This is a genomic window from Variovorax sp. 05L425 (assembly GCF_056397705.1).
On record NZ_JBFTNY010000013.1, the window covers coordinates 112979 to 170052 of the forward strand.

The following is a 57074-nucleotide window of genomic DNA, read 5'->3' on the forward strand; positions in this document are numbered from 1 at the left end:
GAGAATCTTGTGCTTGTGCGATCAGGCGACCTGCTGTGCCTTCCGATGCCGTCGAGCGATCGGAGTCTGTCCAAGCGATGCGCTGATCTGAAGCCTTCGCTTCAAAATCTGGACCACCTCCGTGGAAAGGTGGTTTTCGTGGGCGAGGTCGGAACGAGCGTCGATCGACACAGCACAGTCATCGGAGACATCTCCGGCGTCGATCTGCAGGCGAACGCACTTGAAGCACTTTTGGACGAGAGGTTCTTTCCCCCCGCGCCGGCATTCGTCGATATTGTTTTCGGAATCTTGTTCCTGTTCGCAGTAGATTGGGCGCTTTCGCACGAGACTGCCCTGGTGGCGATTGCTCGTTTCGTGTCCGTGGCGTGCGTCACTCTGCTGTTGCTCGCTTTGACCATCAGGAGCACCGGCTACTACGTTTCACCATTGGGAGTGAGCGCGCTGGTCGTCATGAAGCTTATTTGGTGGGCAGGGGAACGCACGGGATTGTTTGGATCAGCCCACGCTCACCCCGACACAAGTGATGTCAAGTCGGAAACCAAGGACGGAGGGTCAGCATGAACGTCGACAGACCTCGTTTAGCTTTCGGGTTCCTGGCGCGAGCCTGTATTGCCTTGGCGGCTGTGGTCGCAACCGTCAGCGCCAATGGTGAAACGGAGGCCGCTCCGCCCAAACATCAACGACCGCCAGGCGATGAGGCGGGCGGGGTGAGCAACAAGCCCGAGACTCAAAAGGAACGCGAAGCGGTCGGTGCCACGGCCGGCGCTATGGCCGGCGCAGTCAAAGGGAGCGCAAGGGCGGAAGCCCGGCGGGCGGAGGCCACCAGCAGCAGCAAAGCGCGGGCCAAACAGAGCGATTCGAACAAGATGAAGCAGGATTAGTCCGGCGCGGGCCGGTCGTCCCCGATTCGAGTGCGCCGCGCCTCATTCATCAACTGCTTGCCATGATCCTGCTGGGAGACATTGTCCTTCTTCCGAAGCTGAGCATTGGCTTTGAGATGGGGCATGGTCATCCCACAGCCAAACGAAGAGGCTTGCGATTGCACCGTCGAGCGAGTCCACCAGGTCCGCCAGGCGCTTCCATTCCTTTTCAAGGACAGAATCGGCAGGCGCCTTCCGGCCGGTGATCGCGGGTTCCCTCAAGGCCTCTTGCAACGTGTAGATGTCGTCGCGCAGCACGGCAACGTAGATCATGCACGACACGATTGCGCTTCGCTTCATGAGCGGCGTCTGGAGTGCCTGCTTTGCGCAATGACTGAACACATACAGGTTGGAACTGTTCAACAGGGGTACGCCAGCGCCTGCCGAACGGCGTCTGCACCGACGACGCCATTCATTCCTGCCTTGATCCTTGCGTTCACCAGCCAAACAGCCACCCCGCAATACACGCAGCGTATCGCGCTACATCCATAAAGTATTTTTCGAGTCGCAACGCAGTGCCTAGCATTCACTGCATGCACTCCTTCCTTCAGCTCCAACGCCACGGTCCCGTCCTTTTGGTCACGATGAATCGGCCGGAAACGCGCAATGCGCTCTCCGACGACGGCGTGGTCGAGGAATTCGTCGCGTGCTGCGAGCAGGTCAATGCCGATCTGTCGATTCGCGCCGTGGTACTGACCGGTGCTGGCCCCGCGTTCTCGTCCGGTGGCAACCTCAAGTCCATCCGCAACAAGATGGGCGCCGGCCTGGGCGAACCGCCATTGAGCCGCATGGCCTACCGTGACGGCATCCAGCGCCTGCCGCTGGCCTGGTGCAACCTCGAAGTGCCCACGATCGCGGCGGTCAACGGCCCGGCCTATGGCGCGGGCAACGACCTCGTCACGATGTGCGATATCCGCATCGCGTCGGAGGCCGCGGAGTTCAGCGAGACCTTCGTGAAGCTGGGCCTCATCGCCGGCGACGGCGGTGCCTGGCTGCTGCCGCGCGCCATCGGTCTTTCCAATGCATGCGAGATGGCCTTCACGGGCGACGCCATCGACGCGGCGCAGGCGCTGAAGTGGGGCTTGGTCTCGCGCGTGGTGCCACCTGCCGACCTGCTCGATACGGCGCTCCAGTTGGCCCAGCGCATCGCCGCCAATCCGCCGCATGCGCTGCGCATGACCAAGCGCCTGATCCGCGAGGGGCAGCACGTGCGGCTCGACACGTTGCTGGAGATGTCCGCTGCCTTCCAGGCGCTCGCGCATCACACCGCGGATCACGAAGAAGCCCTGCAAGGGCTTATGCAAAGCCGGCACAAGCGATAGCGCTAGCCGGTGCACCTTTCCGACAAGAAACCTGGAGACAAGACCATGAAGCGACGCACGCTGTGCGCCGGCCTGCTGCTGGCCGCCGCCACCATCCATACCCCTTTCACCTGGGCAGCCGGCTACCCGGATCACCCCGTCAAGGTGATCGTGTCGCTGCCGCCCGGCAGCGGTGCGGACACCACCGCGCGCTATCTGGCGCAGCACCTCAACCAGGAGTTGGGGCAACCCTTCATTGTGGAAAACAGGCCGGGCGCCAACAGCTTCATTGCCGCCAAGGCGGTGGCCGATGCGGCACCCGACGGCTACACCATGTTCGTGGCGAGCAACACGCCCATGGTGACCAACGCCGCCGTCTTCAAGCGGCTGCCTTACGACCCGGTCAGGGACTTCGCGGCGGTGGCTTCCATCGGACGCTTTCCGATGCTGATCGTGGTGCCGGCCAACTCACCCTACAAGACCTTGCCCGAACTGGTGGCAGCGATGAAGGCTGCGCCGGGCAAGCTCAACTTCGCCAGCGGCACGCCCAGCTACCAGGTGGCCATGGAGCTCTTTCATGAGCGCAACGGCATTCATGGCACGCCGGTCAACTACAAGGGCACTGGGCCCGCGGTCGCTGATCTGGCTGCCGGCGTGTGCGACTACTCCATCGCGGAGGTGAGTTCGGTGACGCCGCTGATCAAGGGCGGCAAGCTGCGGGCGCTGGCGATTGCTGCCGGCCAACGGTATCGCGACTTGCCGGATGTGCCGACCGCGGCCGAAGCGGGTTATCCGGGCTACGAGGCCTATGCATGGACCGGTGTCTTCTTCCCTGCGAAGGTGCCCAAGGCCATCGTGGATCGGGTGGGCGACATCGTGCGCCGCACGCTCAACAGCCCAGAGGGAACAGCCTTCATCAACAACATGGGCGGGACGGTCTTCACAGGCCCTTCGGAGCAGTTCGCGAAGTTCCAGCTCTCCGAGATCGAGACGACCAAGCGCATCGTCAAGACCGCCAACATTCCGGTCGAGTGATTGGGACCGACGAAGTGAATTCGACACTGACCTCTTTGCCGCTCGCCGGCATTCCACCCGAAGACGAAGCCTTGCGCGCCGAGGTCCGGGCGTGGCTGGCCGAAGCCCTTCGCCACTTGCCGGCGGACGTGCGATCGCGCTCCTGGCTGGGCTTCGACCTGGACTTCAGCCGGGCGCTCGCGCGCCAGGGCTGGATCGGCCTGACGCTGCCGCGCGAATACGGCGGTGCCGGGCGCAGCAGCTTCGCCCGATTCGTTCTCAGCGAAGAGTTGCTTGCCGCCGGCGCGCCGGTGGCTGCGCACTGGATTGCCGACCGGCAGACTTCGCAGGTGATCCTGCGCTTTGGCAGCGAAGCGCAACGCCGCTTCTTCCTGCCGCGCATCGTCCAGGCGCAGATCGTGTTGTGCATCGGCATGAGCGAGCCGGACACCGGCTCCGACCTGGCGAGCGTGCGCACGCGGGCCACGCGCACCGACACCGGCTGGTTGCTCAACGGACGCAAGATCTGGACGACCAACGCGCATCGCGCCGACTACATGTGCGCACTGGTCCGAACCTCGGGCAGCAGCGAGGACCGCCACAAGGGCCTGTCGCAGGTGATCGTGGACATGAAGCTCCCCGGCATCAGCGTGCGGCCGCTGCGCGACATCGCAGGCGACACGCATTTCAACGAGGTGCTGTTCGAGAACGTCGAGTTGCCGCCGGAAGCGCTGTTGGGCGAGGAGGGCGCCGGCTGGCATCAGGTGACGGCCGAGCTCGCCTTCGAGCGAAGCGGCCCTGAGCGCATCTACTCCAGCATGGTGCTGGCCGACACCTGGCTGGCGCAGATGCGCGTCGTCGGCGCCGAAGGGGCCGCGGTCCACGCGACGGCCGGGCGGATCGCCGGCCGGCTTGCGGTGCTGCGCGGCATGTCGCTGGCGGTGGCCGCCAAGCTCGACCGGGGCGAGCGGCCCGATCTCGAAGCGGCCTTCGTGAAGGACCTCGGAACCGAGTTCGAGCAAGCGGTGCCCGAGTGGATCCGCGAGGCGCTCGACGCCACGCCGCAGGTGCTCCCTTCGGCCGAGCTGGCACGCAGCCTGGCCTACGTGACGCAGATCTGCCCGACCTTCTCCTTGCGCGGTGGCACGCGCCAGATCATGCGCGGGATCATCGCCCGCGGCCTGGGACTTCGCTGAGTGAGCGCCATGACCGATTCCATCAACGATCTTTTCGAACGATCCCTGGTACGTATCTGCCAGGACGAGCGCATTCGGGCCGTGGAGGCCGGCGCCGAGCCAGCCGCGCTTTGGGCCGAAGTGGATGCCCTCGGCTTCACCGACGCGCTGGTGTGTGCTGAACGGGGCGGCGCCGGCATGTCGCTGGCCGAGGCGGGGCCGCTGCTTGCCGCCGCGGGTCGCGCCGGCCTGCCGCATCCTTTCGGCGAAACCATGGTTGCTCGAGCGATGCTGGCAGCGGCGGGCCATGCAGTCCATGGCGGCGCCTGCATCGCCATCGCCAGTGCGCAGCCAGAGCAAGGGGATGCCGTGTCCTGCCGCGACGTACCCGGTGCGAGGCTGGCCAGCCATGTGCTGGTGCAATGGCGCGACGCGTGGCTTCTGATGCCCTGCGAGCAGGCGCGCGTTCAGCCGGGCATCTATCGCCCTCACACCTCTGCGAGCTTGCGGTGGGAATCTGCGACGCAGGCGGTTGCACGCTGGAGCACTTCGGGCGCATCTGCGCAGACCCTCTGCAACGCGGTGCACGCGGCGGCCATGGCCGGTGCCATGGAACGGGTGCTCGCGCTGAGCGTGACCTATGCCAATGACCGGCGGCAATTCGGCCGGGCCATCGGTCAATTCCAGGCCGTGCAGCAAGACCTGGCGGTGATGGCGGAACAGGCCGGCTCGGCCGCCTTCGCGGCCCGCATGGGTTGCGGCTGCGCAGGCCATGAGCCCGACGCGCTGCTGGCTGCCGCTGCCAAGCTGCGCGCCAGTGAGGCAGCGTTCCGGGTGGCCAACCTGGCGCATGCGGTGTTCGGCGCGATCGGCATCACTGAAGAGCATGTGCTCGGCGTCTTCACCACGCGCTTGCATGAGTGGCGTGCCGCAGGAGGGTCCGAGCTGGCATGCGCCGACCGCATCGGCCGCGCCGTGCTGCAAGGCGGGCAGACGTTCGGCGCTTTCGTGCAGACATCGCTTGCGCCCCTCGCGCACGCGGTGCAGGACTGAAGGAGTGACCGCGATGGGACCGCTTGCCGGCATGAAGATCATCGAGTTCGCCGGCGCCGGCCCGGGCCCGATGGCGGCGATGCACCTTGCCGACCTGGGCGCCACGGTGCTGCGCATCGAGCGCCGCGAGAGGGTCGAGCTGGGCGTGCCGCGCCCTCTGAAATACAACCTGATGCTGCGCAGCCGCCAGTCCATCGCGCTGGATTTGAAGGACCCTGAATCGGTGCATCTGGTCCTCGAACTGGTGTCGCAGGCCGATGCGTTGATCGAAGGCTTTCGCCCCGGTGTCATGGAGCGGCTCGGCCTCGGCCCTGACGCCTGCCTGGCACGCAACCCGAGGCTGGTCTATGGCCGCATGACCGGCTGGGGCCAGGACGGCCCGCTGGCGCATGCCGCGGGGCACGACATCAACTACATCGCGCTGGCCGGCGTGCTCGGTGCCATTGGCCGTGCCGGGCAGGCGCCCACGGCGCCGCTGGCGCTGGTGGGCGATTTCGGCGGCGGTGCGATGTTCCTGGTCATGGGCATGCTGGCCGCCTTGCTGCATGCACGCTCGACCGGGCGGGGCCAGGTGGTGGATGCCGCCATCGTCGACGGCGCCGCCTCGCTGGCCACCGTGTTCTACGGCATGAGTGCCGCCGGCCAATGGAATGCCGAGCGCGGCACCAACATCCTGGACACCGGCGCACCGCACTACGACTGCTACGAATGCAGCGACGGGCAATGGATCTCCATCGGCCCGATCGAGACACGCTTTCATGCCGAACTGGCGCGCCTGCTCGGGCTTGAAGCCGGCGCACTGGGCGCGCCCGGCGACAAGTCGCATTGGCCCGATGCGCGCGCGGCCTTGGCCCAGGCATTCAAGGGACGCACGCGTGACCAGTGGTGCGCGCTGCTGGAAGGCACGGACGTGTGCTTCGCGCCAGTGCTCTCTTTCACCGAAGCGCCGATGCATCCGCACCTCAAGGCGCGCGGCACCTTCGTGGAGGTCGACGGCGTCACCCAGCCGGCGCCGGCGCCGCGCTTCAGCGCCACCCCCACTGCCGTGCCGACCGCTCCCAGCGCACCTTCCAGTGCGCGCGCCCTGCGGGACTGGATCCCGTTGGACCGCATTTCAAGTTGGCAGCACCTGCTGCAGGAAGAGGAAACGCAAGCATGACAAGCAGACAAGTCGTCGTCTCCGGCGTGGGCATGATCCCGTTCGCCAAGCCGGGCAACCACGCGCCCTACCCACAGATGGCCGCGCAGGCGGTGCGCCTGGCGCTGGCCGACGCCGGCATCGGCTACGAGAAACTTCAACAGGCCTACGTGGGCTACGTGTACGGGGACTCGACCGCCGGGCAACGGGCGTTGTACGAGGTCGGCATGACGGGCATCCCGGTCATCAACGTCAACAACAACTGTGCGACCGGATCGACCGCTCTCTACCTCGCGCGCCAGGCCGTTGAAACCGGCGCGGCCGAATGCGTGCTCGCCCTGGGCTTCGAGCAGATGAAGCCGGGCGCCATCGGATCGGTATTCGCCGACCGACCCAGCCCCTTCGACAAGCTCGATGCAGCCACCGATGAACTGGTGGGCCATGGCGAGATTCCTCTGGCCCTGCGCTATTTCGGCGGGGCCGGCCTGGCCCACATGTCGCAGTACGGCACCCAGCTTTCCACCTTTGCCAAGGTGCGCGCCAAGGCCAGCCGTCACGCGGCCAACAACCCGCTGGCGCTGTTTCGCACGGTGCTGACCGAGGAAGAGGTGCTGGCTTCGCCCGTGGTGTGGCCGGGCGTGCTCACCCGTCTGATGGCCTGCCCGCCGACCTGCGGCGCGGCGGCGGCGGTCATCTGCTCCGAGTCGTTCGCGAAGCGCAACGGCCTCGACGCGACGGTGCGCATCCGTGCGCAGTCGATGACCACGGACGGCCCCGATGTCTTCGAGCGGCAAGACATGCGCGAGGTGGTGGGCGCCGGCATGACGCGCAGCGCATCGCGCCAGGTGTACGAGTCGGCAGGCATCGGGCCGGAGGACCTGGACGTGGTCGAACTGCACGATTGCTTTGCCCAGAACGAGTTGATCACCTATGAGGCGCTCGGCCTGTGCGAGGCGGGCGGCAGCGAGAAGTTTGTCTGCGAGGGCGACAACACCTACGGCGGAAAGGTGGTGACCAATCCTTCGGGTGGCCTGCTGTCGAAGGGGCATCCGCTGGGCGCCACCGGTCTTGCGCAATGCACCGAGCTCGTGCAGCAGTTGCGCGGGCAGGCAGAACGGCGGCAGGTGCCGGATGCGCGGCTTGCGCTGCAGCACAACCTGGGCCTGGGCGGCGCTTGCGTGGTCACGCTGTACGAGCGGGCGGCCTGAGCATGCTCGATCGAAAGTTCATCGGGCACGAGCTTGCGCCGTCGCAATTCACGATCGATCGCGCGCGGCTCATGTTCTTTGCGAAGGCGATCGGTGAAACCAATCCGATCTACACCGACGTTGCGGCGGCGCGTGCTGCCGGGCATCGCGACCTTGCCGCGCCGCCCACCTTCCTGTTCGCGGCCGAAATGGATTCGGGCGCCACGATGCAGCTGTGCGAGCAGATCGGCCTGCCGGTCGAGAAGCTGTTGCATGGCGAGCAGTCGTTCACCTATCGCCGGATGGTTTGCGCGGGGGACACAGTCAGCGTGCATTCGCACGTCGAAGACATCTTCGAGCGCAAGGGCGGTGCGCTGGAGTTCTGCCTCAAGCACTCGAAGGTGTTGGACCCGCAGGGCGAATGTGTGGCCGAGCTTCGTAGCGTGCTGGTGTGCAGGCATTGAACAAGGGCGACTCGAAATGAATTCGCCACCCACCTTCGACGGCGTGCACATCGGCCACGAGTTGCCGGTGCTGGCACTGCCCGCCGTTGATCGGACCATGCTCGCCTTGTTCGCTGGCGCCTCCGGCGATCACAACCGCGTGCACATCGACATTGATTTCGCGCGGCGCGCCGGGCTGCCCGATGTCATTGCGCACGGCATGCTCGGCATGGCCTGGCTCGGACGCCTGCTCACGGACTGGGCGCCGCAAGCGCAGTTGCGCCACTTCGAGGCGCGCTTCCAGAGCATCACGCAACTCGGCCACGTCGTTCGCTGCAGCGGGCACGTCGTTGAAAAACTGCACGAGCACGGCGAGCGCCGCGTGCGCCTGCTGATCACCAGCACCAACCAGCATGGGCAAGTGACGATCGCCGGCACGGCGGTGGTCGCGCTGCCTTGAATACATCCCGCACAAGACAAGACCACAACCATGTACCCCACACTTCAAGACAAGGTAGCGCTCGTGACCGGCTCCGGGCGCGGCATCGGGCGAGCCATCGCACTCAAGCTGGCAGCACACGGAGCGCGCGTCGTCGTCAACGACCTGGATGCGCAACCTGCGGAAGACACGGCAGCGGAGATTCGTGCCGCCGGCGGCGAAGCGGCGGTGTGCGCCGGCAGCGTCACCGCGCCGGACTTTGCCGAACGCTTCGTCGGCACGGCGAAGAGCCGCTACGGCGCCGTCGACATCATCATCAACAACGCCGGATACACCTGGGACAGCGTCATCCAGAAGATGACGGACGAGCAGTGGTACGCCATGATCGATTGCCACCTGACGGCGCCTTTCCGAATCCTCCGCGCGGCACAACCCCTCATTCGCGATCTGGCCAAGGCCGATGCCGAGGTCGGTCGCCGCACGGTGCGCAAGGTCGTCAACATCTCGTCGGTGGCGGGCCTCTTCGGCAACGCCGGGCAGGTGAACTATTCCACCGCCAAGGCGGGCATCGTGGGGATGACGCAGACGCTGGCCAAGGAGTGGGGTCGCCTCGGCGTGACGGTGAATGCCGTGGCCTTCGGGCTGATCCACACACGGCTGACGCACGCGTCTGACGGCAGCACCGCCAGCATCGACGGGCGCGACATCAAGGTGGGCGTCAACCCCGACTTGCTGGCAACGCTGGAGCGGACCATTCCGCTCGGGCGCGCCGGCTCGCCCGAAGACGCTGCCGGCGCCGTGTACCTCCTTTGCCTCCCCGAATCCGACTACGTCAGCGGCCAGACGCTGATGTGCTCGGGCGGACTGACGGGGATCTGAATATGCAAGCCAACAAGGAACAGGGCGCGTGCGGGCCGCTGGCCGGCGTGCGCGTGATCGACCTCACCACGGTGCTCATGGGTCCTTTCGCGACGCAGATCCTGGGCGACTTCGGCGCCGACGTGATCAAGGTGGAACCGCCCGGCGGTGGCGATGGCGTGCGTGGTGTCGGACCCAGGCGCAACCCCGGCATGGCCGCCATCTTTCTGCACGCCAATCGCAGCAAGCGCAGCGTGGTGCTGGACCTGAAGCATCCCGAGGGGCGCGAAGCGCTGCTGCGACTGGCGGCCGATGCGGACGTGCTCATCTACAACGTGCGGCCGCAGGCGATGGCGCGCCTGGCGCTTTCATACGAAGACTTGGCGGCCGTCAACCCGAAGATCATCTATGTCGGCACCTACGGCTATGGCCAGCGCGGCCCGTATGCCGCCAAGCCGGCCTACGACGATCTCATCCAGGGGGCGGTGGGCATCCCCGCGCTGTCGGTGCTGGCCGGCGGCGACCAGCCGCGCTATGCGCCCAGCCCACTGGCCGACCGCATCTGCGGCCTTGCAGCGGTCAACGCTGTGACGGCGGCGCTGTACTGGCGCGAGCGCAGCGGCGAGGGTCAGTCCATCGAGGTGCCTATGTTCGAGACGATGGCGCAGTTCACCCTGTCGGACCACATGTGCGGGGAGACATTCGATCCGCCCCTGGGGCCGACCGGCTATGCGCGCGTGCTCAACGAATACCGGCGTCCCTACGCCACCCGCGACGGCTACCTCTGCGTGCTGCCCTACAGCGACAAGCAGTGGGAGACCTTCTTCCGCGTCGTGGGCCGCCCGGAGCTGCTGAAGACCGACCCGCGCTTCAGCAGCCTGGAACGGCGCACCGAGCACATCCGCGAGCTCTACAGCCTGCTGGCCGAGATCATGCTCACGCGGACCACCGCCGAGTGGCGCGAATGCCTCGAAGCCGTGGACATCCCCGTGATGCCCATGCACAGCATCGATTCGCTGATGGACGACCCGCACCTCAAGGCGGTGGGCTTTCTCCAGACGGTGGACCACCCGACCGAGGGGCGCATGCGGTCCATCGGCATTCCGTCGAGCTGGTCGAAGTCCCAACCGCGCCTCACGCGCCATGCGCCGCGCGCCGGCGAGCATGGCAGGGAGGTGCTGGCGGAGGCGGGCTACTCGCCGGAGGAAATCGACGCACTGGCGGCCTCGGGCGCGATGTCCGTGCCGACGCGAAGCTGAGGAGAGAGGCATGCAGCAATCTCCCGGCAAGGTCATTTCCCTGGAGGCAGGGCCGTGGTGGGACGACCTCGTGGAAGGCAGCTGGATGCGCTCGCGCAGGCGAACGGTGACTGAGGCCGACCTGGTTCAGTTCGTCAACCTGAGCTGGCTCAACGAGGAACTCTTCGCCGTGGCCGGCGACCGGCCCGGCATGGCGCTGCAGGGCAGGGTGGTTCCCGGCGCGCTGGTCTACAGCTTCGCTGAAGGGTTGATGATGCCTTCGCTGCAGGCGGCGGGCCTCGCCTTTCTCGGCACCACGATGGACATCAGGGCACCCACGCTGGTGGGCGACACCATCCATGTGCAATGCGAGGTGATCGAGCGCCGCGCCAGCTCCAAGCCCGCTCGCGGGTTGGTGCGAACCCGCAATGCGGTGGTGAACCAGCGCGGGGAAACGGTCCTCGTCTACGAGCCCTTGCGCCTCATGCGCATGCGCGCGGCTTGAGGCATGCCCGTCAGGCGCCGCCGGGCTCCGGGTACATGCTGTGCGCCAGCGCCGCGAAGTTGCGCGCGATGGCAGTGCAGGCGTCCGGCAGCATGGCAAGTGCCAGCCCCATGCGAAGCTGGGTCATCGCGTCCGTGACCGGCAGCAGCTTGACGCCGCCGCCCGCGTAGCTCGCGAGGAAATCGGCCACAAGCCCGACGCCCATGCCGCTTTCCACCAACCGCAGGATGGTATGCACCTGCGCGGCTTCCTGCACGATGCGCGGCTGCACGCCCGCGGTGCGGAAGGCATCCATCGTCAAGGTGTACATGTTGGGCGCGAGGGTGCGCGAGTGGATGATGAAGGGTTGCTCGGCGATCTCGGCCAATGTCACCTCGGTGTTCGCGGCAAGTGGCGATTCGGGCCCGACGGCCAGCATCATGCGTCCTTGCAGCAACGGCGTGACGTCGACCCTGGTCGGCTCGAGCACCGGATAGGCCACCAGGGCGATGTCCAGCGTCTGCTGCTCCAGCCGGCGCAAAAGCTCCGAGGTGGTCGCCTCGTCGATCATCAGTTCCACCCGAGGGTAGGCCGCGCGAAAGGCCCGGATCAGCTTGGGCATGAGGACGTAGGTTGACGAGCCCGTGAAGCCGACGCGAAGCTCGCCCTGCTCGCCGGCCTCGCCCGCCCGGGCCGCGCGCCGCACCTCTTCCACGAAGAACAGCACCCGCCTGGCCTGTCGAAGGACCGCCTCGCCGTCGTTGGTGATCTTCAGGCCCGTCGGCAGGCGCTCGAACAGCACCACGCCCAGCTCTTCTTCCAGCTTGCGGATGGATGTGGAGAGCGGCGGCTGCGCCATGTGCAGGCGCTCGGCGGCACGTGTGAAGTTGAGTGTCTCGGCCAGGATCAAGGCCTGCCTCAGTTGGCGAAGCTCCATGGTCGGGCATTTTCATGCACGCGCAATATCTGCCGCGTATGCCGCGACACAAAGATAGTATTTCCACCGGATTGGGCTCGTTCGTAGCATTCCTGCGTCGGAACACAAGGAACAAGTATGGAGACAACGCGACGAGGCTTCGTCCGCGCGATCGGAGCCATGGGTGCGATGGGTGCGATGGGCGCCGGCGGAGCACTTCCGCTGGCCAACGCGTCCGAAGCGGGCGACTGGCCGCGCAAGCAACCCATCAAGCTGGTCATGCCGCACGCGCCGGGTGGCCCAACCGACGTGGTTGCGCGCACGCTGGCGCCGCGCATCGGGGCAGCATTGGGGCAGACCATGTTCGTGGAAAGCCGCGTCGGCGCCAGCGGCAACATCGGCACTGAGTACGTCGCCCGTGCGGCGCCGGATGGCTACACAGTTCTGTACCAGACATCGGGCCTGGCCATCATGCCGGCGTTGTTCAAGAAGCTGCCCTACGACCCGTTGGAGGGCTTTGCGCCGGTGGCCATGCCTGCAGACATCAACGTGATCCTGCTCGTGAAAAACTCGCTGCCGGTCACTGATCTTCCTTCATTCCTGCAGTACCTCAAGGCCAATCCGGGCAAGCTCAGCTATGGCTCGGGCGGCCGAGGAAACATCACGCACCTGGCAGTGGAAGTGCTGCTGCAGCAGCTGGGAACCAGTGCCGTCCATGTGCCTTACAAGGGTACTGCGCCCGCCATGGTCGACCTGCTGGGCGGACAGATCGACTTCATGCTCGACGCCATCAACACCGCCTATCCCTATGTGAAGGACGGCCGAGTGCGAGCGCTGGCGGTGACCGGCGGCAGCCGTTCGCCGCTGTTGCCACAGCTGCCCGCGGTGGCCGAGGCCGGCGTCCACGGCTACGCGATGTCCACGTGGCAGTGCATGCTGGTGCCGGCTGGGACGCCGGCGGCCATCGTGCAGGCGCTCAATGCGGCTGTGAACAAGGCGGTGGCGGCGCCGGACCTGCAGAAGCAGTTCTCCGCAGTCGGCGTGCAGTTGCAGCAATCGACGCCGGCGCAACTCGAGGCCCGCCTGCGCGCTGATATTCCCAACTGGATCAAGGTGGCGCAGGCGGCGGGTGTGCAAGCCGAGTAACCGCCATCAAAAGAAACGCAGGCTCGGACATTCTCAGGGGTTGACCGGCGCATCGAAGCAAGCCGGACTTGCGCTTCAAGCCGGCCCTCGGCCATTCGGCCAAGTCGCACTTGGCCTCTCCCCAATATGGTGGATTGCGGCGCCCCCGCATCAATGTCAATCTCCGTCCATGACGATGAATGGAGGCAGTCTTGTCCACCGATCTCTCGTCCGAACCTCGCGCCGCGGTTCCCGTTGCTGACCCATTGACCGTGTTTCTCGAGGCGCACCGGCGAGGCCTGCCGCCCAGCCGAGGTGCAAAACGCTTCAATGCGGGCGAGCATGCATGGCTCGCGAGCCATGGCGCGACGCTGGCCATCAAGACGCTGCGAGACAAGTCCGGCATCCGGGTCGATGAAGACGTGTTCTCGTCGATCCCGCGCCGGGATGGACGCGAACGGCTCCAATACGGCGAACTGGTGGCGTTGTCGGGCGACTTCTACGAGACGCCGGATGCGCTGTTCGACGAGAAGCCGTCACCGCTCCCCTGGCTCTGGGAGGCCAACGACCTCTCCGACCTGCGCGCCATCTTCGCCAAGGAGCTGCAGTGGATCGAAGACCGGCTGGAGCGCCAGGGCGGCGGCTCGCCGTACCCGGACGAAAACATCCGGCTGGCCTGGAATGCCAAGTCCTATGTCGAACTGGCGTTGCGCAATGTCGATCATTTCGGCTGGCACAACATCTGCGCCTACTGCAGGCACCATGCGCATGCCATGGAGCTCGCGGCGTCGACGGGCGGGCGGGACAACGAGACCTTCCGCCGTGCGCTCTACACCAACGCCTTCGCGGACCACTTCCTCACCGACGGTTTTGCGGCCGGGCATGTGCGCGTGCCGCGTGCCGAGATCTGCGACTGGGCGGCGGCGCAGGGTTACAGCGACAAGGTGGCCGGTGCGCTGTCGAAGCTGCTGCACGATCAGGATGGCCATGCGCACTCGCTGCATGGAGAGCACGAGGAGGCCGGTGGCCGCGATTCGCATGACGGGCTGCCGGTGCAGAACGGCAGGGGCGAGACGTGGCACACCTACTGCGACGGCCAACTGTTCCTGGAAGGGGCAGCGTCGTCGCCGGCGGTGGACCGGGCCGTCAGCGCGGTGGCAGCCTCCGTCGGCGAATTCCTCATGGCGTGGCAGCGACGCGACCTGCCGCGCGGTATCTATGCGGCCACCTCGTGGGTGCCTTTCCCGCGTCCCGATGCGCCGACACTGACGCAGAAGTTTGCGGCGGACATGCCCGAACACGACTTCGAGGAACTGTGGAAAAGCGTCGCCTGGTACGCGACGGTGCCTTGGATCGCCGGGCTGGAGCGCCAACACATCCGCAGCTTGTTCGGCGCGCTGCCGCAGATCATGAAGAAATTCGGCGAGAACGTCGCCAGGGACGCCGCCGAGTCCCACATCGGTTCGCGCATCGATTCACGCTACATCGACGCGTACAGGCGCATTGCCTGAAGCATGAATCAAGGTCGCCATGAACATCCGCGACGCCATCGACCGTGACTTCCGAATGCTGGACGCCGCGTGGCCGCGGATCCGCGCACTCGAGATCGCCATGCGGTCCGCGGCGCGCTGGTTCATTGTGTGCCGCGAGATCGGGCCGGGCATGGATCCGCTCTACTACGTGCTCGACGGCGCAAAGGCTCGCGACAGACTGAAGAAGTCGCAGGCGGTCAGCACCAGCGACGCGCTGCGGCTTTTTTCAGAGAGTCCGAGTGTCACCGTCGCGGAAGCCTCGGCGGGCGTTAGGCGGGACATGCGGCAAGTCGTCCTCGCGGGCCGGGTTCCAGTTGGCATTGTCGAACCTGCTGGGGTGGCGCTCCGCAGTTCGCGCGGCGGCGAGGCTGCCGATGCGGTCTTGGTAACGCGCGCCTTGCATGCGCATTGGCCCGAGTCGATCGAAGCAGGCACCAGCCTGGCCCTGTTGGTATCGCTGGCCATGCCTGGGTCGGTGGATAGGGGTGCCGTATCGTTGAAGGCGACGCTGGGCACACGGATCGACATCGTTGTCCTTCCACTGGAAGGGATCACGCTCGAAGGAACCAACACGGGATCACTGGTGGTCAGCGATCCGCAGGCAGATGCGCCGTTGATGTTCCGCTTCAAGGCGGGCGCGGCCGGCATCGGATCTGCGCGCATCTACGCATGGATAGGTGGCTACTCGGTGGCCTCGATGGACTTGACGACCACCATTGTCGAAGTCGGCGGCGTGGCGAGCGAGGTCGAAGAGGCGAGTGTCATCGCGACCGTTCCGGCCGAACCCCGCGTGCAACCGGACCTGTCGCTGCTCATCACCGAAGCGGGCAGCGAAATCAGGATTCGGCTGCAGTCGGCCAGCCGCGAATTCGACGGCACGGCCTATCCCCCCATCACGCTTGCAAGCAGTTCGCGCGCGTACTTTGCGGAGTTCTGCCGCAAGATCGAAAACCTGCCCGTGGACACGGAGAGTCGACGCAAGGCCGCCGCCAAGAAGCTCTCGAACTGGGGCGTGGACATGATCGAGAAGGTGATCCCGGCCGAACTGAGGGCGACCCTTTGGGACGTTCGCGAACGGATCGGTTCGATGCAGATCACCTCCGACGAGGCATGGATCCCCTGGGAGGTCTGCCGCCTTGTCAGCACGAGCGACACCGGCTCCAAGGTCGAGGGGCCGTTCTTCGCCGAGGCGTTTTGCGTCACGCGCTGGCTGCATGGTGTCGCAGCGCCGGCTCGCTTCAGTTTCGGCGAATGGGCGCTGGTGGTGCCGAAGGATTCCCGCTTGCCGAACGCCAAGGCGGAGGAGCTTTTCATTCACTCGTTGGCCGATGCGACGCGCAAGGTGACACAGGTGCCCGCAAATTTCTGCGACCTGACTGCCGCCATGGAATCCGAGATCTACCATGCGTGGCACTTCTGCGGCCATGCGCACGCGGGAAACGAAGGCGATGGCGACCAGGCGGCCATCGAGCTCGACGATCGCGACTCCATGACGGTGGACCTGTTCACGGGCGCGACGGAGAACGCATTGCGAACCGGGCCGTTCGTGTTCCTGAACGCCTGCCAGAGCGCCCAGGGCGGGCTGAGCCTGACGGGCGTGGCCGGATGGGCCAGGCGCTTCATCAAGCCGGCGTCATCGCGCTTCGCGGCCAGTGCCTTCCTGGGCTCGTACTGGTCGGTGTACGACGCCGCTGCGCTCGCGTTCACCGAGGCGCTCTACAAGAGCCTCATCCTGGACGGCAAGGCGATCGGTCAGGCCGTCAGGGACGCCCGGCTGGCCGTGCGCTCGGCGGACGATCCCCTCACGTGGCTGGCCTACACCGTGTACGCCGACCCGCTTGCAACCGTCGAATCGAGGTGACCATGCCATCCATCGAATCAGTGACCGCCCCGGGCCTTGCCGTCGCACTGCCGGAGTCTGCACTCGACATGGTGCCGCTCGGGGTCGCGAAGGTGAGCGGCCATGAAGCGATCACGTATGGCAATCGGAAGTTGCTTCAGATCACCGGGCTGCCGGACTGGCGCGGGCGCACGCTCTCCGATGTGTTCTGTGAAGAGGACCTCATCACCGTGCGCAAAGTGCTCAAGGAGCGGTTCGAGCAGCGGCTGGCAAGCGAATACCGGATCGACATTACCCGCTATGACGACGGCCGCAAGGTGCCCGTGAGCATCACCTCGTTTCCCGAGACCAATGAGCACAACGACGTGGTGGGAACGCTGGCATTGGTGCGCGACCTCACGGTCGAAATGGCCCAGAAGCAGATGTACCAGTTGGTCGAAAAGGAGTCTGACGGCGCGAGGCTGCTCGATGCCATCGCGGAGTCGTTGCGTCCCTGGGTGCCCTTCGATCGCATTTCGGTGATACGCCTGAACGAGGAGCGAACCCATCTGCGAACCATCTACGACCAGGGCGAGGCACCCAAGACTTCGTTCAGGTGGTGGCGTATTCCGCCGGCAGTCAAGGACCTGTTGAACTGCAGCGAGATTCTGGTGATCGACGACATACCAACGTGGTACGACGCGCCGGAGCGAAGGTCGATGCTCGACGACCCGGCCGTCCAGGAGTTCCTCAAGCTGGGCCTGGTGTCCACGCTGAGCATGCCGGTACGGCAAAACGGCGCTCAGGTGGCGAGCATCGTGCTTTACCGAAAGAAGGGACACCCCTTCAGCGGAGCCGAGCAGGGCGTCGTCAACGACCTTCCCCTGGCAGAAGCCGTCAGCGTCGCGCTGCGCAACGAGAAGGAAAGCAACCTGAACTTCCTGCTCGACCTGATCAAGCAGATCTTGTCGGCCTACGGCTCGGTCAAGACCGTGGCCCAGATGATCGTCGGCAAGATCGCCGAGCACTATGAATGGGACTACGTTTCGATCTACCAGGCCTATGAGCACACCGGTCAATGCCGGATGATTGCCGAGACGGCGACCAAGGATGGCGTGGCGCTTCCGGAAGAAGAGCGAACGTCCTTCTCGATCAACGAGGGCATCATCGGCCATGTCTTTCGCACCGGGCAGGGCGTGAGCATCGAGGACATCGGGGAGTCGAAGGAGTTCAGAGACATCTACATTCCGCGCGCGGGCATCAAGACGCGCTCCGAGTTGTGCGTGCCCATCGGCAAGGAAGTGCGCTGGGTGCTCAATGTCGAGGACGAACAGTCCAATGCCTTTGCGCCGCAGGAGAAGCGCGATCTCGAAGACATCGCGGCGAGCCTGAGTTCGTTACTCCAACGCACCTTGGACTACCAATACCGCACCGCGGTCGTGGAACGCGCCAACGACGCCATCATCCTGACGGACATCGAGGGATTGATCCGCGAGGTCAATCCGGCCACCTGCAGCCTGCTGAGGGCGCCCGAGGAGATGATCGTGCGCCATCCCATCGAGGCGTTCTTTGCCGACCCCGAGGACGCGCAAGCATTGCTCAAGTGCGTCGCCTTCCCGAACCATGAAGCGCTCATGCAACGCCCCTTGCCGGCCGCAACGGCCGCCGAAACGCAAGTCAAGGTCCTGCTGTCGGTGGCAACGTTGCCCGGTGACACCGGCGGCAAGATCTTCATCGCGAGCGACATGACACAGTTCAAGCGCATGCAGCAACTCGAACTGGCGCAGGACGTCTATCGGGAAGTGACCGGACAGATCAAGACACCGATGTCGCTGGCCATCGCATGGCTGCGCAGGTTCGCGCAGGGCAAGAAGACCGATGGCGAGGACATGGCCCACAAGGTGATCCAGCAATTGCAGAAGGCGGAACTGACGCTGGACCGCTTGCTGCTGGTGGAGCGCGGTGACGGCGTCGAGATCCGCCACGAGGTACTGATATCGGTCAATGACCTGGTGGACAGCATCATGCAGGACATGCCAGAACGAGAGCGCGACGTCGTGACGGCGACCACCTTGGCGCCGGACGACGCCCATCTCCGCGCCGACGCCTACGAGATGCGCTACTGCCTGCAGACCGTGCTCTCCTATTTGCTGCGACTTGCGGCGGAGGACGACCGCATCGAACTTGATGCGACGCGTGACGGCGATGGTGTCGCGTTTGCCTTGAGAGGGCGCGCCGCCGACGTCGAATCGGTCAGTGACATCGAAAGCGAGTGCAGGGCCGCGCAAGTGCGGGCGGAAATCTCGCTTGGCAAGGAGACGTTGATCAAGATCGCCGGCCGAAACCGCGGAACCTTCGCCGAAATCATCGCGCCGGGAGGGCAGCAAGTGACATTCAGGTTCGCCTTTCCCGTTGTCGCGACAGGAGTGCCGTCATGAATCGAATACTCATTGCACTGCAGAGTCCTGACATGGCCGATGCCGTCGAGGATCTGCTTGAAGACCTGCTCGATGGCGAAGACGCATTGTCCTTTGCCCAGGCTCGGAACTGCGCCAAGGTGTGGTCGTCCCTGGACATGGAGGCGCGCCGGATGCTGATCACCGAATTGGATCTGGCGGACGACAAGGCCAGCGGCGTCGTTCGGCAGGGCGGATTGCGTCTGGCCCGGCAAGTCCGCGAGCGTTACCCCGATATGCCGCTCGTGCTCATCTCGCCGTACACGACGTCGGAGATTTCACAGAGCGTCGAGGCGATAGGGAAGGCCGCGCTGGTGCTGCAGGGTCGGGACTTCGAGGACGATCTGGTGACGCAGGTCTGCCACGGTCTCGGGGTCGCGGCGCCACGGGACGACAAGCTCGTCGAGCAGGACGCCACGAAGCATCATGTCGTCGAACCGCCGGGCACACAACCAGTCGCCGCCGAGCCGGTTCGCTACCTGGTTGAAATTCGCTTGCGTGAAGGGGGCGAGTGCGACTATCACTCGAGATCGATCGGCGGATTGGTCCCCTACATCAACGAATCGAAGTTCACCGTGAAGCCGGAAGACCTGCAGGAGTTGGTCGCGCTGACGGCCAAGCTCGCCGATTCGAAGAACTGGACAAGGGATTACAAGCTTCTCGGCGAGAAGCTGCGCGAGGTCCTTCTGGAGGGCGACAAGCAGGTCATGAAGAACCTTGCGAACATCAGCGGCAGGATGTCGGTTGCGATGGCGGATGGCGCGGAGTCTTCGCCCGCGATCTGCTTCATCGTCGAGAAGGGCCTCTACCCCATCGCCCTGGAGGCCATTCGTGGCGGAGACGGCTCGACGCACTATTGGCTCGAAAGGGCGCCAGTCTGGCGTCGGCTCGCCATCAACGGCGCGCGCAAGTTTCCGCTGTTCCGGGATCCCGAGACACGCGACAAACCCATCAACTGCCTGCTCGTGGAGGCCGACACCTCCGGCATGGTGAAACCACTGAACCTGAAGGTCGACCCCATTCCCGCAGTGAGCCCGGAGGCCCAATCGCTGATCGACTGCCTGAACAGCCAGACGACCGTGCGAATCGGCAAGATAGGCCGCATCTGGTGTTCGGGTGGGCGGGTCTTCAAATCGGTATCGACCAGGGAGGCGCTCGACGAAGACCGGGTGCCGGTGCCCTGCGAGGGATCATTTCGCAACGCCATGAGGGACATGCTCACGACTGGAGAGCCCTGGCACCTGGTGCACTACGCGGGACATTCCCACTACGACTCCGAGAACGACTATGGCTACGTGGTGCTGCCGGGCAAGAGCCTGGAGGTGCTTCATGAACCCGACTACGTCGGCACGATCGAATTTGCCAAGTGGCTGAATCGCACGCACTTCGTGTACATGAGCAGTTGCGAGGGCTCCGCGCAGGACTTTGCGTTCAATCTCTGCCAGCATGGCGTACCGGCGCTCACGGGCTTTCGGTGGGTTGTGAAGGACGACATGGCAAAGCTGCACTCGGAAACGTTCTACGAAGAGTTGTTCCGGTGTCGATCGATCGAGGAGGCCCTGTACTTCACATGGAACCACATGTACGGGTGTCATCCGATGGACCGGGTGTGGGCTTCCTCGCAGTTGGTGATGCAGTACGCGGCTTAGATACATCGCGGTGCCTATCGTGGCTGTGGACCAGCTCGTTGAGATCGCTCTCGGGCGCCGTGGGGACACCGTCGACCAGAAGCCGAAACGATTTGTCCCAGAAGTTGGCGTCGTAGGAATTGTTGTTCATCATTCGCAGCTGGATCCGCAATGCATCCTTCTCGGATGTTTGCGGCGAGACCTCCGCCGAAAGCAGCGTGAAAGTCGCCGGGCCGAGCTTGTAGTCGCGCATCGCGGGCAGTGTCACGGCGTAGCTCGTCCGTGTTGGCGAGGCCGGAGCCGCGGCCGGTGCCTGCGACGATGAGGGCGCGGCCGCTGCTGCGCTCGGTGGTTGCGCAGGTGGCGATCCGCGGAGACCGGAGACTGTCACTCGCCTATGGCACGTCGAATGAAAGCAGCGTCCTGCCCGAAATCTTTCCCTCGAGTTGCAGTCGCGCGTTCTCTACGACTTCCGCAAGCCTGATCTCACGCACGTGTGGCTCGATTGCTGAGAACGTCGGTTTCCATATCGAGCCGAGGCGCCCCCAGAGCCGGTCTCGCACTTCCCAGCTTGCATTCGCGACGACGCCAAAGAGGCTGATGCCGCGCATGATGAAGGGAAGCACGCTGCCGTCGAAGGCATTGCCGCCCGCATTGCCCACGGAGGCCACGCATCCGCCTTCGCGTGTGCTGCGCAGCAACCACGACAAGGCGCTGCCTCCCACGTTGTCGATGCTTGCGGCGAACCTTGGCTTCTCCAGCGGCCGGGTGGATGCCGCGATCTCGGTGGCGTCGATGATCTCGCTCGCACCTAGCGCACGAAGCGATTCGGACTGCGCCGGCCTGCGCGTCACGGCGGCCACGCGATAGCCCGCGGCCGAGAGGATGGCCATTGCGAGCGTGCCCACCGCTCCGCCGGCGCCGGTCACGGCAATGCTTCCATCTTGCGGTCGCACGCCATGACGCTCGAAGGCGTCGAGGGCCATCGCGACCGTGAAGCCCGGCACCCCCAGCACCGCGCATTCGTACGCCCTCAGCCCCCTGGGCAGCGCCATGGCGTGAGCCGCGGGCACCCGCACATATTCGGAGTAGCCGCCGTCGAAGGCAATGCCGGTGCGGAAGCCATGCACCAGCACCGTCTGTCCGGGTTCAATTGAACGGGCCACGCCTGCGACCGCCACGACATCGCCCACCAGTTCAATGCCGCAGATGCGTGGATGGCTTTCGACAATCTTCGCGCGGCCCAGCAGCGAAAGGGAATCCTTGTAGTTGATGCCCGCGTACCGCGTTCGCACCACCAACTCGCCCGCTGAAAGTTCGTCGAGCCCGATCGATTCAAGGCGCGTCTGCACGCCGCTGTCGGCTTGATGCGTGCGCAGGCATTGAAATCTCGAAGGGACGCTGGCGGGTGGTGTCATGCCGCCCATCAAAACACAGCGCCCGCGTTTGGCAATGCGGTGATTCGCCTGTCGAAACGCCGTCTCGACGGCCCCTTGTGCGCGCGCGAAGATGGGTGACTACAACCATCGCCCGGAGACATGCAGTGACCATCGCCCGACTTTTTTCCGATCACCGCCTGGACGCCCTCGACGCCGACGAACGCGCACTCATCGAGCGCCTTCGCATGTTGTGCCGCGAGCAACTGGGCCCCCAGGCGGCTGATGTCGCACGCGAGGACATCTTTGCCTGGAACACCTTCCGGACGCTGGCGCGCGAAGGCATCGTCGCCACGGCCTTCCCGCGCGAATACGGCGGCACCGATGCGCGCCAGGTGACGCGCGTGTGCATCATCGAGGAACTCGGCCGCGTGTGCAGCACGTCGGCCTCGATGATCACCGGCACTGACCTTTCCGCCCGCGCTGTGGTCGCGGGGGCCTCCGAGCCCATCAAGCGCGAACTGCTTCCTGCTCTCTGTCGCGGCGAGATCCAGACGGCCTTTGCACTCACGGAGCCCTCCGCAGGTTCCGACGTCCGCGGGTTGGCGAGCACGGCGCGGCGCGACGGCGACCACTATGTGCTCAACGGCGCGAAGAAGTTCATCACCCGCGCCGGCACGGCGGATTGGCTGATGGTGATCGCGCGCCTGGTCGACGATGCCGGCGCTGCCAGCGAGAAGTTGGTCGGCTTGCTCGTGCCCAAGGGCGCAGCGGGACTGACCGTGAGCGCCGATGCGGCCAAGCTCGGCTGGTTCGGCGTGCCCATCGCCTCGCTGGCGTTCAAGGACGTGCGTGTGCCGGTCACGCAGCGGCTCGGCGAGGAGGGCGAGGGCTTCTCCCTGGCGCAGGACGCGCTGCTGCGCGCCCGCATCGGACACGCTTCGATGGCATTGGGCCGCGCGATCGGCGCGGTGGAGATCGCCGCCACCTACACCACGGACCGCAGCGCCTTCGACAAGCCGCTGAATGGGCACCAGGGCGTGCAGTGGATGCTGGCCGACATGGCCACGCAGATCGAGGCCTCGCGCGCGCTCGTGTGGACTGCGGCGCAGAAGTACGACCACGGCGACAGCGACACGGCCACCTTCGCATCGATGGCCAAGCTGCATGCGACCGACCTGTGCATGAAGGTCGTCACCGACGCGCTCCAACTGACCGGCGGCCGTGGCTACCTGAAGGACTTTCCGCTGGAGCGCTTCTTCCGCGACGCCAAGCTCAACCAGATCGGCGAGGGCGCAAGCGAGGTGCACAAGACAGTGATCGGACGAGACCTCGCGCGGCGCGCGGCTCAATCCGAGCGCAACCCGTGCCTGCGTGACGGGCCGCTCACTGACTACTGAACGCTACAGGACCTAGATCACGCCCTCTGCCTTGAGGGCGCTGAGCTCGCCCTTCGAGAGCCCGAACTGCGCATACACCTCGGCGTTGTGCTCGCCGACATCCGGTCCGGTTCGCGGCACAGGCATCTCGCGCCCGGTGATTCGCGGCACGATGCACGGGGCCGGCACGCTGCCGTACTGCGGATCGGGCAGCCGCACGATGGCCTGGCGTGCCACGAATTGCGGATCGCGCTCGATGTCCTCGATCGAATAGACCTTGCTGAACGGAATGCCCGCGGCCTCCAGCGTACGCTCGATGGCCTCGTAGGGACGCGCCGAAAACCATTCCGACAGCATCCGATCGAGTTCGCGAAGATGCACGACGCGCTGGATGTTGGTGGCAAAGCGCTCGTCGCCGGCCCACTCGGGGCGGTCGATGGCGGCCGCGAGCCGCGCAAAGATCGCATCGGACGACGCGACCAGCGAGAAGAAGAAGCGGTCCGCGCTCACGTACATGTTGCTCGGTGCGGTGTAGGTCGCGCAGTTGCCGGCCGGGGCGCGCACCAGGCCCAGTTGCTCGTGCTCGATGGCGAGTGGATCGAGCAGGCGGAACAAGGCCTCGGTGGCTGACAGGTCCACTTCGGCGCCCTTCGCAGTCGGGTCGGCCCGCAGCCGCGCGATCTCGGACGCGATCGAGAAGGCGGCGAAGAGGCCCGCCACCGCATCACCTACCGGAAAGTTCATGTGCTGCGGCGAACCGCCTTCTTCGCCGGTGAGGTTGGTGAAGCCGCTCATTGCTTCGAACACGCGCGCGAATCCGGGCCGAGCGCGGTAAGGGCCGGTCTGCCCGAAGCCGGTGAGACGAAGGATGACGAGCCGTGGATTGATCGCCCACAGCGTCTCGGCGTCCAGGCCCCATCGGTCCATCGTGCCGGTTCGGAAGTTCTCGACCAGCACGTCGAATTGCGGAAGCATCCGCAAGAGCAGGTCGCGGCCGCGCGGCTTGCGCACATCGAGCGAGATGCCGCGCTTGCCGCGGTTCGCCACCTTCCACCACAGCGGAACGCCTTCCTTCACGGGTTGCAGCGAGCGCAGGGGGTCGCTTCCGTCCGGAAGTTCCAGCTTCACCACCGTTGCGCCGTGATCGGCGCACAGCGTCGCACCGAACGGCGCCGCCAGCACGGTGGCCATGTCGAGGATGCGGACGCCTGACAGGGCGCCCGATGGGGAGGTGGATGCGGTCAATGGGTGGCCTCTAAAGAGTGGGGTCGGCAGGGCAGGGCGTCCGGCTTTCCCCGTTTTTGCCAGAGCACGATTTGGACTACAACGAGCGTTTCGCACAGCGAAACAGGTTCACCAGGCCACCCCGTTCGAGTCCATCATGAGTTCCAACCAACGCCCCACCTCCACCCGCCGCGCCATGTTCACCGCCCCGCTTCCAGGTCTCGTCAACCCGCACGACCTCAGCGCCGATCGCCAGTTCTCGATGAACCTGGCGCGCGGCATGGAGGTGTTGCGCGCGTTCACGCTGGCCGAGCCGATGCTGGGCAATCGGGAGATCTCCGATCGCACGGGATTGCCCAAGCCGACGGTCTCGCGGCTGACCTACACGCTCACGCTTCTGGGCTACCTGAGTCGGGTCGAGGGCCTGCAGAAGTACCGGCTGGGTTCGGGTGTGCTGTCGCTCGGCTATCCGCTCCTGGCCAACACACGCGTGCGCCAGATCGCGCGGCCCTTCATGGAGCAGGTGGCGCGAGAGACCGGTTGCACTGTCAACCTCGGCATGCGTGACCGCACGAGCGTGGTCTACATCGACACCTGCCGCGTCGATGCGGGCAACGTCTACCAGCCTGACATCGGCAGCACGCGCCCGCTGCTGTCGACGTCGATTGGGCGCGCCCTGATCCTGGCCAGCCCGCCCACGGAGCGCAAGGCGATCCTGAATCGGCTGAGGGTCGAGGACCCGGAGCGCTTTGCACTCGACAAGCCGCTGTGGGAGGCCGACCAGAAGGCCTTTGTGCAGCGCGGCTATTGCTATTCGCGCGGCGACTGGCGAAAGGAAGTGCATGCCGTCGCTGTACCTATCCGGCTGAGCGCGCGCGAAGAGATCGTCGCGCTCAATTGCACGTCGGCCGCCTATCGCCTCGACAAGCCGACGCTGGAAAAACAAGTTGCGCCACGCCTGCTCGATGCCGTGCGCCTGATCGAAACCGCCTGCGGCACCCCGCGCTGAACCCAAGGAGAACGCATCCAATGATCCGCAACCCCGAAGCCTTCGCAAGACTGCTCGCCGAGGTCCGCCAGTTCGTGCGGGACGAGTGCATGCCGCTCGAAGCCGAGGTCGACCAGAGCGACGAGATTCCGCCCGCCATCGTCGCGCGCATGCGCAGCCTGGGCCTGTTCGGCCACAGCATTCCCGAAGCCTACGGCGGCGCGGGGCTCACCTCTGAAGAGCTGTCGCTCGTCAACATCGAGGTGTCGCAATGCGCCACTACCTTCCGGGCCCGCTTTGGGGGCAATACCGGCATTGCGTCGGAATCGCTGGTCGTCGATGGAACCGAAGCACAAAAGAAAGCGTGGCTGCCGCGCCTCGCGAGCGGCGAGGTCACCGGTTGCTTCGCGCTGACCGAACCGGACGCCGGCTCCGACGCCACAGCCTTGACGACGACCGCCGTGCTCGATGGCGATGACTATGTGATCAGCGGCCGGAAGTGCTTCATCACCAATGCGCCGATCGCCGATCTGTTCACCGTGTTCGCGCGCACCGATGCCTCTGCCAAGGGTGCCGCCGGCATCAGCGCCTTCCTGATCCCGCGCGGCACGCCGGGCCTCGGCACGCCGCCGGCCTATCGCAAGATGGGCCAGCACGGCTCGCCGGTGGGCGAGGTGGTGCTCGAAAACTGCCGTGTTCCGGCTTCGGCGATCGTCGGCGGACAACCGGGCCAGGGCTTCCGCACGGCGATGAAGGCGTTGAACAAGCAGCGCATCAATCTGGCGGGCTTGTGCGTCGGGCCAGCGATCCGCCTCGTCGACGAGATGGTCGAGCGTGCCACGTCGCGCCGCCAGTTCGGTCAGGCCATTGCCGAGTTCCAGCTCGTGCAGCAGATGATCGCCGAGAGCAATGTCGAGGTGCACGCCGCGCGTGCGCTGGTGCTGGAGACGGCGCGCAAGCGCGATGCCGGCGAGGACGTGACGATGGAAGCATCCATGTGCAAGCTCTTTGCCTCCGAGATGTGCGGCCGCGTGGCCGACCGCGCGGTGCAGGTGTTCGGCGGAGGCGGCTATGTGGCGGACAACGTCGCCGAGCGCTTCTACCGCGACGTGCGGCTGTTTCGCCTGTACGAAGGCACGAGCCAGATCCATCTCGTCAACATCGCCAAGCGCACTGTCGCGCTGGCGCAGGCGCGCAAGGCGGCCGCATGAAGGCGCTGGCCGGCCTGCGCGTGCTCGAGTTCGCCACGGTCGGCGGCGTGCCCTTCTGCGCCTGGTGGCTCGCGCAGCAGGGCGCCGAGGTAACGCGCGTTGCCAATCCGCGTCCTCCCGAGCTCGGCGTGCCGGTCGACGCGGAAGCCGACATCGGCCAGTGGGCGCGCGAGCTTCGAACGCTGGATCTCAAGACCGCTGAAGGCCGGGAGGCGGCGCTCGATGCGGCCGCGCAGGCGGACGTGCTGGTGGAGGGCTTTCGGCCCGGCGTGATGGAGCGGCTCGGGCTCGGCCCTGCGGCGATCCATGCGCGCAACCCGCGGCTCGTGTATGCCCGCATTGTCGGGTGGGAGCGGCAGGGGCCGTGGGCACAACGCGCCGGGCATGACATCAACTATGTCGCCATGAGCGGTGCGCTGCACGCCGTGGGCGCGGACCATGTGCCGCTCAACCTGCTGGGCGACCTCGCCGGCGGTGCGCTGTACGCCGCCATGGGGATTCTGTCTGCGCTCCATGCGCGCGCATCGACGGATCGCGGCTGCGTCGTGGACGCGTCCATGACGCATGGTTGCGCGCACCTGCTTACCGCGGTGTTCGCACGCCTGGGCGTGGGGGCCTGGCAGGACGCGCCCCATGCCAACGTGATCGACGGGGGCGTGCCCTGGTACCGGAGTTACCTCACCGCCGACGGGCGCCACATGGCCGTCGGCGCGATCGAAGAGCGCTTCTATCTGAGTTTCGTCGCCGGCCTCGGCCTCGACCCGGCCCGCCTGCCCTCGCGAGGCGATCGCGCGCGCCATGGCGAACTGGCGGCGCTCTTCCAGAAGCGCTTCCTTCGGCAGTCGATGGCGCACTGGGCCGCCCACTTCGAAGCCCTCGACGCTTGCGTGACGCCGGTTCTGAATCTTCGCGAAGCGCGCGTGCATGAGGTGAACCGCGGGCTGTTCAAGGACGGAAACGGCCCCTGGGTTCCGGCAGCAGCACCTCAACTCTTTCCAATTCAATGACAGTCAATGACAGGAGACAAGCAATGATCCGCAATACGACTCGCCGCGCTTTCGGCGCCATGTGCATCGCAGCGCTGAGCCTGGCCGTCGCGCCGGCCCTGGCGCAAGGCGATGCTTATCCGACCAAGCCGATCAAGATCATCGTTCCCTTCTCCGCAGGCGGAGTCGTGGATTCGATCGCCCGCATCGTGGGCGAGAAGCTGAGCGTGAAGTACGGCCAACCGGTCATCGTCGAGAACAAGACCGGGGCGGGAGGCTCCATCGGGACCGACTTCGTGGCCAAGTCTGCGCCGGACGGCTACACGCTGCTGTGTGTCAGCCCTGGCCATGCAGTGGCGCCGAGCATCATCAAGGGTGTGACGTGGAATCCGGTGAAGGATTTTCGGGCGATCGAAGGCTTCGGGATCATCTCGAACGTGTTCGTCGTGCCGCCGAACGTGCCCGTCAAGAACATGGCCGAACTCGTTGCGCTGGCGAAGAGCAGCGCCACGCCGCTGACCTACGCGACGGCTGGTGTCGGGACTTCCAACCATCTCTCCGGCGAACTGCTTTCGCAGATGGCGGGCGTGAAGCTCACGCACGTGCCCTATCGCGGCCAGCCCGATGCATTGAACGACCTGCTTGGCGGCCGGGTGACGATGATGCCGCTGACCGCGGCGCTGGCGTCCCCCTACATCAAGAGCGGCAAGTTGAAGGCTCTCGCGGTCACCACGGCCAAGCGCTCGGCCGCGCTGCCGGATGTACCGACGGTTGCCGAATCGATCGGCCTCCCGGACTACAGCGTCGGGACATGGTTCGGCTTCGTGGCGCCCGCCAAGACGCCGGACGCGCTGATCCGGAAACTGTCTGCCGATGTCGCTGAAGTTCTCGCGATGCCCGACACCAAGGCCAAGCTGGAGATGCTGGGCCTCGAACTCGCGCCGCAGGGCCCGAAGGAGTTCGATGCCTTCATCGCGACCGAGGTCGGGCGCTGGAGCAAGGTCATCAAGCAAGCCGGCATCGATCCGCAATGAGGGAGACCCGCGCCATGAAATCGCCCCTGAAGCCACCCATCTGCGCAAAGCTCGGCATCGCGCATCCGATCTTCGGGTTCTCGCATTCGATCGACGTGGTGGTCGAGATCGCCAAGGCAGGCGGATTTCCGGTGCTCGGCCTGGCGCGGGAGATGCCGCACGAGATTCCGCACATCCTGGAAGAGGTCGATTCGCGAATGCAGGGGCTTCCCTATGGGGTCGACCTGATGCTGCCTTCGCAGGTGCCGCAGACCGGCAGCATCGATGACGTGCGCGGCGCCTTGCCGCAGACGCATGTCGAATTCGTCGACGGCCTGCGCGATCGCTTCGCCGTGCAGGCACCGGTCAAGCCCAGCTTCTTTACCACGCAGGTGCGCTCCGAGTCGCTGTTCGAGCAGCAGATCGAGCAGGTGCTGGCTTCGAACGCGCTGGGCGTCGCCACGGCGATCGGCCTGCGTCCGGAACTCATCGCGCGCGCCAAGGCGGCGGGCAAGGTGACCTTCTCGCTCATCGGCTCCGTTCGCCATGCGCAAAAGGCCTTGGCGATGGGCGTGGACGTGCTCGTGGCGCAGGGCTACGACGCCGGAGGTCACACAGGAACGGTGGGCACCTTCTCGTTGGTGCCGCAGATCGTTGCTGTCGCCGGAGATGCACCGGTGCTCGCCGCTGGCGGCATCGGCAATGGCGATCAGATCGTTGCGGCCATTGCCATGGGCGCGCAGGGCGGTTGGCTCGGCACCCTATGGATGGCCGCCGCCGAAAACCACACGCCGCCGGCGCTGCTGCGTCGCCTGATCGACAGCGGCAGCGAAGACACGGTGATCACGCGCGCCCATAGCGGAAAGCCATGCCGGGTGGTGCGCAGCGACTGGATCGATGCGTGGTCTGCGTCCGGCGCACCAGAGCCCTTGCCGATGCCCTTGCAGCAGGCGCTGACGGGCGATGTGTTCGCGTCGATCCACGAACATGACGATGCACGACTCATCTACGAGGCGGCAGGACAGAGCATCTTCGCCATCCGGCGAGAGACGCGAGTCGCCGACCAGATGGCGGCGCTCAAGGGCGAGATGCAGGCCGCCTGGCAGCGTATGTCGATGATGTCTGCCAGCTGACCAGGGCTACCCGCGCTTCGTCGCGATCAACGGCTTCACATCCGGCGCATTCACCCGCGGCCGATCGGCCTCTACCGCAGCCAGCGGGTCAACCTCCTTCATGCTCGCAAGACAGCGTTGCGTGAGGTGCTGGTATGTGCGCGTGCCTTCCAGCTTCCACGCGACTTCCTGATCGCTCAGTTCGCGCATCACCTTCGCGGGAATGCCGGCGGCGAGCGATCGCGCGGGGATTTTCTTGCCCGCCGGAACGAAGGCGCAGGCCGCGAGGATGGCCGCTTCGCCGACTTCGGCCTCGTCCATGACGACGGCATTCATGCCGACCAGCGCGTCGCGCCGGACGATGCAGCTGTGCAGCACGGCGCCATGGCCGATGTGGCCGTTTTCCTCGACGACGGTGTCCTGGGCGGGGAAGCCGTGAATCACGCAGGTGTCCTGCAAGTTGGAGCCGCGCTGGAGCACGATGCGGCCGAAATCGCCGCGCAGCACGGCGCACGGCCCGACGTAGCAGTCCGGCCCGACGATCACGTCGCCGATCAGCACGGCAGTCGGATGCACATAGGCGCTCGGGTCGATGACCGGCACCACTCCTTCGATCGAATAACAAGGCAAGGCGGTCTCCTTCTTTTTTGGGAATGACGCCGATACGCGGGTTTTCCCGTGGATGTTCTGACTTGCGTCAGGCTGAAGTCGATCTTATGATTCACCGACCGGTCGGTCAACAATACATTTGACACAGATCAAGACGTCCGGCCCGGCCCCATCCCACGACTGCATCCCACGACTGGAGACACAGCTTGTCCGATTCACTCGTCCTTGCTTCGCATGACGGCCCGGTTTTGACGCTCACGCTCAACCGGCCCGCCGCTCTCAACAGCTTCACCGGTGCCATGCACGAGCAGCTTCGTGCCGCGCTCGACGCCGCTGCGGCCAACGCCGAGGTCCGCTGCCTCGTCCTGACAGGCGCCGGCCGTGGCTTCTGCGCCGGCCAGGATCTCGCCGATCCGATGGTCGCGCCGTCGCCCGCAGGCGAGCCCCCCAAGGATCTGGGCTGCACGATCGAGATCCTCTACAAGCCCCTCGTGCGACGGCTGAAGTCGATGCCTGTCCCGGTGATTGCCGCCGTCAACGGCGTCGCGGCCGGCGCGGGCGCGAACCTGGCGCTGAACTGCGATCTCGTGATCGCCGGCCAATCCGCCAGCTTCATCCAGGCCTTCGCCAAGATCGGCCTCGTGCCGGACACCGGCGGCACGTGGCTGCTGCCGCGCATCGTGGGCCGCGCGCGCGCCATGGGGCTCGCGATGCTCGGCGACAAGCTCAGCGCCGCCGAAGCCGAGCGCATCGGCCTCATCTGGAAATGCGTCGACGACGCGGTGCTGGCCGAGGAGGCCCGCAAGCTTGCGGTGCGTCTCGCCGCGATGCCGGTGAAGGCGCTGGCCGCCACCCGCGACGCCATCGATGGAGCCCAACACCTCACGCTCGATCAAGCACTCGATCACGAAGCCGTCGTGCAGTCCGAGCTTGGCCGCGCGCACGACTACCTCGAAGGCGTCGCCGCGTTCTCCGCGAAGCGCACTCCTGTTTTCACCGACCGCTGAATCGCAATGTCCACACCCCAATCCGAACGCACGCCGCAGCAGACCGCGGAACTGGTGCGCGAGAGCATGTTCGCCAACGACCGCGCTGCCAAGAACCTCGGCATGGAAGTCGTCGAAGTCTCGCCCGGCAATGCATCTGTCGCCATGACCGTGCGCGAGCACATGCTCAACGGCCACGACATCTGCCACGGCGGCCTCATCGCGACGCTCGCCGACACGGCCTTCGCGTATGCCTGCAACTCGTACAACGAACTGACGGTGGCCTCGGGCTTTTCCATCGACCTGATGGCGCCGGGCCGCGAGGGCGACGTGCTCACGGCGCGCAGCTTCGAGGTCTCCAAGGCAGGCCGGACCGGCGTCTACGACTGCGAAATCACCAACCAGCGGAACGAGCGCATCGCCGTCTTCCGCGGCCGTTCCCACACCATCAAGGGCAAGCCGGCCGTCGCCGCGTGAGCCGCCCGAGGAGACACATCCATGCCCGTGAAGCAACCCGCCCCCGGTGAACTCGACGCCATCGAGACCGCCAGCCGCGACGAGATCCAGGCCTTGCAATTGCAGCGTCTGCGCTGGTCGCTCAAGCACGCCTACGACAACGTGCCGCACTATCGCAAGGCGTTCGACGAAAAGGGCGTTCATCCCGACGACCTGAAGCAGCTGAGCGACTTGTCCAGGTTCCCCTTCACGACCAAGAAGGACCTGCGGGACAACTATCCCTTCGGTCTTTTCGCGGTTCCGCGGGAGCAGGTGTCACGCGTGCATGCATCGTCGGGCACCACGGGGAAGCCCACCGTCGTCGGCTACACGAAGAACGACATTGACACATGGGCCTCGTTGGTCGCACGTTCGATCCGCGCAGCGGGCGGCCGCGCGGGCGACATCGTGCACATCGCCTACGGCTACGGCCTCTTCACCGGCGGGCTCGGCGCGCACTACGGCGCCGAGCGGCTCGGCTGCACCGTAATTCCGATGTCGGGCGGGCAGACCGAAAAGCAGGTCCAGCTCATCCGCGATTTCAAGCCCGAGATCATCATGGTCACGCCGAGCTACATGCAGGTGATCGTCGAGGAATTCGTGCGCCAGGGGCTGGACCCGCGCGAATGCTCGCTCAAGGTCGGCATCTTCGGTGCCGAGCCGTGGACCGAGGCGATGCGCCACGAGATCGAAGGCAAGGCCGGCATCGACGCGGTCGACATCTACGGCCTCTCCGAAGTGATGGGCCCCGGCGTGGCGAGCGAATGCATCGAGACCAAGGACGGCCCCGTGCTGTGGGAAGACCACTTCTATCCCGAGATCATCAACCCCGAAACGGGCGAAGTGCTGCCCGAGGGCTCGGAGGGTGAACTCGTCTTCACCTCGCTCACCAAGGAAGCGCTGCCCATCATCCGCTACCGCACGCGAGATCTCACGCGGCTCCTGGCGCCCACCGCGCGCTCGTTCCGCCGCATGGGCAAGATCGTCGGGCGCTCGGACGACATGCTGATCATCCGCGGCGTCAACGTCTTCCCGACGCAGATCGAGGAGATCGTTCTGCAGCACGCCAAGCTCTCCGGGCAATACCAGATCAACGTGAGCCGCGACGGCCTGCTCGACACGGTGGAAGTGCGGTGCGAACTGCAGCCGCTCGCCGCGCCGTCCACCGATGACAAGGAAGTGGGCGAGATCGCGCGCTGGCTCCAGCAGCGCATCAAGACGCTGGTGGGCATCTCGACCACCGTCAACGTGCTGAAGCCCGACAGCATCGAACGCACGCTCACCGGAAAAGCCCGTCGCGTGATCGACAAGCGTTCGCGCTGAGCGCTGCGCATTCATCCTCCGCGCGATCAACGAACGAATTCATGCTGAAGAAACTCTCTCTCCTTTGCGCAGCCCTTGCTCTGGCCGGATGCGCCGCCACGACGGCCTCCTCGACCGGAACGGTCACGATCAAGCGCGACACCTACGGCGTGCCGCATGTCTATGCGAACGATGTGCGCGGCCTCTTCCATGGCTACGGCTATGTCGTTGCCGAAGACCGTCTGTTCCAGATGGAAATGGCGCGCCGCGCGGTGCTCGGGACCGTCTCCGAAGTGATGGGTCCGAACTACGTGGCGCTCGACAAGGGCAGCCGCTCGGCTTTCACGCCGGCTTCGATCCAGGCGCAGATGGCCAAACTGTCGCCCGATGACAGGGCCATCTTCGACGGCTATGCGGCAGGCTTCAATGCGCGGGTGAAAGAGGTGCTGGCCGACAAGACCACCCTGATGCCGAAGCAGTTCATCGACGCCGGCTTCGAGCCGAAAGCCGATTGGACCGGCTACGACGTCGCAATGATCTGGGTCGGCACGATGGCCAACCGCTATTCGAATACGAGCAGCGAGATCGCCAATCTCCGCCTGCTGAACCAGCTCCAGAAGGCAAAAGGCGATGCGCTCGGTCGCGAGCTTTTCGACCAGATCCGCTGGATCGAGGACCCACTGGCACCGACCACGGTCCCCCGCACCGGCGGGCGGGCGCAGGCCGCGGCGGCGCCGGTCGACGTTGTCGCAAAGGGTGACGACCCATTGGCCCGCCTGGCGCCGGTATCGCCCGAGTTGCTCGCCTCCCACAGCGACGTGGATGCAGCACGGCGCGGCGTCGCGCAGCCGTGGGAGCGGCCCATCGCCAGCAACCTCTGGATCGCCGGGCCGAAGAAGACCAGCGACGGCAGCACGGTGCTCATCAACGGGCCGCAGTTCAACTGGTTCAATCCCTCGTACGTGTTCGGCATCGGGCTGCATGGCGCCGGTTACGACGTGACGGGCAACACGCCCTTCGCGCACCCGGTGATCCTGTTCGGCACCAACGGAAAGATCGCCTGGGGCGCAACCGCTGGCCCGCTGGACGTCAACGACATGTACCAGGAGAAGCTCAACCCGTCGAACCGCTACGAATACCAGTTCAACGGCGCCATGCGGCCGATGGTCAAGCGCACGGAGATCATCAAGGTCAAGGGTCAGCCGGACCAGAACCTCGACATCTACTCGACGGTGCACGGCATCGTCACCGACTTCGACCTCCCGAACAACACCGCCTTCTCCATGAAGCGGAGCTGGGACGGCTATGAGCTCGAGTCCCTTCTGGGTTGGATCCATTCCATGCAGGCGAAGAACTGGGACCAGTGGCTGGCGCAGGCTTCGCGGGTCGCGATCACGATCAACTGGTACTACGCGGACGCCGACGGCAACATCGGCTACGTCTCGCCCGGCCGCTTGCCGATGCGCCCGGCCTCGCAGGACATTCGCTTGCCGGCGGTCGGCGACGGCACGATGGAGTGGCAGGGAATTCGTCCCTTCAAGGAGGACCCGCAGGTATTCAATCCGGCGCAGGGCTTCATCGCCAACTGGAACAACCAGTCCGCGCCCGGTGCGGTGAGCGACGGCGGCAACTACGCGGCGGCCGACCGGGTCAACGAATTCATCACCCGCCTCGAAGCCAAGCCGCGCCTGACGCGCGACGAGCTGTGGGCCATCAACCGCAGCACGGCCTACGCCGATACCAACGCCCGCTACTTCGTCCCGTTCATCGCCGAGGCCACACGCAGCTTGCCGGCCACCAATCCCGCGAAGCGCGCTGCGCAGATCCTTGCCGCCTGGAACATGGAGAACGACGATCCGACCGAGCAGGGCGTCTACCAGAGCCCAGCCACGACGATCATGATGACCTGGCTGCCGATCATCTACAAGCAACTGCTGGCCGACGACCTGCCGCCCGAAGTGTTTGCCGCGTACTCGAACGGCGGCTATGCAGGCGCGACGCAGGTGGCCAGCATCCGGCCGGGCAACGGCTCCAAGCTGCTCTACAACGCGCTGCTCGGACCCAAGGCCGGCGTGCCGCAGCACTACGACTTCTTCAATGGCGCGGACAAGAACGCCATGATCCGCAGCACCCTGGCGCAGGCCATGTCCGAGTTGACGACGCGCTACGGCAGCGATCCGGCGCGTTGGCGCACACCCGTCACCAAGCACGTGTTCCTCACGAGCAACTTCATCGGTGCGCCGCAGGCCAACGCCGACGAATTGCTCACGCTGCCGAGCTTCATGAACCGCGGTTCGCAGAACGACAAGGTGGTGTTCTCGGCCGGGAGCGTTTCAATGTGCACGGCGGCGCCCCCCGGACAAAGCGGCTTCGTCGCACCCGACGGCCGCAAGGCGGCGCACTATGCCGACCAGATGACGCTCTTCAAGGATTTCGGCTGCAAGAGCGAATCGCTGACACCGGCCGACGTGGACCGGAATCTCGAGTCGAGCAAGCAGCTGATGTATTGACCGAATTGACCGTATTGACCCTTCAATAGGAGATCACGATGTACACGCAAGCCATGGACACGATGGGCAAAGAGCCCGGCGACGGCAAGAAGGCCGTGCGCTCCGCAGAGGAGATGCAACTCGAGCAGCGTTTCGACGCCCGCATCGATGCCGGCGACTTCATCGAAGCGAAGGACTGGATGCCCGAGCACTACCGCAAGACGCTCGTGCGCCAGATCAGCCAGCACGCGCATTCCGAAATCGTCGGCATGCTGCCCGAGGGCAACTGGATCACCCGCGCGCCGACGCTCAAGCGCAAGGCCATCCTGCTGGCGAAGGTGCAGGACGAGGCAGGCCATGGCCTGTATCTGTATTCGGCCGCCGAGACGCTCGGCACCTCGCGCGACCAGATGGTCGATGCGCTGCACACGGGCCGTGCCAAGTACAGCTCGATCTTCAACTACCCGACATTGACCTGGGCCGACATGGGCACCATCGGCTGGCTGGTCGACGGCGCCGCGATCATGAACCAGGTGCCGATCTGCCGCTGCTCCTACGCACCCTATGCGCGCGCCATGATCCGCATCTGCCGCGAAGAGAGCTTCCATCAGCGCCAAGGCTACGAAGCGCTGCTCACGATGATGCAGAAGGGCACCGACGCGCAGAAGGCGATGGTGCAGGACGCGGTCGACCGCTGGTGGTGGCCATCGATCATGATGTTCGGCCCGCCGGACGATCAGTCGCCCAATTCGGCGCAATCGATGCGCTGGGGCATCAAGCGCTTCACCAACGACGATCTGCGCGCGAAGTTCATCGACGCGGCCGTTGAGCAGGCCAAGGTGCTCGGCGTGACGCTGCCCGACCCGGACCTCAAGTGGAACGAGGAGCGCCAGCACCACGACCACGGCCCCATCGACTGGAGCGAGTTCTGGCGCGTCATCGGCGGCGACGGCCCCTGCAACCGCGAGCGCCTTGGCGCCCGCGTGAAGGCCTGGGACGACGGCGCCTGGGTACGCGAAGCCGCACTGGCCCACGCCGCGCGCCGCGCAGCCCCCGAACCCCTCGCGGCGTAACGCGCGCGCAACGACCAAGGAACACGATCATGAGCAGCAATTCCAATCCAACGCCCACTGCCTCGACCGCCACCGCCACCGAATGGCCCCTGTGGGAAGTCTTCGTGCGCAGCAAGTCCGGCCTCGACCACAAGCACTGCGGCAGCCTGCATGCCGCCGACCCGAAGATGGCCATCCAGATGGCCCGCGATGTCTACACGCGCCGCCAGGAAGGCACCAGCGTGTGGGTCGTGCGCTCCGACCAGATCGTCGCGAGCGACCCGGGTGACAAGGAGATGTACTTCGATCCGATGGAAGACAAGGTCTATCGCCATCCCACCTTCTACCAGCTCCCCGGCTCGGTAGACCATATGTGAGGCCGACGTGATGCAAGGCTCCATCGCCCTCGATCTCCAGCCGACGGTGCAGTACCTGCTGCGCATCGGCGACACCTGCCTGATCCATGCCCAACGCATCGCCGAGTGGTCGGGGCACGCGCCGATCCTCGAAGAAGACATCGCCATGTCGAACATGGCGCTGGACCTCATCGGCCAGGCCCGTGCCGTGCTGACGCTGGCCGGCCAAATGGAAGGCCGCGGGCACGACGAAGACCAGCTCGCCTTCCTGCGCGACGAGAAGGATTTCCGCAACCTCACGCTGGTGGAGCTGCCGCGTGGCGACTTCGCCTTCACCGTCATGCGCAACGTGATGATCGCGACGTTGATGAAGCTGCTGTGGGAGCGCCTGCATGACTCCAGCAACGCCGAACTCGCGGCCATCGCCGGCAAGGCGGTCAAGGAAGCGCGCTACCACCAGCAGCACGCGGCCGACTGGGTCGTGCGCCTGGGCGACGGCACGGACGAATCGCGACAGCGCATCGAGAAGGCGTTGAACGAGCTGTGGCTCTACATGCCGGAGCTCTTCGAGTCGGACGCCGTCGATGACGCCGCGCACGCTGCCGGCATCGGACCGCGCTGGGCCGACCTACAGGGGCCGTGGCTTGCCGACATGGACGCCATCCTCGAAGAAGCGACGCTCACGCGGCCCGACGAAGCCGCCTTCCGCAGCACCGGCAAGCGCGGCGTGCACAGCGAGCACATGGGCTACATCCTGGCCGAGATGCAGCACCTGCAGCGCGCGTTTCCTGGAGGTGTGTGGTGAACGCATCGCCAGCTTCCGTCGCCACGCGCTGCGAGCAGGCGTGGGACGTGCTCGGCACGGTGCTCGATCCCGAGGTGCCCGCGCTGTCGGTGCGCGACCTCGGCATCGTGCGCGACGTGGTCGAGCGCGACGACAGGCTGGAAGTCGTGCTGACGCCGACCTATTCGGGCTGCCCGGCCACCGAGGTCATCGAGCACGACGTGCTCGCGGCCATCGAGAAAGCCGGCCTCGGCCCGGCCTACGTCACCCTGCAACGCGCACCGGCGTGGACCACCGACTGGATCAGCGCCGAAGGCCGCCGCAAGCTCTTCGAGTACGGCATCGCACCTCCGGGCCCCGCAGCACCGGATGGCGCCGTGCCCATCCGCATCTTCGGCCGCAAGGCGGATGCGGTTGTCTGCCCGCGCTGCGGCAGCAAGACCACCGAGCGCCTGTCCGCGTTCGGTTCCACGGCCTGCAAGGCGATGTACCGCTGCATCTCGTGCCGTGAACCTTTCGAGCACTTCAAGCCCATATGAAGCACACACCCAGGTTTGCCCACTTCGTGTGGCCGCCCACCCCCTTGCAGGGGGCAATACCAGCGGCCCGGCGAAGCCGGTTCCGTGGTATTTCGAGAACGAGATAGTGGAGCACTTGCAATGAGCATCATCTTTCATCCCCTGCGCGTGCGCGCGGTCGAGCCCGACACCGAAGAAGCGGTGATCGTCTCTTTCGACGTCCCGACAGATCTGCGCGACGTCTTCGGCTTCACCCAGGGCCAGTACCTCACCTTGCGCAAGGACATCGACGGCCAGGACCTGCGCCGCTCGTACTCCATCTGCGCGGGCGTCGACGACGGCGAGTTGCGGGTGGGCGTGCGCAAGGTCAAGGGCGGCACCTTCTCGAACTGGATCAACGAGCAACTCCAGCCCGGCGACACCATCAACGTGATGGCGCCGCAAGGCCGCTTCTTCGTGCCGATCGAGCCGCAATCGCGGCGCCAGCATGTGGGCATCGTCGGCGGCAGCGGCATCACGCCGATCCTGTCGATCATGAAGACCGTGCTCGCGCGCGAACCGCACTCGCGCTTCACGCTGATCTACGGCAACCGCAAGCTGCAGTCGACCATGTTCAAGGAAGAGCTGGAAGACCTCAAGAACCGCTACATGACGCGGCTGGTGCTGCACCATGTGTTCTCGGGCGAACCGACGGACGCGCCGCTGAACATGGGTCGCATGAACCGCGAGAAGCTCGGCGAGTTCCTGTCGACCGTGGTGCCGGCCGGCAGCATCGACCACGCCTATATCTGCGGTCCCTTCCAGATGAACGACGAGGCCGAAGCGGCGCTGCTCGCGGCCGGCGTGCCCGAAGAGCGCATCCACATCGAGCGCTTCGGCGTCGCGGCGCCCGAAGGTGCGCCGGTGGGCGCGGTGATCCACGAGGCTCGCCCCGGCGATGCCGAGCTGGCGAAGGTCGTCATCATCCGCGACGGATTGCAGCGCGAGATCGAGTTCCGCAAGGACCAGCCGAGCATTCTTGACTGCGCGTCGGCGGCGGGCCTCGAAGTGCCGTTTTCATGCACCTCGGGCGTGTGCGGCACGTGTCGCGCCAAACTCGTCGAAGGCCAGGTCCGGATGGAGCGAAACTTCGCGCTCGACAAGAACGAGGTCGCTGCCGGCTTCGTGCTGACCTGCCAGGCCCATCCGCGGACCGAGCGCGTGGTCTTGTCGTTCGACGAGCGCTAGACGCTCAATACAAGAACGCAAGAAGGAACCCCATGGCCCGAGGACGCTCACCCGGATACGACGATCAGCGCGAAATGATCCTGGATCATGCCGCGCAGCTCTTCGCGAACCGGGGTTATCCCGCGACCTCGATGAACCAGGTGGCGGAAGCCTGCGGCTTTTCGAAGGCGCTGCTCTATCACTACTACCGCGACAAATACAGCCTGCTCGTCAGCATCGCGGAGAACCACGTCTCCCGCCTCGAAGACCTCGTGACCGACGTCGAGCAGCAGGGCCTCGCGCCTGAAGCGCACTTGCGCGAGCTCATCCGGCGCTTCGTCGAGGAATATGCAGGCGCCCGGCATGCGCACCGCGTGCTCACCGAAGACGTCAAGTTCATGGAGCCGGATGACCGCGAGCGCGTGCTGGGCACCCAGCGCACCGTCGTCGCCGGCTTCGCCCGCGCCGTCATCGCACTGCGCCCCGACTTGCGCAAGAGCAAGCTCGCCAAGCCGCTGACAATGCTGCTGTTCGGAATGATCAACTGGATGTTCATCTGGATGCGGCCCGACGGCGAGCTCGACTATGACGCGATGGCGCCGGTAGTAGCAGACCTCTTCCTCGGCGGGCTGCCTGGTGTCAGACTGCCGCGGCCCGTCGCCAAGGTAGACGCCTGAATCGACCGGACTTCAACCCTTTCTTAATTTTTCCAACCAGCAAAACGGAGACAACCGCATGAGCATGAAACACCTCAAACCCCTCGCCGTGATCGCGGCGCTGATGGCATCGGCGTTCGCCTACGCCGACATCAACGTCGGCGTCACCGTGTCGGCGACGGGGCCGGCCGCATCGCTCGGCATTCCCGAGAAGAACACGATCGCGCTGATGCCCAAGACCATCGGCGGCCAGAAGATCAACTACATCGTGCTCGACGATGCCAGCGACACCACGGCGGCGGTGAACAACACGCGCAAGCTGATCTCCGAGAACAAGGTCGACGTGATCCTCGGCTCGACCACCACGCCGAACTCGCTGGCGATGGTCGACGTCGCCGCCGAAAGCCAGACGCCGATGATCTCGATGGCCGCCTCGGCGCGCATCATCGAGCCGATGGACGCCAAGAAGCGCTGGGTGTTCAAGACGCCGCAGAACGACATCATGATGTCGCTCGCGATCGCTGAGCACATGGCCGCCAACGGCGTGAAGACGGTAGGCTTCATCGGCTTCTCGGACGCCTACGGCGAAGGCTGGTACCAGGAGTTTTCCAAGGCCGCCGACCTGAAGAAGATCAAGATCGTCGCCAACGAACGTTACGCGCGCACCGACACCTCTGTCACCGGCCAGACGCTGAAGCTCATGTCGGCCAAGCCGGATGCGGTGCTTGTTGCCGGTTCCGGCACGCCGGCCGCGCTGCCGCAGAAGAGCCTGAAAGAGCGCGGCTATGCCGGCAAGCTCTACCAGACGCACGGCGTGGCGAATGCCGACTTCCTGCGCGTGGGTGGCAAGGACGTCGAAGGCACCTTCCTGCCTGCCGGCCCGGTGCTCGTCGCGGAGCAGTTGCCTGCCGCCAATCCGGTGAAGAAGTCGGCGCTGGCTTACGTGTCGGCTTATGAAGCCGCGTACGGCAAGGGTTCGGTCTCGACCTTCGGCGCGCACGCCTGGGACACGGGCCTGCTCATGGCGGCCGCGGTGCCGGTCGCGCTCAAGAAGGCGCAGCCCGGCACGCCGGAATTCCGCGCGGCGCTGCGTGACGCACTGGAGCAGGTCAAGGAACTGCCCGGTGCACACGGCGTGTTCAACATGACGGCCAACGACCACCTCGGGCTGGACCAGCGCGCACGCGTGATGGTCAAGATCGAGAACGGCGCCTGGAAATACATCCCTCCCGCGCCGTAACAAGATGAGCCAGTTCCGCGGTATTTCTGAAACGTGTCCGGCACCCTGGACCTTCAGTGCGGGAGCTGCCGCGGAACCGGCTTTGCCGGGCCGCTGGCGGCGCCCCCTTGAGGGGGGTGGCGGCCACACGAAGTGGGCAAGCCTGGGGGCGTAATGGATATTCAAATTGCCCTGTTGTTGGGGCAGGACGGCATCGTCAATGGCGCGGTCTACGGACTGATGGCCTTGGCACTGGTGCTGGTGTTTTCCGTCACCCGGGTGATCTTCATCCCGCAGGGCGAACTCGTGGCTTTCGGCGCGTTGTCGATGGCCGCACTCAATGCCGGTCGCACGCCGGCCACGCTGTGGCTGCTGCTGGCGCTGGCGGTCGCGACCCTCGTCGTCGAAGCCTGGCGCTGGAAGCGCGGCGCCACGGTCGATTGGAAGGCCACGGCGGTTTGGACGATCGGCTTTCCCGCGCTGGCTTGCTTGCTCGTGCTGGGTGTGCATCCGTCGTCGTTGGGCATGCAGGCCGCCACCGCGTTGGTGCTCATCACGCCGCTGGGGCCGCTGCTGTACCGGCTCGCCTATCGACCGCTGGCCGATGCCACGGTCCTGATTCTGCTGATCGTCTCGGTCGCCCTGCACGGCGTGCTGGTCGGTCTCGGCTTGCTGTTCTTCGGCGCCGAAGGATCGCGCACGCCAGCGTTTTCGGAGGCTCAGTTCGACCTCGGCGGCGTCGCGATCAGCGGCCAGTCGATGGTGGTGGTGGGCGTCGCGCTCGTGCTCGTGTTGCTGATGTTCGTGTTCTTCGAGCGCTCCATCGTCGGCAAGGCCCTGCGTGCCACCGCGATGAATCGCGTCGGCGCGCGTCTCATGGGCATTCCGACGGATCTGTCGGGCGACCTGAGCTTCGCGCTTGCGGCTTTGATCGGCGCCGTCTCGGGCCTGCTCATCGCGCCGTTGACGACTGTCTATTACGACACCGGTTTTCTGATCGGCCTCAAGGGCTTCGTCGCGGCCATCGTCGGCGGGCTCGGGAGCTACCCGATCGCGCTGCTCGGAGCACTGCTGGTGGGACAACTCGAAGCCTTCTCATCGTTCTGGGCCAGTGCATTCAAAGAGGTTCTCGTGTTCACGCTGATCATTCCGGTGTTGTGGTGGCGCTCGCTTCATAGCCGTCACGTGGAGGACGAGGAATGACGCGGCGATACCTCACATTGCTGTGCATCGCCGCGCTGGCGCTCAGTTGGGCCTGGCTGCCCGAGTTCACCGTCACGCTGTTCAGCTACATCGGTCTCTATTCGATGGTCGCGGCCGGCCTCGTCATGCTCACCGGCATCGGTGGCATGACCTCTTTCGGGCAGGCGGCCTTCGTCGCCGTCGGCGCGTATGCCACTGCGTGGGTCTGCACGTCGCCGGCTGCTGCCGCGGCGCTGGGCGGCATGGTTGCTCCGGGCGCGCTACCGTGGGTCGGGCTGGTGCTCGGCCTCGTGCTCACCTTCGCCATCGCATGGGGGCTGGGCGCAATCACGCTGAAGCTCTCCGGCCACTATCTTCCTCTGTGCACGATCGCATGGGGGCTGAGTCTCTACTTCCTGTTCGGCAACCTCGAGTTCCTCGGCGGGCAGACCGGCATCACCGGCGTCCCGGCGCTCACGGTGGCGGGCTTCTCGCTCGCATCGCCGCGCGCGCTGGGGCCGTTGATCTGGGCGGTACTGCTGCTGGCGCTGTGGGCGCTGCACAACCTGCTCGATTCGCGCGAAGGGCGCGCCATCCGCTCGCTCAAGTCCGGCCGCGTCATGGCCGAGTCGATGGGCGTCGACACGGCGCGCTACCGCGTCAAGGTGTTCGTGCTCGCTGCGCTGCTGGCGGCGTTGTCGGGCTGGCTCTATGCGCACATGCAGCGTTTCGTCAACCCGACGCCTTTCAATCTCAACATCGGCATCGAATATCTCTTCATGGCGGTGGTCGGCGGCGCGGGGCACCTGTGGGGCGCCGTGCTCGGCGCGACGCTCATCACGCTGGTCAAGGAGCAGTTGCAGGACATCCTGCCGAAGCTGCTCGGCGCCAGCGGCAATTTCGAGGTGATCGTCTTCGGCCTCTTGATGCTCTTCGTGCTCCAACGCTTTGCCGAAGGCCTCTGGCCGACGCTGGCGCGCGTGTCCGGACGCTTCCTGAAGCCGAATCCCGTGCCGGTGCCCAGGACGACCGCCGCGCTCGCCAGTCGGACGCTGCCGCCGGCAGGCAAGCTGCTGCTCGAAGCCGACAAGGTCACGAAGCACTTCGGCGGACTCGTCGCCAACAATGCCGTCGCCATGACGCTGAAGGCCGGTGAAGTGCATGCGCTGATCGGCCCCAACGGCGCCGGCAAGAGCACCTTCTTCAACATGATCTCCGGCGTCGACGACCCGAGCGAGGGCGAAGTGCGCCTGATGGGCGATGCGATGAGCGGCAGGCCGTCGCGTGACTTCGCCGCCCGCGGACTGGGTCGCACCTTCCAGCATGTGCGTCTGCTCGGCAATCGCAGCGTGCTGGAGAACGTGGCGCTCGGTGCACACCGGCGCGGACGTCACGGGTGGCTGGCCTCGATGCTGCGGCTGGATCGCGCCGAGGAAGCCGCACTGCTGGCCGAAGCGCGCCGGCAGATCGAGCGCTGCGGGCTTGGCGAGTACGTCGACGTGCCGGCGGCATCGCTGGCGCTGGGCCAGCAGCGCGTGGTCGAGATCGCGCGCGCTCTCGCGGGCCAGCCGGCCGCGTTGCTGCTCGACGAACCGGCAGCCGGCCTTCGCCATCTCGAGAAGCAGGCACTCGCGACCTTGCTTTCCCAGTTGCGCGCCGAAGGCCTGGGCATTCTGGTCGTCGAGCACGACATGGAGTTCGTCATGAATCTGGCCGACCGCATCACGGTGCTGGAGTTCGGCACCGTCATCGCCGAAGGCACGCCCGCCGAAGTGCAATCCAACCCCCGTGTGCTGGACGCCTACCTGGGCGGCAGCGACGAACCGATCCCCATGGCTGCATGATGAACCCGCTCTTCGAACTCCAGGACTTCAGCGTCGCCTACGGCGCGGTCGAAGCGGTGCATGGCATCGCATTGAGCGTCAACGAAGGTGAGATCGTCACCGTCATCGGCCCCAACGGCGCCGGCAAGACGACGCTGCTCTGCGCGGCGATGGGCCTGCTGCGTTCCACCGGCAGCCTTACGCTGGATGGCGAGCGCATCGCGCGGCCCAGCGTCGAGGCGATGGTCGCGCGCGGCGTGGCGCTCGTGCCTGAGCGGCGCGAGCTCTTCGGCGAGATGTCCGTCGAGGACAACCTGCTGCTCGGCGGCTTCTACCGCTGGCGGACCGGCAAGCGCGACCAGCGCGAGCGCATGGATGAAGTCTTCGCGATCTTCCCGCGGCTGAAGGAACGCCGTGTGCAACTTGCCAGCACGCTGTCGGGCGGCGAGCGACAGATGCTCGCCATCGGCCGCGCGCTGATGGCGCGGCCGCGCCTGCTGATGCTCGACGAGCCTTCGCTCGGCCTCGCGCCGCTGATCGTGCGCGAAGTGCTGCACGTGGTGTCTTCGCTGCGTTCGCACGGCGTATCGGTGCTGCTGGTCGAGCAGAACGCGCGCGCCGCCTTGCAAGTGGCCGATCGGGGCTACGTTTTGGAAACCGGCGCAGTCGCGCTGACCGGCCCCGCGCAGGCATTGCTTCATGACCGTCGAATCATCGACACCTACCTCGGCCTCGGCAGCAAGAACGCCGTCTCGGCCTGACCGGAGAATTCCATGACCCAGATCCTTCAAAGCTTCATCGGCGGCCGCTGGCTCGGCCAGCAGGGCGCGCAAGAACTCCGCAGCGCCGTCAACGGGCGCCTCGTGGCGAGCACGCATGCCGAGAGCATCGATTTCGGCGAGGCGCTCGATCACGCGCGCAACGTCGGCTTGCCCAACCTGCTCGCCATGGATTTCCAGCAGCGTGCACAACGCCTGCGCGCGCTCTCGAAGTACCTCGCCGAGCACAAGGAAGAGCTGTACGCGATTTCGGCGCACACCGGCGCCACGCGCGCCGACAGCTGGATCGACATCGAGGGCGGCGCCGGCACGCTCGCCGCCTATGCCGGCATCGGCGGCAACGAACTGCCGTCGGGCAACCTGGTGCACGAAGGCCCGGCCATGCCGCTCGGAAAGAAGGGCGGCTTTGCCGGTACGCACATCCTGGTACCGCGCCGCGGCGTCGCGGTGCATATCAATGCCTTCAACTTCCCGGTGTGGGGCCTTCTCGAAAAATGGGCGCCGAGCTTTCTCGCGGGCATGCCCTGCATCGGTAAGCCGGCCACGTCGACGAGCTACCTGACCGAAGCGCTGGTGCGGCTGATGCACCGCTCGGGCCTGCTGCCGGAGGGCAGCCTTCAACTGGTGATCGGCAGCACCGGCGACCTGCTCGACCGGCTCGACGGCTCCGATGTCGTGACCTTCACCGGCTCCGCCGACACGGCCGCGAAGCTGCGCGTGCATCCGAACATGGTGCGCCAGTCGATCCCCTTCAACGCCGAGGCCGACTCGCTGAACTGCGCGATCCTCGCGCCGGATGTTTCGCCCGACGATGAGGAGTTCGATCTCTTCGTCAAGGAAGTGGCGCGCGAGATGACCGTCAAGTCGGGGCAGAAGTGCACCGCCATCCGTCGCGCGATCGTGCCGCGCCAGCATCTCGACGCAGTGGCGGAGAAGCTGCGCGCGCGGCTGGCGAAGACCGTGGTCGGCGATCCGTCGCTCGAGGACGTGCGCATGGGCGCGCTCGCGTCGCACGCGCAGCAGGCTGACGTTGCCGAGCGTGTGCGCACGCTGATGCAGGGCGCCGAGCTGGTCTACGGCGAACGCGACGGCTTCACGCCGCGTGGCGAAGGCGTGGCCGAGGGCGCGTTCTTCTCTCCCACGCTGCTGCTTTCACGCGACCCGCTGCGGCATGACGCGGTGCACGACGTCGAAGCATTCGGCCCCGTGAGCACGCTCATGCCTTATGAAGGCCTCGATGAAGCACTCGCCCTCGCAGCGCGCGGGCGCGGCAGCCTCGTCGGCACGCTGGTTACCAAGGACCCTGCCACGGCTGCGAAGGCCATCCCTGTGGCCGCCGCGCACCATGGCCGGTTGCTCGTGCTGGACCGCGAAGCCGCCGTCGAGTCGACGGGTCACGGTTCGCCCTTGCCCTTCCTCAAGCACGGCGGCCCCGGCCGCGCGGGCGGCGGCGAAGAGTTGGGCGGCCTGCGCGCGGTCAAGCACTACCTGCAGCGCGCAGCCGTGCAAGGCTCGCCGACCATGCTGGCGGCCGTCACCGGCGAATACATGCGCGGCGCGAAGCTGAACGAATCCGAGGTGCATCCTTTCCGCAAGCACTTCGAAGACCTGCAGATCGGCGATTCGCTGCTCACGCACCGTCGCACGGTGGGCGAGGCCGACATCGTTGCCTTCGGCGGCATCTCGGGCGACTACTTCTACATGCACTTCGACGAAGTGGCCGCGAAGGAAAGCCCCTTCGGCAAGCGCATTGCGCACGGCTACTTCGTGCTGTCGGCCGCTGCGGGGCTCTTCGTTTCGCCGGCGCCGGGGCCCGTGCTCGCCAACTACGGGCTCGACACGCTGCGCTTCGTCAAGCCGGTGGGCATCGGCGACACGATCCGCGCACGGCTGACCTGCAAGCGCAAGATCGATCGGCAGAAGAAGGATGCCAATGGCGTCGGCCAGGGCGTGGTGGCGTGGGATGTGGAGGTGACCAACCAGGACGGTGACCTGGTTGCGAGCTACGACATCCTGACACTGGTCGCCAAGCGCGCCTGACATCGCGCGCAACGGAATGCCCCGTGGTCCCTCGGGGCATCCGGGCTTGCACCTTGGTGCAAGTTGACACTGGGCTGGGTGCGCGCAAGACTCGTCGGCAACGCGGTCACAGGAAAAGCTGGCGATGGGCAAGAACAGGCGCACTTCGCGCAATGCAGCAGTAGATGCTGTCGCGGCTTCTCCGGCGGCAGAGACCGCCTCGACAGGTGACAGCGAGCACCTCGGAGGAGCCGGCAAGAAGGCCGTCCTGCTGCTGCTCGCGGTGATGCTGCCTGCGGCTGCCGGCTACCTCGTGGCCACGAGCTGGTGGAAGAAGGAGGCGAAGGAAGCAAGCACTCCCGAAGCCGTTCATCGCATCGTCGTCGGCGACGGAACGAGCGCGCCCAAGGGCATGGTCTGGGTGCCCGGGGGTAAGTTTCTGATGGGCAGCGACAGCAAGCTCGCCCAGGCCAATGAAAAGCCGGCCCATCCCGCGAGCGTCAAGGGCTTCTGGATGGACCAGCATCACGTGACCAACGCGGAATTCCGTCGCTTCGTCGAAGCCACCGGCTACGTGACGACGGCCGAGCGCAAGCCCGACTGGGACACGATCGCGCCGCAGGTGATGCCCGGCACGCCACGCCCGCCCGACAGCGCGCTGGTGGCCGGTGCGATGGTCTTCACCGGCACACATGACGAAGTGGACTATCGGGACTTCTCGCGCTGGTGGGCCTACGTGCCCGGCGCGGAATGGAAGCATCCGAGGGGCCCGAACAGCAGCATCGATGGCTATGACGACCATCCCGTGGTGCAGGTCAGCTACGAAGATGCGCTCGCCTATGCCAAGTGGGCCGGCAAGCGCCTGCCGACAGAGGCCGAATGGGAATTCGCTGCACGCGGCGGCCTGGAGCAGGCCACGTATGTGTGGGGCAATGATTTCAAACCCGGCGACAAGCAGATGGCCAACGTATGGCAAGGCCAGCAGCCGCAGCCCTTCCCGGTCATCAGCCCGAAAAGCGGCGGTGCGGTGGGCACCAGTCCGGTCGGCACCTTCCCTGCCAACGGCTACGGCTTGCAGGACATGACCGGCAATGCCTGGCAATGGGTTGCCGACTGGTATCGCGCCGACCAGTTCGCGCGCGTTGCGAAGAGCGGCGAGCCGCAGGCCGACCCGCGCGGACCGTCCGACAGCTGGGATCCTTCCGAGCCCGGCGTGCCGGAAGGCGCGCCGAAACGCGTGACGCGCGGAGGTTCCTTCCTGTGCAACGAGGCCTATTGCATGAGCTACCGGCCGAGCGCCCGCAGAGGCACCGATCCCTACACCAGCATGTCGCACCTGGGCTTCAGGCTCGTCATGGACGCGGACCGCTGGAAGCCCGCTGCATCGACCGAAGGAAAGCCAAATGGAAGCTAAGCCCATGCAAGGTTGGACCCGCCGCGCGTTCGGCATCGCAGCCGCCGCGGTCGCGTCGCTGAGCCTGCTGGGCTGCGCCGGCACCGGGCCCATGGCCGGCGATCCGCTCCCGTCGTGGAACGACGGTGCCCCCAGGCAGGCGATCGTGAAATTCGTCGGCGACGTCACGCGCGAGGGCGGCCCGGCCTACGTCCCGCCCGCCGAACGCATCGCGGTCTTCGACAACGACGGCACGTTGTGGAGCGAGCAGCCGCTGTACTTCCAGTTCCTGTTCATGATCGATCAGGTGAAGGCAGCGGCGCCACGGCACCCCGAGTGGCAGAGCAATCCCGCGCTCAAGCCGCTGTTGGCCAACGATCTCAAGGCTCTGGCCGCGGCCGGAGAGAAGCCGCTGCTCGAACTCATGGTCGCGGCCAACAGCGGTATGACGACGGACGAATATGACGCGACGATCCGCAACTGGCTGGCCACCGCGCGTCATCCGAAGTTCAAGCGTCTCTACACAGAGCTTGTCTACCAGCCTCAGTTGGAGCTGTTGGCCTACCTGCGTGCCAACGGCTTCAAGACCTACATCGTCTCGGGCGGCACCATCGAGTTCATGCGACCCTGGGCTCCCAGGGTCTACGGCATCCCACCGGAACAGGTGGTCGGTTCGAGCCAGCTGATCAAGTACGAGCTTCGCGATGGCAAGCCTGCGCTGCTGCGCGAACCCAAGCTGGACTTCATCGACGACGGCCCGGGCAAGCCGGTGGGCATCTACCGCAACATCGGCAGGCGGCCGATCCTTGCCTTCGGCAACTCCGACGGCGACCTGCAGATGCTGCAGTACACGACCGGCGGGCCCGGCGCGCGCCTGGGGCTCATCGTTCACCACGACGACGCGGACCGCGAGTTCGCCTATGACCGCGACTCCAAGATCGGCAAGCTCGACAAGGCGCTCGACGCAGCGCCTGCGAACGGTTGGATCGTCGTCAGCATGAAGCGCGACTGGAAGACGATCTTCCCGCCGCCGCCCAAGTGATTCAGATGCAGGGAACTTTCATTCGAGCCGGGGAAGCATCGAAGAAGAGTAGAGCGCGCGGATGCAGGCGCCTTTCATCGGGTCGGTTCTTTCGAATCTCGGAAGGCGCCGACGAATTCACAGCATTGAGGCGAAAGGAGTGAAGTCCATGACCAGCACATTCCCCGGTGTTCGACGATTCGCGGGGGCCATCCTCGCAGTCGCCGCCCTCGGTTGTTCGTTCGTGCCGATTTCGGTGCAGGCGCAAGCGAAGGCCCAGGCCCAGCCACAAGGGCAAGGGCAGAACCAAAGCGGCGGCAAGAAGCCGAACATCCTCGTGATCTTCGGCGACGACGTCGGTCAGAGCAACATCAGCGCCTTCGGCAACGGCATCGTGGGCTACAGGACGCCCAACATCGACCGAATCGCCAACGAGGGCATGAAGTTCACCGACTACTACGCGGAGAACAGTTGCACCGCGGGCCGCTCCACCTTCATCACGGGCCAGACCGTGTTCCGTACAGGCATGTCGAAAGTCGGCATCCCTGGCGCGCCGGTCGGCATCCAGGATCGAGACGTCACGATCGCCCAAGCCCTCAAGCCGCTCGGCTATGGCACGGCGCAGTTCGGCAAGAACCATCTCGGCGATCAGGATCGCTTCCTGCCGACCAAGCATGGCTTCGATGAATTCTTCGGCAACCTGTATCACCTGAATGCGGAGGAGGAGCCGGAGCGTCCTTTCTGGTTCAAGAACAACCCGAACTTCACCAAGTCGTACAACCCGCGCGGCGTGCTGCGCGCGACGGCGGACGGCAAGATCCAGGACACGGGTCCGATGACCCGCAAGCGCATGGAAACGGTGGACGACGAGACCACCGGCGCGGCGATGGACTACATCAAGAAGCAGGCGCAGGACAAGAAGCCCTTCTTCGTGTGGATGAACTTCACGCGCATGCACCTCTTCACGCACGTGCGGCCGGAGTTCCGTGGCAAGGCAGGGCTCGGCGCCGGGCATGAGTACGCCGACGGCATGTGGGAAATGGACCAGAACGTCGGCAAGTTGCTCAAGACACTCGACGACGCAGGCATCGCGAACGACACGATCGTGGTCTACACCACGGACAACGGGCCGAACTTCTTCAGCTGGCCGGATGCCGCCAACTCGCCATTCCGAAGTGAGAAGGACTCGAACTGGGAAGGCGCCTTCCGCGTGCCGGCGATGGTCCGATGGCCCGGCAAGATCAAGCCGGGCACGGTGAGCAACGGACTCATGTCGGGGCTCGACTGGTTCCCGACGCTGCTGGCGGCCGCGGGGGACAACAACGTCAAGGACCGGTTGCTGAAGGGCGCTTCGCTCGGCGGAAAGAGCTTCAAGGTCCACCTCGACGGCTACAACCAGTTGCCCATGCTGACGGGGCAGACCGACAAGAGTGCGCGCGAGGAGTTCTTCTACTTCAACGATGACGCAGACTTGGTCGCGGTGCGCTTCGACACGGTCCTGCCCAATGCGACGAATCCGACCGCGTTCAAGGTGGTCTTCTGCGAGCAGCGAGCGCCCGGCGGAATGCAGGTATGGAGGGAGCCATTCACCTGCTTGCGAACGCCCAAGTTCTACAACCTGCGGCTGGACCCTTACGAGCGCGGAGATATCGGCCCGACGAGTGGGTACGACCAGATGCAGACTGAAAACGCCTTCGTGATGTTCGAGGGCACCCGGAGGGCGGGCGAATTCCTGCAGACCTTCGTGGATTTCCCGCCGAGCCAGATCCCCGCGAGCTTTACCATCGACCAGACGGAGAGCGCAGTGAAGCGCAAGGTACAGGCCGCAATGGAAAAGCAACAGCAGCAAGCCCAGCAGCCGCAGAAGAAGTGAGCGAATGGCCCGCAGGCGGCGCCGACCGGAAAGTGAACGCCCCATGAGCGCCACTTCCGCATCGGTGCCCGCTGGCAATCCGCCGGTGCACGTGGCTGCCCGCGCCGGCCTGCGTGTGCCGCTCGCGTGTGGGCTCCTGCTGGCCTCGGGCGTCTCGGCGCTGGTGTTCCAGGTGCTGTGGGTCAAGCAGCTCGCGCTGGTCGTCGGCGTCGAGGTGCATGCGGTGGCGCTCGGCGTCGCGGCCTTCTTCGCCGGCCTCGCGCTGGGTGGATGGCTGGCCGGTCCGCGCGCCGATGCGCATGCGCGACCACTGCGGCTCTATGCGGGCATAGAGGCCGGCATCGCGGTGCTGGCCTGCGTCTCGACGCTGGCGCTGGCGCGTTCCGCCGCGCCTTTCGTGTGGCTCGAAGCGCATGTCGGGCCTCTGGCATGGCTGCTTCCCACGCTGCTCGTGATGTTGCCCGCGATGCTCATGGGTGCGACGCTGCCGGTGCTGATGCGCGCGGTCGCGCCGCAGGCTTCGCGGGTCGGGCATACGGGCGGCGGGCTGTATGCGGCGAACACGCTGGGCGCGATCGTCGGTGCATTGCTGAGTTCCTTCGTGTTGATCCCCGTCCTCGGCGTGCGCGGCTCGGCCTTTGCGGCGGCCGCGCTGAATGTCGCTGTCGGGCTGGCGGCGCTGGCGTTGGATCGATCTGCCGTCTCCAAGCCCCCGGCATCCTCCGCGTTTTCGGCCGCCCCGGCGAGGACGCCTGCGCGCGCAACGCCCCACGCGCGACGTGCGCTGTGGCTCTATACCCTCGCAGGCGGTGTGGCGCTCGGCTACGAGGTCGTGTGGTCGCAGGCCATCGTGCAATTCATGAGCACGCGGGCCTTTGCGTTCTCGGTGATGCTCGCGACCTATCTCGCCGGGCTCATGATCGGCAGCGCGCTGTATTCCCGTTGGGCCGACCGGGTTCGTGATCCGTGGACGGCGTTCGGCTTGCTGATCACAGCTGCTGGCCTCATCGCATTGCTGGAGTTCGCGGCGTTGGGCCCGTGGCTGCCGCAATGGCAGTCCTTGGCCGCTTCACCGCTGTCGGGCGAAGGCTCCGAGTTGCTTGCGATGTCGGTGCGCTTTGCTGTCGCCGCGCTGTGTATCGTCTTCATGCCGACAGTCTTGCTCGGTGCGGCTTTTCCGGTGGCACTGCGGCTCGTGGTCGACGCCGGACACGTGGGGCGCGACGTCGGACGGGTGGTTGCGCTCAATACGCTGGGCGGCATCGCCGGCACGCTGCTGACGGGCTTCGTGCTCGTGCCGGTGCTGGGTCTCGTGCGCACGCTGGGGCTGCTCGCGATCGCAGCGTCGGCCATCGGTCTGCTGGCCGTGATGTTCAGCCGCAGGTCGACCGCGTGGGGGCTGGGAGGCGTTGCCGGCATGGCCGCTGTCGCGGCGCTCGTTGCAGTGTTCGCCCCGCCGGACCGGCTGGCCGAATTGCTGACCGGCTCGCGCGGCGGCACGCTGAGCTTCTATGAAGAGAGCAATGGCGGCACGGTGGCCGTGGTGGAACAGCGTGCGGGCAGCCACCGCTTCAAGCGCCTGTACATCCAGGGCGTCTCGAATTCTGGCGACTCGATGACTTCATTGCGCTACATGCGGCTCCAGGCGCTGCTGCCGTTGCTCATTCAGCGGGAGGAGCCGCGCTCGGCGCTGGTCATCGGGCTCGGCACCGGCATCACCGCCGGCGCATTGCTGCGCTATCCGACGCTCGATCAACGCGTGGTGGCGGAGTTGCTGCCGGCGGTCGCGCGTGCCACGCCCCAGTTCAAGGGCAATGAATGGGTCGCCGGCGACGCGCGGGTGGAGGTGCGCCTGCGCGACGGACGCCGCGAGTTGCTCGGCAACGACCAGCGCTACGACCTGATCACGCTGGAGCCGCCGCCCCCTTCCGCAGCGGGTGTGGTCAATCTGTATTCAAGCGACTTCTATGCGCTGGCCGCCGAACGCCTGAAACCGGGCGGCCTCTTCGCACAATGGTTGCCGCTGCCGACCCAGAACGACGAGGACACGCGCTCGCTGGTGCGCAGCTTCCTCGACGTGTTTCCGTATGCGACGTTGTGGACCACCGAGCTGCACGAGATGCTCCTGGTGGGCTCCTTCGAGCCCATCGAGCTCGACGTGCCGCGCATTGCGCAGCGCTTCAAGCAACCCGGCGTTGCATCCGCGTTGCGCGAAGTTGGCATCGCGTCGCCCGCCGCGCTGCTCGCGACGTGGGTGACCGATCGCCAGGGGCTCGAACGCTACGTGGCCGGCGCGCCGCCCGTCACCGACGACCAGCCGCGCATCGAGTACGCGCCCTGGGTGCGCCAGGGCGAGTTCGTACGCGTGTTGCCGCGGCTGCTGGCGCTCGCGAGCCCGCCACCTCTGCACGGCGCCGATCCGGCCTTCGAAGCCATGCTGCTGGACGAAAGAGAGCGCCTGATGCGCTTCTATCAATCAGGCATCCACGCGTATCGCGGCGAACGCGAAGCGTGGGCCGAAGAGATCCAGCGCGTCATGCAAGAGGACGGCGCCAATCCCTACTACCGCTGGTTCGTCGGACCGACGGCCGGCGAGCCTGAAGAAGGAACACGTAGATGAGCGCCGCCCGGCCGCCCGAAGGCGCTCGCACCGCAGTGCGAAGCGCGGAGGTTAGCTTATGAATGCCCGTGACGATGTACTGACGCTAAAGGCGAAGATGGCCGAATCGATCATCGGCCAGGAACGCATGATCGAGCGCCTGTTGCTGGGGCTACTGGCGGATGGCCACCTGCTCGTCGAAGGGTTGCCGGGCCTCGCCAAGACGCGTGCGATCAAGAGCCTCGCGAAGCACCTGGAGGCGAAGTTCTCGCGCATCCAGTTCACGCCCGACCTGCTGCCGGCCGACATCACCGGCTCCGAGATCTACTACAGCGAAGGCGGCAAGGCCGAATTCCGCTTCCAGTCCGGGCCGCTGTTCGCCAACCTGATCCTCGCCGACGAAGTGAACCGTTCGCCGGCCAAGGTGCAGGCAGCGCTGCTGGAGGCGATGGAAGAGCGGCAGGTCACCGTGGGCGGCACCACGCACACGCTGCCGAAGCTGTTCCTCGTGATGGCGACGCAGAACCCGATCGAGCAGGAAGGCACCTATCCGCTGCCCGAAGCGCAGATGGACCGCTTTCTCATGCACGTCAACGTCGGCTACCCGCAGGCAGGTGCGGAAGGGCAGATCGTGAAACTGGCGCGCGAGGAGGAATACGGCGCCACAGGGTCGGCGCCGGGCGCTGTCGCTGCATCTGCGCCGGTCGTGATCGCCGCAGAGACGATCTTTGCCGCGCGCGCCGAGATCCATGGCATCCAGGTCAGCGAGGCGGTGGAGAACTACATCGTCGCGCTCGTCAACGCCACGCGCGAGCCCAAGCCCTTCGACGATCAACTCGCGAGCTGGATCCAGGTGGGCGTGAGCCCGCGCGGCTCGATCGGGCTGGACAAGGTCGCACGTGCGTACGCATGGCTGCAGGGCCGCGCCTTCGTGACGCCGGAGGACGTGCAGGCGGTGGTGCACGAGGTGTTCCGCCATCGGCTGATCCTTTCGTACGAGGCGCATGCAGCGGAGGCCAGCGCCGATGCGGTGATCGACCGGCTGGTGGCCAAGGTCGCGGTGGCCTGATCCGGGAGCGAATCCCATGCGTCTGAAACTGGCCAGTCTCGCGCGCGCCGGGCTGGGCTCGCGCCGGCGGTCCGCCGCGCCGGAGCGCGCTCCCGTCGAGAACCGGCCCGGTGTGCATGTCAGCGCAGCCGAGCTCGCGAAGCTCGAAGCCTCCGCGCGCGACTTCGGCCTGATGCCGCGTCAGCCGGTGCACAGCCTGCTGTCCGGCCGGCATGCGTCGAAGGTGCGCGGGCGGGGCCTGGCCTTCGAGGAGTTGCGGCCCTACGTGTTCGGCGACGACATCCGCAACATGGACTGGCGCGTCACCGCGCGCACCGGCGTCCCGCACGTGCGCGTGTACACCGAAGAGAAGGACCGCCCCGTGCTGCTGTTGGTGGACCAGCGGATGAACATGTTCTTCGGCACCCGGCGCGCGATGAAGTCGGTGGCGGCTGCCGAGGCCGCTGCATTGCTCGCCTGGCGCATGCTGGCCGATGGCGATCGCGTCGGCGCGCTCGTGTTCGGCGACGACGGCATGACGGAACTGCAGCCCCAGCGCAGCCGCGACGCCGTGCTGCACATGCTCGGCGAGATCGCGCGGCGCAACCAGGCCCTGCGCGCCGACGCGCCGGCCCTTCGCGGCTCGGCGCAGTTGAACGAGGCGCTCCTGCATGCCGCGCATCTTGCGCATCACGACCATCTCGTCGTCGTGATCAGCGACTTCGAGGGACGTGACAAGCGAACGCGCGACCTGATGCTGGAGATCAGCGCGCACAACGATCTGCTCGCCGTGCTGGTGCACGATCCTTTTCTCAGCGAGCTGCCGCCCTCGGGCGAGCTGGTCGTGAGCAACGGCGAGCTTCAGGTGGAACTCGGCTTCGGCCGCGATCACATCCGGCGCGGCATCGCTGAATTCGTCGATGTGCAGAGCAAGGAGATGTTCGCGTGGCAGCAGGGCATCGGCGTGCCGGTGCTGCCCTTGTCGGCGGGCGAGGAAACCGCGCCGCAGCTGCGGCACCTGCTCGGCCGGCTGTCGGCGCCGGCGCGGCGGGGGCGGTGATGGCTGCTCCTGCGTCCGGCCTCGAAGCGATCGGTCCATTGGCGGGGCTCGTCGATGTCGACTTGCCGCCCGCCATATCGTGGATGCCGCAGACGCCCGCATGGGCGGTGCTCGGCGTCGTGCTGCTATGGGTGGCCCTGTGGGCCGCGTGGCGCGCGTTGCGCCGGTATCGCGCCAACCGCTACCGGCGCGAGGCGCTGGCCGAGCTGAGCCTGCTCGCGCAACGCATGGGTGCCGACGATGTGCAGCGGGCGCAGGCACTGGCGGCCGTCGCCGCGCTGCTCAAGCGCACCGCGCTGGCCGCATGGCCGCGCGAGACCGTGGCGGCATCGAGCGGCGAGGTCTGGGGGCGCTTCCTCGAACTGCATGTAGGCACGGCGAAGAATGCGGCGCCGTCGCTCGTCCGCTTCGTGAACGACATCGAATACCGCGGCACCGCCGCGCTGGGCAGTCTGTCGAGCGCCGAAGCGCAGGCGCTCGTGCAGGCCTGCAGGGATTGGATCGCAGGCCACCATGTATCAGCTTGAGTATCCCTGGCTGCTTGCGCTGCTGCCCTTGCCGGTGCTGGTGTGGTGGCTGCTCGCGCCATA

The 57074-nt window shown here is 66.0% G+C and carries 52 protein-coding genes (2 of these 52 running past the window's edge); 47 read left to right on the plus strand and 5 right to left on the minus strand.

The window, feature by feature from the left end:
* Both AC1DN9_RS16330 and AC1DN9_RS16335 read left to right on the plus strand, forming a co-directional pair.
* A protein-coding gene (locus AC1DN9_RS16330; RefSeq protein WP_478101939.1) for a CHASE2 domain-containing protein crosses the window boundary here: on the plus strand, positions 1 to 561 show its end. It extends 819 nt beyond the left edge of the window; the window shows 561 of its 1380 coding nt (coding positions 820-1380); its start codon lies off the left edge, out of view; the stop codon is at positions 559 to 561.
* Positions 558 to 881 (plus strand): hypothetical protein, encoded by a 324-nt coding sequence (locus tag AC1DN9_RS16335; protein WP_478101941.1) that lies wholly within the window; start codon positions 558 to 560, stop codon positions 879 to 881. The genes AC1DN9_RS16330 and AC1DN9_RS16335 overlap by 4 nt, the downstream gene beginning before the upstream one ends.
* Positions 882 to 923: 42 nt before the next feature.
* On the opposite strand, the gene AC1DN9_RS16340 is transcribed toward AC1DN9_RS16335, so the two are convergent.
* Positions 924 to 1283, minus strand: coding sequence for a hypothetical protein (locus AC1DN9_RS16340; protein ID WP_478101943.1), 360 nt, complete (start codon positions 1281 to 1283; stop codon positions 924 to 926).
* A gap of 170 nt (positions 1284 to 1453) precedes the next feature.
* On the opposite strand from AC1DN9_RS16340, the gene AC1DN9_RS16345 reads away from it, so the two are divergent.
* From AC1DN9_RS16345 to AC1DN9_RS16395, 11 genes are read left to right on the plus strand one after another with little or no spacing between them, the layout of a single operon-like run.
* Positions 1454 to 2242 (plus strand): crotonase/enoyl-CoA hydratase family protein, encoded by a 789-nt coding sequence (locus tag AC1DN9_RS16345; protein ID WP_478101945.1) that lies wholly within the window; start codon positions 1454 to 1456, stop codon positions 2240 to 2242.
* 45 nt (positions 2243 to 2287) lie between these two features.
* Entirely contained in the window at positions 2288 to 3256 is a 969-nt protein-coding gene (locus AC1DN9_RS16350; RefSeq protein WP_478101947.1) for a Bug family tripartite tricarboxylate transporter substrate binding protein, read from the plus strand.
* A gap of 14 nt (positions 3257 to 3270) precedes the next feature.
* Entirely contained in the window at positions 3271 to 4431 is a 1161-nt protein-coding gene (locus tag AC1DN9_RS16355) for an acyl-CoA dehydrogenase family protein (protein ID WP_478101949.1), read from the plus strand.
* A gap of 9 nt (positions 4432 to 4440) precedes the next feature.
* Positions 4441 to 5463 carry an acyl-CoA dehydrogenase family protein gene (locus tag AC1DN9_RS16360; protein WP_478101951.1) on the plus strand — a complete coding sequence of 341 codons (1023 nt, stop codon included), beginning with the start codon at positions 4441 to 4443 and terminating at the stop codon, positions 5461 to 5463.
* Positions 5464 to 5476: 13 nt separating this feature from the next.
* Positions 5477 to 6622, plus strand: a complete 1146-nt coding sequence (locus AC1DN9_RS16365; RefSeq protein ID WP_478101953.1) for a CaiB/BaiF CoA transferase family protein — start codon at positions 5477 to 5479, stop codon at positions 6620 to 6622.
* Positions 6619 to 7809, plus strand: a complete 1191-nt coding sequence (locus AC1DN9_RS16370) for a lipid-transfer protein (protein ID WP_478101955.1) — start codon at positions 6619 to 6621, stop codon at positions 7807 to 7809. Before AC1DN9_RS16365 ends, AC1DN9_RS16370 begins: the two co-directional genes overlap by 4 nt.
* Before the next feature lie 2 nt (positions 7810 to 7811).
* On the plus strand, positions 7812 to 8252 hold the full coding sequence (locus AC1DN9_RS16375; RefSeq protein WP_478101957.1) for a MaoC family dehydratase N-terminal domain-containing protein: 441 nt from the start codon (positions 7812 to 7814) through the stop codon (positions 8250 to 8252).
* A gap of 16 nt (positions 8253 to 8268) precedes the next feature.
* Positions 8269 to 8691 carry a MaoC/PaaZ C-terminal domain-containing protein gene (locus AC1DN9_RS16380; RefSeq protein WP_478101959.1) on the plus strand — a complete coding sequence of 141 codons (423 nt, stop codon included), beginning with the start codon at positions 8269 to 8271 and terminating at the stop codon, positions 8689 to 8691.
* Positions 8692 to 8721: 30 nt separating this feature from the next.
* The gene (locus AC1DN9_RS16385; protein WP_478101960.1) at positions 8722 to 9549 is read left to right on the plus strand and encodes an SDR family NAD(P)-dependent oxidoreductase; all 828 of its coding nucleotides are present in this window, start codon (positions 8722 to 8724) and stop codon (positions 9547 to 9549) included.
* A 2-nt stretch (positions 9550 to 9551) separates the two neighbouring features.
* Positions 9552 to 10787, plus strand: coding sequence for a CaiB/BaiF CoA transferase family protein (locus tag AC1DN9_RS16390; RefSeq protein WP_478101962.1), 1236 nt, complete (start codon positions 9552 to 9554; stop codon positions 10785 to 10787).
* A gap of 10 nt (positions 10788 to 10797) precedes the next feature.
* Entirely contained in the window at positions 10798 to 11271 is a 474-nt protein-coding gene (locus AC1DN9_RS16395) for a MaoC family dehydratase (RefSeq protein ID WP_478101964.1), read from the plus strand.
* A 10-nt stretch (positions 11272 to 11281) separates the two neighbouring features.
* Here AC1DN9_RS16395 and AC1DN9_RS16400 read toward each other — a convergent pair whose 3' ends face one another.
* On the minus strand, positions 11282 to 12187 hold the full coding sequence (locus AC1DN9_RS16400; RefSeq protein ID WP_478101966.1) for a LysR family transcriptional regulator: 906 nt from the start codon (positions 12185 to 12187) through the stop codon (positions 11282 to 11284).
* Positions 12188 to 12304: 117 nt separating this feature from the next.
* Here AC1DN9_RS16400 and AC1DN9_RS16405 point away from each other — a divergent pair, with 117 nt between their 5' ends.
* The 5 genes from AC1DN9_RS16405 (at position 12305) to AC1DN9_RS16425 (ending at position 20747) form a co-directional block, all read left to right on the plus strand.
* The gene (locus AC1DN9_RS16405; RefSeq protein ID WP_478101968.1) at positions 12305 to 13312 is read left to right on the plus strand and encodes a tripartite tricarboxylate transporter substrate binding protein; all 1008 of its coding nucleotides are present in this window, start codon (positions 12305 to 12307) and stop codon (positions 13310 to 13312) included.
* A 191-nt stretch (positions 13313 to 13503) separates the two neighbouring features.
* Complete coding sequence (locus AC1DN9_RS16410; RefSeq protein WP_478101970.1) at positions 13504 to 14802, plus strand: hypothetical protein; 1299 nt, start codon at positions 13504 to 13506, stop codon at positions 14800 to 14802.
* A gap of 19 nt (positions 14803 to 14821) precedes the next feature.
* Positions 14822 to 16684: a CHAT domain-containing protein gene (locus AC1DN9_RS16415; protein ID WP_478101972.1), complete on the plus strand. Its 1863-nt coding sequence runs from the start codon at positions 14822 to 14824 to the stop codon at positions 16682 to 16684.
* A gap of 2 nt (positions 16685 to 16686) precedes the next feature.
* A complete protein-coding gene (locus AC1DN9_RS16420; protein WP_478101973.1) occupies positions 16687 to 19080 on the plus strand; it encodes a GAF domain-containing protein in 2394 nt (797 codons plus the stop codon).
* Complete coding sequence (locus tag AC1DN9_RS16425) at positions 19077 to 20747, plus strand: CHAT domain-containing protein (protein WP_478101975.1); 1671 nt, start codon at positions 19077 to 19079, stop codon at positions 20745 to 20747. Before AC1DN9_RS16420 ends, AC1DN9_RS16425 begins: the two co-directional genes overlap by 4 nt.
* A 374-nt stretch (positions 20748 to 21121) precedes the next feature.
* Here AC1DN9_RS16425 and AC1DN9_RS16430 read toward each other — a convergent pair whose 3' ends face one another.
* Positions 21122 to 22144 (minus strand): YhdH/YhfP family quinone oxidoreductase, encoded by a 1023-nt coding sequence (locus tag AC1DN9_RS16430; RefSeq protein ID WP_478101977.1) that lies wholly within the window; start codon positions 22142 to 22144, stop codon positions 21122 to 21124.
* 125 nt (positions 22145 to 22269) lie between these two features.
* Here AC1DN9_RS16430 and AC1DN9_RS16435 point away from each other — a divergent pair, with 125 nt between their 5' ends.
* Complete coding sequence (locus AC1DN9_RS16435; RefSeq protein WP_478101979.1) at positions 22270 to 23502, plus strand: acyl-CoA dehydrogenase family protein; 1233 nt, start codon at positions 22270 to 22272, stop codon at positions 23500 to 23502.
* A 12-nt stretch (positions 23503 to 23514) separates the two neighbouring features.
* Here the strand turns inward: AC1DN9_RS16435 and AC1DN9_RS16440 are convergent, their stop codons facing one another.
* Positions 23515 to 24726 carry a CaiB/BaiF CoA transferase family protein gene (locus AC1DN9_RS16440; protein ID WP_478101981.1) on the minus strand — a complete coding sequence of 404 codons (1212 nt, stop codon included), beginning with the start codon at positions 24724 to 24726 and terminating at the stop codon, positions 23515 to 23517.
* 136 nt (positions 24727 to 24862) lie between these two features.
* On the opposite strand from AC1DN9_RS16440, the gene AC1DN9_RS16445 reads away from it, so the two are divergent.
* Genes AC1DN9_RS16445 through AC1DN9_RS16465 form a run of 5 tightly spaced genes read left to right on the plus strand, consistent with a single transcriptional unit; the run spans position 24863 to position 30036 of the window.
* A complete protein-coding gene (locus AC1DN9_RS16445; RefSeq protein WP_478101983.1) occupies positions 24863 to 25714 on the plus strand; it encodes an IclR family transcriptional regulator in 852 nt (283 codons plus the stop codon).
* Between the two features lie 20 nt (positions 25715 to 25734).
* Positions 25735 to 26904, plus strand: a complete 1170-nt coding sequence (locus AC1DN9_RS16450; RefSeq protein WP_478101985.1) for an acyl-CoA dehydrogenase family protein — start codon at positions 25735 to 25737, stop codon at positions 26902 to 26904.
* Positions 26901 to 27911 carry a CaiB/BaiF CoA transferase family protein gene (locus tag AC1DN9_RS16455; protein ID WP_478101987.1) on the plus strand — a complete coding sequence of 337 codons (1011 nt, stop codon included), beginning with the start codon at positions 26901 to 26903 and terminating at the stop codon, positions 27909 to 27911. Before AC1DN9_RS16450 ends, AC1DN9_RS16455 begins: the two co-directional genes overlap by 4 nt.
* 23 nt (positions 27912 to 27934) lie before the next feature.
* On the plus strand, positions 27935 to 28924 hold the full coding sequence (locus tag AC1DN9_RS16460; protein WP_478101989.1) for a Bug family tripartite tricarboxylate transporter substrate binding protein: 990 nt from the start codon (positions 27935 to 27937) through the stop codon (positions 28922 to 28924).
* A 14-nt stretch (positions 28925 to 28938) separates the two neighbouring features.
* Positions 28939 to 30036, plus strand: a complete 1098-nt coding sequence (locus AC1DN9_RS16465) for an NAD(P)H-dependent flavin oxidoreductase (protein ID WP_478101991.1) — start codon at positions 28939 to 28941, stop codon at positions 30034 to 30036.
* A gap of 6 nt (positions 30037 to 30042) precedes the next feature.
* Here AC1DN9_RS16465 and AC1DN9_RS16470 read toward each other — a convergent pair whose 3' ends face one another.
* Positions 30043 to 30645: a phenylacetic acid degradation protein PaaY gene (locus AC1DN9_RS16470; RefSeq protein ID WP_478101993.1), complete on the minus strand. Its 603-nt coding sequence runs from the start codon at positions 30643 to 30645 to the stop codon at positions 30043 to 30045.
* 185 nt (positions 30646 to 30830) lie between these two features.
* Between AC1DN9_RS16470 and paaG the strand changes: the two genes are divergently transcribed.
* From paaG to AC1DN9_RS16585, 23 genes are all read left to right on the plus strand, one after another.
* Positions 30831 to 31631 carry a 2-(1,2-epoxy-1,2-dihydrophenyl)acetyl-CoA isomerase PaaG gene (paaG, locus tag AC1DN9_RS16475; protein ID WP_478101995.1) on the plus strand — a complete coding sequence of 267 codons (801 nt, stop codon included), beginning with the start codon at positions 30831 to 30833 and terminating at the stop codon, positions 31629 to 31631.
* Between the two features lie 6 nt (positions 31632 to 31637).
* A complete protein-coding gene (gene paaI, locus AC1DN9_RS16480) occupies positions 31638 to 32087 on the plus strand; it encodes a hydroxyphenylacetyl-CoA thioesterase PaaI (RefSeq protein ID WP_478101997.1) in 450 nt (149 codons plus the stop codon).
* A gap of 21 nt (positions 32088 to 32108) precedes the next feature.
* Positions 32109 to 33428, plus strand: coding sequence for a phenylacetate--CoA ligase PaaK (gene paaK / locus AC1DN9_RS16485; protein WP_478101998.1), 1320 nt, complete (start codon positions 32109 to 32111; stop codon positions 33426 to 33428).
* A 41-nt stretch (positions 33429 to 33469) separates the two neighbouring features.
* Entirely contained in the window at positions 33470 to 35917 is a 2448-nt protein-coding gene (locus tag AC1DN9_RS16490) for a penicillin acylase family protein (protein ID WP_478102000.1), read from the plus strand.
* Positions 35918 to 35955: 38 nt separating this feature from the next.
* Complete coding sequence (gene paaA / locus AC1DN9_RS16495) at positions 35956 to 36969, plus strand: 1,2-phenylacetyl-CoA epoxidase subunit PaaA (protein WP_478102002.1); 1014 nt, start codon at positions 35956 to 35958, stop codon at positions 36967 to 36969.
* A gap of 29 nt (positions 36970 to 36998) precedes the next feature.
* Positions 36999 to 37325 (plus strand): 1,2-phenylacetyl-CoA epoxidase subunit PaaB, encoded by a 327-nt coding sequence (paaB, locus tag AC1DN9_RS16500; RefSeq protein ID WP_478102004.1) that lies wholly within the window; start codon positions 36999 to 37001, stop codon positions 37323 to 37325.
* A 10-nt stretch (positions 37326 to 37335) separates the two neighbouring features.
* Positions 37336 to 38109 (plus strand): 1,2-phenylacetyl-CoA epoxidase subunit PaaC, encoded by a 774-nt coding sequence (paaC, locus tag AC1DN9_RS16505; RefSeq protein ID WP_478102006.1) that lies wholly within the window; start codon positions 37336 to 37338, stop codon positions 38107 to 38109.
* Positions 38106 to 38627 carry a 1,2-phenylacetyl-CoA epoxidase subunit PaaD gene (paaD, locus tag AC1DN9_RS16510; RefSeq protein ID WP_478102008.1) on the plus strand — a complete coding sequence of 174 codons (522 nt, stop codon included), beginning with the start codon at positions 38106 to 38108 and terminating at the stop codon, positions 38625 to 38627. Before paaC ends, paaD begins: the two co-directional genes overlap by 4 nt.
* A 120-nt stretch (positions 38628 to 38747) precedes the next feature.
* Complete coding sequence (gene paaE / locus AC1DN9_RS16515; RefSeq protein ID WP_478102009.1) at positions 38748 to 39833, plus strand: 1,2-phenylacetyl-CoA epoxidase subunit PaaE; 1086 nt, start codon at positions 38748 to 38750, stop codon at positions 39831 to 39833.
* A gap of 32 nt (positions 39834 to 39865) precedes the next feature.
* Positions 39866 to 40489: a TetR/AcrR family transcriptional regulator gene (locus AC1DN9_RS16520; RefSeq protein WP_478102011.1), complete on the plus strand. Its 624-nt coding sequence runs from the start codon at positions 39866 to 39868 to the stop codon at positions 40487 to 40489.
* 64 nt (positions 40490 to 40553) lie between these two features.
* A complete protein-coding gene (locus AC1DN9_RS16525) occupies positions 40554 to 41708 on the plus strand; it encodes an ABC transporter substrate-binding protein (protein WP_478102058.1) in 1155 nt (384 codons plus the stop codon).
* A 153-nt stretch (positions 41709 to 41861) separates the two neighbouring features.
* Complete coding sequence (locus AC1DN9_RS16530; protein ID WP_478102012.1) at positions 41862 to 42890, plus strand: branched-chain amino acid ABC transporter permease; 1029 nt, start codon at positions 41862 to 41864, stop codon at positions 42888 to 42890.
* Positions 42887 to 44713 carry a branched-chain amino acid ABC transporter ATP-binding protein/permease gene (locus AC1DN9_RS16535; protein ID WP_478102014.1) on the plus strand — a complete coding sequence of 609 codons (1827 nt, stop codon included), beginning with the start codon at positions 42887 to 42889 and terminating at the stop codon, positions 44711 to 44713. The genes AC1DN9_RS16530 and AC1DN9_RS16535 overlap by 4 nt, the downstream gene beginning before the upstream one ends.
* The gene (locus AC1DN9_RS16540) at positions 44710 to 45453 is read left to right on the plus strand and encodes an ABC transporter ATP-binding protein (RefSeq protein WP_478102016.1); all 744 of its coding nucleotides are present in this window, start codon (positions 44710 to 44712) and stop codon (positions 45451 to 45453) included. The genes AC1DN9_RS16535 and AC1DN9_RS16540 overlap by 4 nt, the downstream gene beginning before the upstream one ends.
* Positions 45454 to 45465: 12 nt before the next feature.
* On the plus strand, positions 45466 to 47511 hold the full coding sequence (paaZ, locus tag AC1DN9_RS16545) for a phenylacetic acid degradation bifunctional protein PaaZ (protein ID WP_478102018.1): 2046 nt from the start codon (positions 45466 to 45468) through the stop codon (positions 47509 to 47511).
* A 124-nt stretch (positions 47512 to 47635) separates the two neighbouring features.
* Positions 47636 to 48904, plus strand: coding sequence for a formylglycine-generating enzyme family protein (locus tag AC1DN9_RS16550; RefSeq protein WP_478102020.1), 1269 nt, complete (start codon positions 47636 to 47638; stop codon positions 48902 to 48904).
* Entirely contained in the window at positions 48894 to 49925 is a 1032-nt protein-coding gene (locus tag AC1DN9_RS16555; protein WP_478102022.1) for an HAD family hydrolase, read from the plus strand. Before AC1DN9_RS16550 ends, AC1DN9_RS16555 begins: the two co-directional genes overlap by 11 nt.
* A gap of 148 nt (positions 49926 to 50073) precedes the next feature.
* Positions 50074 to 51777 carry an arylsulfatase gene (locus AC1DN9_RS16560; protein WP_478102023.1) on the plus strand — a complete coding sequence of 568 codons (1704 nt, stop codon included), beginning with the start codon at positions 50074 to 50076 and terminating at the stop codon, positions 51775 to 51777.
* A 43-nt stretch (positions 51778 to 51820) separates the two neighbouring features.
* Positions 51821 to 54397, plus strand: coding sequence for a fused MFS/spermidine synthase (locus AC1DN9_RS16565; protein ID WP_478102025.1), 2577 nt, complete (start codon positions 51821 to 51823; stop codon positions 54395 to 54397).
* 58 nt (positions 54398 to 54455) lie between these two features.
* A complete protein-coding gene (locus AC1DN9_RS16570; protein ID WP_478102027.1) occupies positions 54456 to 55445 on the plus strand; it encodes an AAA family ATPase in 990 nt (329 codons plus the stop codon).
* 16 nt (positions 55446 to 55461) lie between these two features.
* Positions 55462 to 56484, plus strand: coding sequence for a DUF58 domain-containing protein (locus tag AC1DN9_RS16575; protein ID WP_478102029.1), 1023 nt, complete (start codon positions 55462 to 55464; stop codon positions 56482 to 56484).
* The gene (locus AC1DN9_RS16580) at positions 56484 to 57011 is read left to right on the plus strand and encodes a DUF4381 domain-containing protein (protein ID WP_478102031.1); all 528 of its coding nucleotides are present in this window, start codon (positions 56484 to 56486) and stop codon (positions 57009 to 57011) included. Before AC1DN9_RS16575 ends, AC1DN9_RS16580 begins: the two co-directional genes overlap by 1 nt.
* On the plus strand, positions 56998 to 57074 hold the start of the coding sequence (locus AC1DN9_RS16585) for a vWA domain-containing protein (RefSeq protein WP_478102033.1). 949 nt of this gene lie beyond the right edge of the window; the window shows 77 of its 1026 coding nt (coding positions 1-77); the start codon lies at positions 56998 to 57000; the stop codon falls past the right edge of the window. The genes AC1DN9_RS16580 and AC1DN9_RS16585 overlap by 14 nt, the downstream gene beginning before the upstream one ends.

Excerpts from the sequence above, each read along its gene's own strand:
- AC1DN9_RS16540 (WP_478102016.1), top strand. The coding sequence starts at position 44,710 with ATGATGAACCCGCTCTTCGAACTCCAGGACTTCAGCGTCGCCTACGGC.
- AC1DN9_RS16385 (WP_478101960.1), top strand. The coding sequence starts at position 8,722 with ATGTACCCCACACTTCAAGACAAGGTAGCGCTCGTGACCGGCTCCGGG.
- AC1DN9_RS16555 (WP_478102022.1), top strand. The coding sequence starts at position 48,894 with ATGGAAGCTAAGCCCATGCAAGGTTGGACCCGCCGCGCGTTCGGCATC.
- paaE (WP_478102009.1), top strand. The coding sequence starts at position 38,748 with ATGAGCATCATCTTTCATCCCCTGCGCGTGCGCGCGGTCGAGCCCGAC.
- AC1DN9_RS16335 (WP_478101941.1), top strand. The coding sequence starts at position 558 with ATGAACGTCGACAGACCTCGTTTAGCTTTCGGGTTCCTGGCGCGAGCC.
- AC1DN9_RS16490 (WP_478102000.1), top strand. The coding sequence starts at position 33,470 with ATGCTGAAGAAACTCTCTCTCCTTTGCGCAGCCCTTGCTCTGGCCGGA.
- paaB (WP_478102004.1), top strand. The coding sequence starts at position 36,999 with ATGAGCAGCAATTCCAATCCAACGCCCACTGCCTCGACCGCCACCGCC.
- AC1DN9_RS16520 (WP_478102011.1), top strand. The coding sequence starts at position 39,866 with ATGGCCCGAGGACGCTCACCCGGATACGACGATCAGCGCGAAATGATC.
- AC1DN9_RS16460 (WP_478101989.1), top strand. The coding sequence starts at position 27,935 with ATGATCCGCAATACGACTCGCCGCGCTTTCGGCGCCATGTGCATCGCA.
- paaA (WP_478102002.1), top strand. The coding sequence starts at position 35,956 with ATGTACACGCAAGCCATGGACACGATGGGCAAAGAGCCCGGCGACGGC.
- AC1DN9_RS16365 (WP_478101953.1), top strand. The coding sequence starts at position 5,477 with ATGGGACCGCTTGCCGGCATGAAGATCATCGAGTTCGCCGGCGCCGGC.
- paaZ (WP_478102018.1), top strand. The coding sequence starts at position 45,466 with ATGACCCAGATCCTTCAAAGCTTCATCGGCGGCCGCTGGCTCGGCCAG.
- paaK (WP_478101998.1), top strand. The coding sequence starts at position 32,109 with ATGCCCGTGAAGCAACCCGCCCCCGGTGAACTCGACGCCATCGAGACC.
- AC1DN9_RS16395 (WP_478101964.1), top strand. The coding sequence starts at position 10,798 with ATGCAGCAATCTCCCGGCAAGGTCATTTCCCTGGAGGCAGGGCCGTGG.
- AC1DN9_RS16345 (WP_478101945.1), top strand. The coding sequence starts at position 1,454 with ATGCACTCCTTCCTTCAGCTCCAACGCCACGGTCCCGTCCTTTTGGTC.
- AC1DN9_RS16530 (WP_478102012.1), top strand. The coding sequence starts at position 41,862 with ATGGATATTCAAATTGCCCTGTTGTTGGGGCAGGACGGCATCGTCAAT.
- AC1DN9_RS16570 (WP_478102027.1), top strand. The coding sequence starts at position 54,456 with ATGAATGCCCGTGACGATGTACTGACGCTAAAGGCGAAGATGGCCGAA.
- AC1DN9_RS16425 (WP_478101975.1), top strand. The coding sequence starts at position 19,077 with ATGAATCGAATACTCATTGCACTGCAGAGTCCTGACATGGCCGATGCC.
- AC1DN9_RS16550 (WP_478102020.1), top strand. The coding sequence starts at position 47,636 with ATGGGCAAGAACAGGCGCACTTCGCGCAATGCAGCAGTAGATGCTGTC.
- AC1DN9_RS16375 (WP_478101957.1), top strand. The coding sequence starts at position 7,812 with ATGCTCGATCGAAAGTTCATCGGGCACGAGCTTGCGCCGTCGCAATTC.
- AC1DN9_RS16430 (WP_478101977.1), bottom strand. The coding sequence starts at position 22,144 with ATGACACCACCCGCCAGCGTCCCTTCGAGATTTCAATGCCTGCGCACG.
- AC1DN9_RS16390 (WP_478101962.1), top strand. The coding sequence starts at position 9,552 with ATGCAAGCCAACAAGGAACAGGGCGCGTGCGGGCCGCTGGCCGGCGTG.
- paaI (WP_478101997.1), top strand. The coding sequence starts at position 31,638 with ATGTCCACACCCCAATCCGAACGCACGCCGCAGCAGACCGCGGAACTG.
- AC1DN9_RS16535 (WP_478102014.1), top strand. The coding sequence starts at position 42,887 with ATGACGCGGCGATACCTCACATTGCTGTGCATCGCCGCGCTGGCGCTC.
- AC1DN9_RS16525 (WP_478102058.1), top strand. The coding sequence starts at position 40,554 with ATGAAACACCTCAAACCCCTCGCCGTGATCGCGGCGCTGATGGCATCG.
- AC1DN9_RS16450 (WP_478101985.1), top strand. The coding sequence starts at position 25,735 with ATGATCCGCAACCCCGAAGCCTTCGCAAGACTGCTCGCCGAGGTCCGC.
- AC1DN9_RS16360 (WP_478101951.1), top strand. The coding sequence starts at position 4,441 with ATGACCGATTCCATCAACGATCTTTTCGAACGATCCCTGGTACGTATC.
- AC1DN9_RS16380 (WP_478101959.1), top strand. The coding sequence starts at position 8,269 with ATGAATTCGCCACCCACCTTCGACGGCGTGCACATCGGCCACGAGTTG.
- AC1DN9_RS16445 (WP_478101983.1), top strand. The coding sequence starts at position 24,863 with ATGAGTTCCAACCAACGCCCCACCTCCACCCGCCGCGCCATGTTCACC.
- AC1DN9_RS16400 (WP_478101966.1), bottom strand. The coding sequence starts at position 12,187 with ATGGAGCTTCGCCAACTGAGGCAGGCCTTGATCCTGGCCGAGACACTC.
- AC1DN9_RS16565 (WP_478102025.1), top strand. The coding sequence starts at position 51,821 with ATGAGCGCCACTTCCGCATCGGTGCCCGCTGGCAATCCGCCGGTGCAC.
- AC1DN9_RS16580 (WP_478102031.1), top strand. The coding sequence starts at position 56,484 with ATGGCTGCTCCTGCGTCCGGCCTCGAAGCGATCGGTCCATTGGCGGGG.
- AC1DN9_RS16420 (WP_478101973.1), top strand. The coding sequence starts at position 16,687 with ATGCCATCCATCGAATCAGTGACCGCCCCGGGCCTTGCCGTCGCACTG.
- paaC (WP_478102006.1), top strand. The coding sequence starts at position 37,336 with ATGCAAGGCTCCATCGCCCTCGATCTCCAGCCGACGGTGCAGTACCTG.
- AC1DN9_RS16415 (WP_478101972.1), top strand. The coding sequence starts at position 14,822 with ATGAACATCCGCGACGCCATCGACCGTGACTTCCGAATGCTGGACGCC.
- AC1DN9_RS16575 (WP_478102029.1), top strand. The coding sequence starts at position 55,462 with ATGCGTCTGAAACTGGCCAGTCTCGCGCGCGCCGGGCTGGGCTCGCGC.
- AC1DN9_RS16405 (WP_478101968.1), top strand. The coding sequence starts at position 12,305 with ATGGAGACAACGCGACGAGGCTTCGTCCGCGCGATCGGAGCCATGGGT.
- AC1DN9_RS16560 (WP_478102023.1), top strand. The coding sequence starts at position 50,074 with ATGACCAGCACATTCCCCGGTGTTCGACGATTCGCGGGGGCCATCCTC.
- AC1DN9_RS16350 (WP_478101947.1), top strand. The coding sequence starts at position 2,288 with ATGAAGCGACGCACGCTGTGCGCCGGCCTGCTGCTGGCCGCCGCCACC.
- AC1DN9_RS16455 (WP_478101987.1), top strand. The coding sequence starts at position 26,901 with ATGAAGGCGCTGGCCGGCCTGCGCGTGCTCGAGTTCGCCACGGTCGGC.
- AC1DN9_RS16370 (WP_478101955.1), top strand. The coding sequence starts at position 6,619 with ATGACAAGCAGACAAGTCGTCGTCTCCGGCGTGGGCATGATCCCGTTC.
- AC1DN9_RS16465 (WP_478101991.1), top strand. The coding sequence starts at position 28,939 with ATGAAATCGCCCCTGAAGCCACCCATCTGCGCAAAGCTCGGCATCGCG.